At 67.5% G+C, this 55,956-nt stretch carries 52 protein-coding genes and 1 pseudogene (2 of these 53 running past the window's edge); 14 read left to right on the forward strand and 39 right to left on the reverse strand.

Going from position 1 to position 55,956, the window contains the following annotated elements:
* Positions 1–1,401, reverse strand: partial view of a transketolase-like TK C-terminal-containing protein gene (locus DWF00_RS05175; RefSeq protein WP_114831706.1) — the 5' portion only. Its footprint begins 993 nt before the window's first position; 1,401 of the gene's 2,394 nt are visible here — the first part of the coding sequence; its start codon is at positions 1,399–1,401; the stop codon falls past the left edge of the window.
* Positions 1,402–1,746: 345 nt separating this feature from the next.
* Between DWF00_RS05175 and DWF00_RS05180 the strand changes: the two genes are divergently transcribed.
* Positions 1,747–2,226: an Lrp/AsnC family transcriptional regulator gene (locus tag DWF00_RS05180; RefSeq protein WP_114831707.1), complete on the forward strand. Its 480-nt coding sequence runs from the start codon at positions 1,747–1,749 to the stop codon at positions 2,224–2,226.
* A 78-nt stretch (positions 2,227–2,304) separates the two neighbouring features.
* Here the strand turns inward: DWF00_RS05180 and DWF00_RS05185 are convergent, their stop codons facing one another.
* The 10 genes and pseudogenes from DWF00_RS05185 to DWF00_RS05230 all read right to left on the reverse strand — a co-directional run bounded on the left by DWF00_RS05185 (position 2,305) and on the right by DWF00_RS05230 (position 11,189).
* The gene (locus DWF00_RS05185) at positions 2,305–2,652 is read right to left on the reverse strand and encodes a hypothetical protein (protein WP_114831708.1); all 348 of its coding nucleotides are present in this window, start codon (positions 2,650–2,652) and stop codon (positions 2,305–2,307) included.
* Positions 2,653–2,662: 10 nt separating this feature from the next.
* Positions 2,663–4,246 carry a serine hydrolase gene (locus DWF00_RS05190; protein WP_181832829.1) on the reverse strand — a complete coding sequence of 528 codons (1,584 nt, stop codon included), beginning with the start codon at positions 4,244–4,246 and terminating at the stop codon, positions 2,663–2,665.
* A 200-nt stretch (positions 4,247–4,446) separates the two neighbouring features.
* The gene (locus DWF00_RS05195; RefSeq protein ID WP_114831710.1) at positions 4,447–5,214 is read right to left on the reverse strand and encodes an ABC transporter ATP-binding protein; all 768 of its coding nucleotides are present in this window, start codon (positions 5,212–5,214) and stop codon (positions 4,447–4,449) included.
* The gene (locus DWF00_RS05200) at positions 5,211–6,224 is read right to left on the reverse strand and encodes a FecCD family ABC transporter permease (protein WP_114831711.1); all 1,014 of its coding nucleotides are present in this window, start codon (positions 6,222–6,224) and stop codon (positions 5,211–5,213) included. The genes DWF00_RS05195 and DWF00_RS05200 overlap by 4 nt, the downstream gene beginning before the upstream one ends.
* 184 nt (positions 6,225–6,408) lie before the next feature.
* Positions 6,409–7,437: an iron ABC transporter substrate-binding protein gene (locus DWF00_RS05205; RefSeq protein WP_114831712.1), complete on the reverse strand. Its 1,029-nt coding sequence runs from the start codon at positions 7,435–7,437 to the stop codon at positions 6,409–6,411.
* 164 nt (positions 7,438–7,601) lie between these two features.
* Positions 7,602–8,060: pseudogene (gene tsaA / locus DWF00_RS05210) on the reverse strand (tRNA (N6-threonylcarbamoyladenosine(37)-N6)-methyltransferase TrmO); the annotation flags it as partial.
* Between the two features lie 11 nt (positions 8,061–8,071).
* Positions 8,072–8,848, reverse strand: a complete 777-nt coding sequence (locus DWF00_RS05215; RefSeq protein WP_114831713.1) for a molybdate ABC transporter substrate-binding protein — start codon at positions 8,846–8,848, stop codon at positions 8,072–8,074.
* 34 nt (positions 8,849–8,882) lie between these two features.
* Positions 8,883–9,761: an ABC transporter substrate-binding protein gene (locus tag DWF00_RS05220; protein WP_114831714.1), complete on the reverse strand. Its 879-nt coding sequence runs from the start codon at positions 9,759–9,761 to the stop codon at positions 8,883–8,885.
* 37 nt (positions 9,762–9,798) lie between these two features.
* The gene (locus DWF00_RS05225) at positions 9,799–10,521 is read right to left on the reverse strand and encodes an ABC transporter ATP-binding protein (RefSeq protein ID WP_114831715.1); all 723 of its coding nucleotides are present in this window, start codon (positions 10,519–10,521) and stop codon (positions 9,799–9,801) included.
* A gap of 5 nt (positions 10,522–10,526) precedes the next feature.
* Positions 10,527–11,189 (reverse strand): ABC transporter permease, encoded by a 663-nt coding sequence (locus tag DWF00_RS05230; protein ID WP_114831716.1) that lies wholly within the window; start codon positions 11,187–11,189, stop codon positions 10,527–10,529.
* Between the two features lie 138 nt (positions 11,190–11,327).
* Here DWF00_RS05230 and DWF00_RS05235 point away from each other — a divergent pair, with 138 nt between their 5' ends.
* Positions 11,328–12,218, forward strand: coding sequence for a helix-turn-helix transcriptional regulator (locus DWF00_RS05235; RefSeq protein ID WP_245973755.1), 891 nt, complete (start codon positions 11,328–11,330; stop codon positions 12,216–12,218).
* Between the two features lie 124 nt (positions 12,219–12,342).
* Here the strand turns inward: DWF00_RS05235 and DWF00_RS05240 are convergent, their stop codons facing one another.
* Both DWF00_RS05240 and DWF00_RS05245 read right to left on the reverse strand, forming a co-directional pair.
* Positions 12,343–13,164 carry a hypothetical protein gene (locus DWF00_RS05240; RefSeq protein WP_114831718.1) on the reverse strand — a complete coding sequence of 274 codons (822 nt, stop codon included), beginning with the start codon at positions 13,162–13,164 and terminating at the stop codon, positions 12,343–12,345.
* 6 nt (positions 13,165–13,170) lie between these two features.
* The gene (locus tag DWF00_RS05245) at positions 13,171–14,304 is read right to left on the reverse strand and encodes a DSD1 family PLP-dependent enzyme (protein WP_114831719.1); all 1,134 of its coding nucleotides are present in this window, start codon (positions 14,302–14,304) and stop codon (positions 13,171–13,173) included.
* A 135-nt stretch (positions 14,305–14,439) separates the two neighbouring features.
* Here DWF00_RS05245 and DWF00_RS05250 point away from each other — a divergent pair, with 135 nt between their 5' ends.
* Entirely contained in the window at positions 14,440–16,281 is a 1,842-nt protein-coding gene (locus DWF00_RS05250; RefSeq protein WP_114831720.1) for an ABC transporter ATP-binding protein, read from the forward strand.
* An 8-nt stretch (positions 16,282–16,289) separates the two neighbouring features.
* Here the strand turns inward: DWF00_RS05250 and DWF00_RS05255 are convergent, their stop codons facing one another.
* From DWF00_RS05255 to DWF00_RS05265, 3 genes are all read right to left on the reverse strand, one after another.
* Entirely contained in the window at positions 16,290–16,862 is a 573-nt protein-coding gene (locus tag DWF00_RS05255; RefSeq protein ID WP_181832830.1) for an invasion associated locus B family protein, read from the reverse strand.
* Positions 16,863–16,966: 104 nt separating this feature from the next.
* Positions 16,967–18,016, reverse strand: coding sequence for a GTPase ObgE (gene obgE, locus DWF00_RS05260; protein WP_114831722.1), 1,050 nt, complete (start codon positions 18,014–18,016; stop codon positions 16,967–16,969).
* A 217-nt stretch (positions 18,017–18,233) separates the two neighbouring features.
* Positions 18,234–19,100, reverse strand: a complete 867-nt coding sequence (locus tag DWF00_RS05265) for a LysR family transcriptional regulator (RefSeq protein WP_114831764.1) — start codon at positions 19,098–19,100, stop codon at positions 18,234–18,236.
* A 103-nt stretch (positions 19,101–19,203) separates the two neighbouring features.
* Here DWF00_RS05265 and DWF00_RS05270 point away from each other — a divergent pair, with 103 nt between their 5' ends.
* On the forward strand, positions 19,204–20,118 hold the full coding sequence (locus DWF00_RS05270; protein WP_114831723.1) for a DMT family transporter: 915 nt from the start codon (positions 19,204–19,206) through the stop codon (positions 20,116–20,118).
* A 15-nt stretch (positions 20,119–20,133) separates the two neighbouring features.
* Here DWF00_RS05270 and DWF00_RS05275 read toward each other — a convergent pair whose 3' ends face one another.
* From DWF00_RS05275 to DWF00_RS05295, 5 genes are all read right to left on the reverse strand, one after another.
* A complete protein-coding gene (locus DWF00_RS05275; protein ID WP_114831724.1) occupies positions 20,134–21,804 on the reverse strand; it encodes a DUF262 domain-containing protein in 1,671 nt (556 codons plus the stop codon).
* A gap of 124 nt (positions 21,805–21,928) precedes the next feature.
* Positions 21,929–22,372, reverse strand: a complete 444-nt coding sequence (locus tag DWF00_RS05280) for a dihydrofolate reductase family protein (protein ID WP_342769081.1) — start codon at positions 22,370–22,372, stop codon at positions 21,929–21,931.
* Positions 22,373–22,666: 294 nt separating this feature from the next.
* Complete coding sequence (locus tag DWF00_RS05285) at positions 22,667–25,888, reverse strand: efflux RND transporter permease subunit (RefSeq protein WP_181832831.1); 3,222 nt, start codon at positions 25,886–25,888, stop codon at positions 22,667–22,669.
* A gap of 11 nt (positions 25,889–25,899) precedes the next feature.
* Positions 25,900–27,087, reverse strand: a complete 1,188-nt coding sequence (locus DWF00_RS05290; protein WP_114831766.1) for an efflux RND transporter periplasmic adaptor subunit — start codon at positions 27,085–27,087, stop codon at positions 25,900–25,902.
* Positions 27,088–27,122: 35 nt separating this feature from the next.
* Positions 27,123–27,764 (reverse strand): TetR/AcrR family transcriptional regulator, encoded by a 642-nt coding sequence (locus tag DWF00_RS05295; RefSeq protein ID WP_245973756.1) that lies wholly within the window; start codon positions 27,762–27,764, stop codon positions 27,123–27,125.
* 266 nt (positions 27,765–28,030) lie between these two features.
* On the opposite strand from DWF00_RS05295, the gene DWF00_RS05300 reads away from it, so the two are divergent.
* Both DWF00_RS05300 and DWF00_RS05305 read left to right on the forward strand, forming a co-directional pair.
* Positions 28,031–28,834, forward strand: coding sequence for a glutamine amidotransferase (locus DWF00_RS05300; RefSeq protein WP_114831767.1), 804 nt, complete (start codon positions 28,031–28,033; stop codon positions 28,832–28,834).
* A complete protein-coding gene (locus tag DWF00_RS05305) occupies positions 28,831–30,075 on the forward strand; it encodes an NAD(P)/FAD-dependent oxidoreductase (RefSeq protein ID WP_181832832.1) in 1,245 nt (414 codons plus the stop codon). The genes DWF00_RS05300 and DWF00_RS05305 overlap by 4 nt, the downstream gene beginning before the upstream one ends.
* 180 nt (positions 30,076–30,255) lie before the next feature.
* On the opposite strand, the gene DWF00_RS05310 is transcribed toward DWF00_RS05305, so the two are convergent.
* The 7 genes from DWF00_RS05310 to DWF00_RS05340 form a co-directional block, all read right to left on the reverse strand.
* Positions 30,256–31,041: a succinate dehydrogenase iron-sulfur subunit gene (locus DWF00_RS05310; protein ID WP_114831727.1), complete on the reverse strand. Its 786-nt coding sequence runs from the start codon at positions 31,039–31,041 to the stop codon at positions 30,256–30,258.
* Positions 31,042–31,055: 14 nt separating this feature from the next.
* Positions 31,056–32,888: a succinate dehydrogenase flavoprotein subunit gene (sdhA, locus tag DWF00_RS05315; protein ID WP_114831728.1), complete on the reverse strand. Its 1,833-nt coding sequence runs from the start codon at positions 32,886–32,888 to the stop codon at positions 31,056–31,058.
* Positions 32,889–32,892: 4 nt separating this feature from the next.
* Complete coding sequence (gene sdhD, locus DWF00_RS05320) at positions 32,893–33,285, reverse strand: succinate dehydrogenase, hydrophobic membrane anchor protein (RefSeq protein ID WP_245973757.1); 393 nt, start codon at positions 33,283–33,285, stop codon at positions 32,893–32,895.
* 11 nt (positions 33,286–33,296) lie between these two features.
* A complete protein-coding gene (gene sdhC, locus DWF00_RS05325; protein ID WP_114831729.1) occupies positions 33,297–33,692 on the reverse strand; it encodes a succinate dehydrogenase, cytochrome b556 subunit in 396 nt (131 codons plus the stop codon).
* Positions 33,693–34,007: 315 nt separating this feature from the next.
* A complete protein-coding gene (locus DWF00_RS05330; protein ID WP_114831730.1) occupies positions 34,008–35,069 on the reverse strand; it encodes a MaoC family dehydratase in 1,062 nt (353 codons plus the stop codon).
* 315 nt (positions 35,070–35,384) lie between these two features.
* Positions 35,385–36,212: a phosphate/phosphite/phosphonate ABC transporter substrate-binding protein gene (locus DWF00_RS05335; RefSeq protein WP_147283799.1), complete on the reverse strand. Its 828-nt coding sequence runs from the start codon at positions 36,210–36,212 to the stop codon at positions 35,385–35,387.
* Positions 36,209–37,180 carry an ornithine cyclodeaminase family protein gene (locus DWF00_RS05340; RefSeq protein WP_114831769.1) on the reverse strand — a complete coding sequence of 324 codons (972 nt, stop codon included), beginning with the start codon at positions 37,178–37,180 and terminating at the stop codon, positions 36,209–36,211. Before DWF00_RS05340 ends, DWF00_RS05335 begins: the two co-directional genes overlap by 4 nt.
* 360 nt (positions 37,181–37,540) lie before the next feature.
* Here DWF00_RS05340 and DWF00_RS05345 point away from each other — a divergent pair, with 360 nt between their 5' ends.
* Entirely contained in the window at positions 37,541–38,878 is a 1,338-nt protein-coding gene (locus tag DWF00_RS05345; RefSeq protein WP_114831732.1) for a hypothetical protein, read from the forward strand.
* Positions 38,879–38,951: 73 nt separating this feature from the next.
* Here DWF00_RS05345 and DWF00_RS05350 read toward each other — a convergent pair whose 3' ends face one another.
* Positions 38,952–39,674: a fused DSP-PTPase phosphatase/NAD kinase-like protein gene (locus tag DWF00_RS05350; protein ID WP_425453054.1), complete on the reverse strand. Its 723-nt coding sequence runs from the start codon at positions 39,672–39,674 to the stop codon at positions 38,952–38,954.
* 173 nt (positions 39,675–39,847) lie between these two features.
* Between DWF00_RS05350 and ppa the strand changes: the two genes are divergently transcribed.
* A complete protein-coding gene (ppa, locus tag DWF00_RS05355) occupies positions 39,848–40,384 on the forward strand; it encodes an inorganic diphosphatase (RefSeq protein WP_114831733.1) in 537 nt (178 codons plus the stop codon).
* 159 nt (positions 40,385–40,543) lie between these two features.
* Here ppa and DWF00_RS05360 read toward each other — a convergent pair whose 3' ends face one another.
* Positions 40,544–41,419, reverse strand: coding sequence for an HpcH/HpaI aldolase/citrate lyase family protein (locus DWF00_RS05360; protein WP_114831734.1), 876 nt, complete (start codon positions 41,417–41,419; stop codon positions 40,544–40,546).
* Positions 41,420–41,522: 103 nt separating this feature from the next.
* Here DWF00_RS05360 and DWF00_RS30035 point away from each other — a divergent pair, with 103 nt between their 5' ends.
* Positions 41,523–43,238, forward strand: coding sequence for a serine/threonine dehydratase (locus DWF00_RS30035; protein WP_114831735.1), 1,716 nt, complete (start codon positions 41,523–41,525; stop codon positions 43,236–43,238).
* 207 nt (positions 43,239–43,445) lie between these two features.
* Here the strand turns inward: DWF00_RS30035 and DWF00_RS05370 are convergent, their stop codons facing one another.
* The 9 genes from DWF00_RS05370 to DWF00_RS29325 all read right to left on the reverse strand — a co-directional run bounded on the left by DWF00_RS05370 (position 43,446) and on the right by DWF00_RS29325 (position 50,515).
* Positions 43,446–44,402: an ABC transporter ATP-binding protein gene (locus DWF00_RS05370; protein ID WP_114831736.1), complete on the reverse strand. Its 957-nt coding sequence runs from the start codon at positions 44,400–44,402 to the stop codon at positions 43,446–43,448.
* Positions 44,399–45,034: an ABC transporter permease gene (locus tag DWF00_RS05375; protein ID WP_114831737.1), complete on the reverse strand. Its 636-nt coding sequence runs from the start codon at positions 45,032–45,034 to the stop codon at positions 44,399–44,401. Before DWF00_RS05375 ends, DWF00_RS05370 begins: the two co-directional genes overlap by 4 nt.
* Entirely contained in the window at positions 45,034–45,663 is a 630-nt protein-coding gene (locus tag DWF00_RS05380; RefSeq protein WP_114831738.1) for an ABC transporter permease, read from the reverse strand. The genes DWF00_RS05375 and DWF00_RS05380 overlap by 1 nt, the downstream gene beginning before the upstream one ends.
* On the reverse strand, positions 45,660–47,189 hold the full coding sequence (locus DWF00_RS05385) for an HAL/PAL/TAL family ammonia-lyase (protein WP_210207932.1): 1,530 nt from the start codon (positions 47,187–47,189) through the stop codon (positions 45,660–45,662). The genes DWF00_RS05380 and DWF00_RS05385 overlap by 4 nt, the downstream gene beginning before the upstream one ends.
* A 25-nt stretch (positions 47,190–47,214) precedes the next feature.
* Entirely contained in the window at positions 47,215–48,141 is a 927-nt protein-coding gene (locus tag DWF00_RS05390) for a glycine betaine ABC transporter substrate-binding protein (protein ID WP_114831740.1), read from the reverse strand.
* 133 nt (positions 48,142–48,274) lie between these two features.
* A complete protein-coding gene (locus tag DWF00_RS05395; protein WP_114831741.1) occupies positions 48,275–48,946 on the reverse strand; it encodes a DUF1684 domain-containing protein in 672 nt (223 codons plus the stop codon).
* A gap of 421 nt (positions 48,947–49,367) precedes the next feature.
* On the reverse strand, positions 49,368–49,901 hold the full coding sequence (hutX, locus tag DWF00_RS05400) for a heme utilization cystosolic carrier protein HutX (RefSeq protein WP_114831742.1): 534 nt from the start codon (positions 49,899–49,901) through the stop codon (positions 49,368–49,370).
* A 10-nt stretch (positions 49,902–49,911) separates the two neighbouring features.
* A complete protein-coding gene (gene hmuQ / locus DWF00_RS05405) occupies positions 49,912–50,259 on the reverse strand; it encodes a heme-degrading protein HmuQ (RefSeq protein ID WP_114831743.1) in 348 nt (115 codons plus the stop codon).
* Positions 50,260–50,344: 85 nt separating this feature from the next.
* Positions 50,345–50,515: a hypothetical protein gene (locus DWF00_RS29325; RefSeq protein WP_181832833.1), complete on the reverse strand. Its 171-nt coding sequence runs from the start codon at positions 50,513–50,515 to the stop codon at positions 50,345–50,347.
* Between the two features lie 84 nt (positions 50,516–50,599).
* On the opposite strand from DWF00_RS29325, the gene DWF00_RS05410 reads away from it, so the two are divergent.
* The 5 genes from DWF00_RS05410 to DWF00_RS05430 form a co-directional block, all read left to right on the forward strand.
* Positions 50,600–51,559, forward strand: a complete 960-nt coding sequence (locus tag DWF00_RS05410) for a heme/hemin ABC transporter substrate-binding protein (RefSeq protein ID WP_114831771.1) — start codon at positions 50,600–50,602, stop codon at positions 51,557–51,559.
* Positions 51,556–52,665 carry a FecCD family ABC transporter permease gene (locus DWF00_RS05415; RefSeq protein WP_245973758.1) on the forward strand — a complete coding sequence of 370 codons (1,110 nt, stop codon included), beginning with the start codon at positions 51,556–51,558 and terminating at the stop codon, positions 52,663–52,665. Before DWF00_RS05410 ends, DWF00_RS05415 begins: the two co-directional genes overlap by 4 nt.
* Positions 52,658–53,479 (forward strand): heme ABC transporter ATP-binding protein, encoded by an 822-nt coding sequence (locus tag DWF00_RS05420; protein WP_114831744.1) that lies wholly within the window; start codon positions 52,658–52,660, stop codon positions 53,477–53,479. The genes DWF00_RS05415 and DWF00_RS05420 overlap by 8 nt, the downstream gene beginning before the upstream one ends.
* Positions 53,480–53,770: 291 nt before the next feature.
* On the forward strand, positions 53,771–54,844 hold the full coding sequence (locus tag DWF00_RS05425; protein WP_114831745.1) for a tryptophan 2,3-dioxygenase family protein: 1,074 nt from the start codon (positions 53,771–53,773) through the stop codon (positions 54,842–54,844).
* Positions 54,844–55,956, forward strand: partial view of an aminotransferase class V-fold PLP-dependent enzyme gene (locus DWF00_RS05430; protein ID WP_114831746.1) — the 5' portion only. 72 nt of this gene lie beyond the right edge of the window; the window shows 1,113 of its 1,185 coding nt (coding positions 1–1,113); the start codon lies at positions 54,844–54,846; the stop codon falls past the right edge of the window. Before DWF00_RS05425 ends, DWF00_RS05430 begins: the two co-directional genes overlap by 1 nt.

Consider the following 55,956-nt stretch of genomic DNA (forward strand, 5'->3'; position numbering starts at 1 on the left):
GCGCTCGTCCTTGAAGGTATCGGCCATCGACGCCCGCGCGAACAGGCCGCGCCGGTTCACCCAGGGGCCGAGATTGGTCGAGACCGTGACGTCCGGCGCCGTCGTGACGATGCGGTCGGCCAGCGGGCCACCGAGCTTGGCGAGCTCGTCCAGCACCTTGCCGAAGCCCATCTGCGTCGACATCGTAGCCTGGATGCCGACCTCCAGCTTGGCCGGCACCGGCAGCGAGGGCGCCGAGAAGCGCCGCCGCCCCTTGGAGAAGAACGGCACCTTGCCGAGGAAGGCGCGGATATCGGCCTCGGGCAGCGACAGCCCCTCGAACAGGTCCCATTCATGGCCCGGGCGGATCGTGTTGGCCCGCTTGAAGCCTTCCATCTGCTCCTTGGTCATCAGCCCGGCATGGTTGTCCTTGTGCCCGGCCAGCGGCAGGCCGAAGCCCTTGACGGTATAGGCGAGGAAGCAAACGGGACGATCATGGTCGATCGATTCGAAGGCCTCCAGGATCGAGGGCAGGTCATGGCCGCCGAGGTTGCACATCAGCTTCGATAGCTCGGCATCGGAGCGCTTCTCGATCAGCCTGGTCACCGGGCCCTGGTCGCCGAGATCATCCATCAGCCGCTTGCGCCAAGCCGCGCCGCCCTGGAAGGTCAGCGCCGAATAGAGCTGGTTCGGGCAGGAATCGATCCAGGCCTTCAGGCGCTCGCCACCCTTCTCCTTGAAGGCGGCCTGCTGCAGCGAACCGTATTTCAGCGTCACGACGTCCCAGCCGAAATTGCGGAACATCTGCTCAAAGCGGTCGTAGAGCCCCTCGCGAATGACGGCATCGAGCGATTGGCGGTTATAGTCGATCACCCACCACGTATTGCGGACGCCGTGCTTCCAGCCCTCCATCAGGGCCTCGAAGATGTTGCCTTCGTCGAGCTCCGCGTCGCCGATCAGCGAGACCATGCGCCCGTCCGGCCGATCGCCGCCCCAGCCATGCGCCTTGACGTAGTCCTGGGTCAGCGAGGAGAACAGCGTCTGCGCCACGCCAAGGCCGACCGAGCCGGTGGAGAAATCGACGTCGTCGATGTCCTTGGTGCGCGAGGGATAGCTCTGCGCGCCCTTATAGCCGCGGAAATTCTCCAGCTTCTCGCGCGTCTGCAAGCCCATCAGGTAGTTGATGGCGTGGAAGATCGGCGAGGCATGCGGCTTCACCGCGACCCGGTCCTGCGGCTTCAGCGCCGCCATGTAGAGCGCCGTCATGATCGTCGCCAGCGAGGCGGACGAGGCCTGATGCCCGCCCACCTTCATGCCGTCGCCATTATCTCTGAGATGGTTGGCGTTGTGGATCGTCCACGACGCGAGCCAGAGGATCTTCTTCTCCAGCTCGGCGAGAACGGGCAGGCGGGGATCGGACATGGATTCGTTCACTCCAGGCGCAATGGCGTCCAGATGAAGCAAGGCCGGCGCGGGGAACCCCTCTCCTGTAAGGAGAGGGGCAGGGGTGAGGTGTCGGCCATTTGACGCTGAAGCCGTGAGCTGACCGCGGCTTTCGCTCAGCCTCACTGGTGTTCTGGCCGACACCTCACCCTGCCCTCTCCTTACAGGAGAGGGTTCCCCGCGCCCTTCCCTGGCAACTGGCTACCAAGTCAAGACGTCTCCCGCCATCATGCATGCTTCGCCCGGCAAAGGCAGCTAAAGATCAGCTCCCTGCCTTCCACTCTTGGCGATTCCCGCTAATCTTGCCGCCGAAAGCGAGAGAAGATGCCAGATTACAAACTCGACGACATCGACCGCCGCATCGTCCAGGCCCTCCAGGCCGATGGAAGGATGAGCAACCAGGACCTCGCCCAGAAGGTAGGGCTGTCGCCCTCGCCCTGCGCGCGGCGGGTGCGGTTGCTGGAGGAGGCGGGGATCATCGAAGGCTATGTCGCGCTGGTGAACCAGGACAAGCTCGGCCTGCCGGTCTCGGTCTTCGCCTCGATCAAGCTGGAGCGCCAGCGCGAGGAGGAGCTCGACCGCTTCGGCACCGCCGTCTCGCGCTGGCCGGAGGTGGCCGATTGCTACCTGATGACCGGCCCGCGCGACTACCTGCTGCGCATCATCGTCGCCGATCTCGCGGCCTATGAGCGCTTCCTCAAGGACAAGCTGACCCGGCTCGACAACATCGCCTCGATCGAGACCAGTTTTGCGCTGGGACAGGTGAAGCGCTCCTTCGCCGTGCCGGTGACGCTGGCGAAATGACGCCCTCTGCCCCCCATCGTCATGGTCGCCACAAGGGCGACCATGACGAGAGCGGCCGGTTTCAGATAACCCGATGGACTACCACCCGCGCTGGCGCTTGATCATGTCCTTCTGGGCTTCTTTCTGCTGCTTCCAGTAGCTCTTCTGGTCCTGACGCTGCATCTCGTAGAAATCGCGGACGCGCTCCTTGCGCGAGGTCGCGTTGCGGTAGTCGTTCCAGTCGTAATGGTCGTCATGGACGAAATCGTCCTCGCCGTCGTCGCGGAACAGGTCGCGCAGGATCGAGCGGGCCGGCTCGACCATGGCCGGCGCCTGAAGCATGGGCGCAGGCGAAGCCGCGGAGGCTGAGCCGCGGAACACGACCACGGCCGCAACGGCCAATGTCAGGACCAGGCTGAGCCGCATCACGCTGTGAAAGCTCGTCATCGGATCCTCCCTATGGCTCCTGGCGGGTGAAGAGATGCGGCAGTTCCGGGTTGATCCAGCGCAGCTGCGTGATCTTTCCCGCCATGTCGCGCTCGAAGCGCATCTGGACGAAGGGCGTGTCGCCGACGATGGCGACGATCGCCTCATAGCCGCCCGCCGGGATGAGCCTGGCCTGGAACAGGTTCGGATCGTCCTTGTTCGCTTCCAGCAACATGGTCAGGTCGGTTCGCTCGAGCTTAGCCTGAAGCTTGCCGTCGACCACCGAAACCACCGCGTCGCCGAGGACCGGCGAGGCATAGGTGCCGGTGAACGGGGCCGGATTGGCCGGCACCGGGCCGACGACGAAAGCCGCCTGCTCCAGCTTCTCCTGCTCGCGCTGCTTCTTCGACGAGGCCGCCGCCAGCGCGATGTTGTCGATCGCCGGATTGCCGAGCACGCGATCGTAGAACCAGAGCCCCAGCGCATCGGCGAGGCTGGGGCCGCCGATATTGGTCAGGATCACGATGCCGGTCTTGGCGTCCGGCAGGAAGCCGACATGGGCGCCGAAGCCGGAGGTGCCGCCATTGTGCCAGATCGCCCGGCCGCGCGGCGTCGCCATCGCGAGCCAGCCGACGGCGTAGCTCATCCGCTCGTTGATCGCGACGCGGGGGGTCCAGGTGACGTCGAGATTCTCCTCGGAGACGATGACCTTCTCACCGAACTGGCCACGCCCGAGCTGGAGCCGCAGCCATTTCGCCATGTCGGGGACGTTGGAGTTGAACGCGCCCGCCGGACCCAGCGCATAGGGGAAGGCGGCGTGGAACGGGATCGCGACCGGCTTGTCGTCGAGCCGGTGGCCCATGGCGTGGTTCGGCGCCTGCGCGATCGCCTCGGCCGTTGCGGTGGTGGAGGACATGCCGAGCGGGTCGAGCAGGGTCCGCTTGACTGAAGCGGCCCAGGACTCGGCGCCATTGACCTTGGCGACGATCTCGCCGCCGGCCAGATGCGGGATGTTGAGGTAGCGGAAATCCGAGCGGAAGATGCCGGTCTGCGGCGCCGCGCGCATCGAGCGGAACAGCGTCTCCTTGTCGAAGCCGAGGAAGGCCAGACCGTCATTGACATAGGGCGTCAGGCCGCTGCGCTGGGCGGCGATGTCGAGCACGCGGAAATCTCTGGAGACGAACGGGTCGGCGAGCTGGAACGCCGGCACGAAGTCGCTGACATGGTCGGTCCATTTCAGCTTGCCGGCATCGACTGCCTGGGCCAGCGTCGTCGCGAAGAAGGCCTTGGTCGTCGAGCCGATCTGGAAGATCGTGTCCGGCGTGACGGGATCGGGCTTGCCGGCCTCCTTGGCGCCAAAAGCCTTGCTGTAGATCAGCTTGTCGTCGAAGACGATGCCGATCGTGACGCCGGGAACCGACAGCGCGCTCATCCCGGCCGCGACCTGTTTCTCCAGATCGGGCAGCAGCGCCTCGATCGCGGCCTGCGTCGGCTGCTGCGCCATGACCGGCGCGGCCGCGAGCGAAGCGGCGAGGGCAAGTCCTCCGAAGCTGAACAACCGGCAGATGCGACGACCTGATGCGATGCCATCACCGCCTGCTGATACTTGCGACATCCGCATCACTCCAAGCTCGTGGCCATCGGCATCAGGATAGGTCTAGCGCTGCAAGCTTGCCCCAAAGTTATGGCGGTGGGAGATGCAGGCGCAAACGAAAGATTCCGCCCCAACGATCCTTGGTTGATCATTCCATAGCGAGATGACGGATTTTCATCGCCTCGATGGCTGGGATCGCCAGGCCGATCGCTCATACGGGCTCACGCACCCGGCAGGAACGCGACCCGCCCCTCGCCGTCCCTGATCGTCTCGATCCCGACGCCGTAAAGCTCTTCCAGCCGCTCCGGCACCAGCAGCTCCGTTGCCCTGCCCGCCGCCAGCACCCGCCCGTCGCGGATCATCAGAACGTGGTCGGCGTAGCGCAGCGCCTGGTTGGGGTCGTGCGTAGTGAAGAGCACGCCCAGCCCCTCGGCCGCGAGCCGCCTGATCTCGACCATGACCTTGCCCTGGTTGCCGAAATCGAGGCTCGCGGTCGGCTCGTCCAGGATGACGTAGCGCGGCTCCTGCGCCAGCGCCCGGGCGATCAGCACGAGCTGGCGCTCGCCGCCGGAGATCTGCGTGTAGGGCCGATCAGCCAGCTTCGCGACGCCGAGCCGCTCCAGCATCGCCATCGCGATCGCGCGGTCATGACCGGACGGCGCGGCGAAGACGCTGCCATGCGCGGTCCGGCCCATCAGCACGACCGTGAACACCGAGAAGGCGAAGGTGCCGGCATGGGCCTGCGGCACGTAGCCGAGCGCCCGCGCCCGCTCGGCGATGGACAGCCCGGCCAGCGGCCTGCCGTCGAGCGCGAGCACCCCGCCTTTTGGCGGCAGCAGGCCGAGCAGGGTTTTGAGCAAGGTCGTCTTACCGCTGCCATTCGGCCCGAGCAGGGCGAGCACCTCGCCAGGCTTGAGGTCGAGTTCGATCTCGCTGCCGATCTGGCGCTCGGGATAGCCGTAGGCGAGGCCGCCAGCGCTCAGGCTCACGACCAGCCCCCGCGCGCCGAGGCCAGCAGCCAGATGAAGAAGGGCGTGCCGATAACCGCCGTCAGGATGCCGAGCGGCGTCTCGACCGGGGCGGCGGTCCGCGCCAGCGTGTCGATGATCAGCAGGTAGCCGCCGCCGAGCACCGCCGCTGTCGGCACCAGCCGGCCGAAATCCGGCCCGACCAGGAAGCGCGCCAGATGCGGCACGACGAGCCCGACCCAACCGATGATCCCCGCCGCCGCGACGCTCGCCGCCGTCACCAGGGTCGCAGCCGCGACGATGGCGACGCGCAGCGGCCCGGTATTCAGGCCAAGCGCGCGCGCCTCCTCCTCCGGCAGCGACATCGCGTTCATGCGCCAGCGCAGCGCCACCAGCACCGCCGAGCCGAGCAGCACCGGCCCAAGCAGCGGCACGAGGTCGGGCTTGGCCGTGCCGGCGAGGCTGCCGAGCAGCCAGAAGGTCATGGCCGGCAGCTGGTTGTACGGGTCGGCCCAGTACTTCACGAGCCCGATCCCGGCTCCGAGCAGCGAGCCGACGACGACGCCGGTCAGCACCAGCACGAGCACCGGGTCGCCCCGGCGCAAGGTCGAGCCGATCGCATAGACAGCGCCAACCGCGACCAGCCCGCCGGCGAAGGCGGCGAACTGGATGCCGATGATGCCGAGCGAGAAATAGATGCCGATCACGGCTCCCAACGCCGCACCCGAGGAGGCGCCGAGGATATCGGGCGAAACCAGCGGGTTGCGGAACAGACCCTGGAAGGCGGTGCCTGCCACCGCGAGCGCCGCGCCGCAGAGCAGGGCCGCGATCACGCGCGGCCCGCGGATGTTCCAGATCACGGTCTCGACCTGCGGCGGCAGTCCCGATGGCTGCCCGCTCAACCCGGCCCAGAGCAGCCGCCCAAGCTCGGAAGGTCCGACCGGAAAGCGCCCGAACCCGAAGGCGAGCAGCACCGCGAGCGCCAGGAGGCCGAAGGCGATCAGGTTTCCGCGCAAGGGGGATGGCGGCATCGGCTTCAGGATCGAAACATATGGCGCAGAAACACGCCGTCATCCCGGACGCAGCGAAGCGGAGCTCCGGGATCCATCGTAAGGCTCCGCACTCTACGATTGATCCCGGGCCGACCTACGGTCGCCCAGGATGACGGCGGAGGGTACGGCGAGGGGAAGCTAGCAGTGAATGAAGGCATCTCCCTCAACCCCGCCCCGACAGGATGCGGTCGAGTTGGGCGTCGGTGGGTGTCACCTGGTAGAACAGCGTGTGGAACTCGCGCGCCAATGGCCGGATGTCTTCCGGGAACTGCTCGGGGTAAAGGATCTTCGCCAGCCACCACAGGCCGATCATGCGGTTGACCGAGGGGGGGAAATCGACCCAGCCGAAGGGCAGCTTCGGCGAGAGGTAGACGCGCCCGTCGCGCACGGCCCGAATCTCGACCCAGGCCGGATCGCTGCGCACGCTCTCGGCGAAGCTGAGGTCGATCGTGACGATCACGTCCGGATTCCAGGCGATCACCTGCTCCAGCGAGACATTGGCGAGCCCGCTGCCCGGCGTATCAGCGACATTGCGCGCGCCAAGGAAGGTGAGCGTCTCGACATTGATCGAGCCGCCCAGCCCCGTCTCCAGCCCGCGTGGCCCGCGTGCATAATAGACGGAGGGGCGCTGCTCGGCGGGTATCTTCGCGATCCGCTGCACGATCGTCGTCATCGTGGTCTCGCACCAGCGGGCCAGCGTCTCCGCCCGCTCGCTGCGGCCGATGAGCTGGCCGAGGATGCGGTAGCTCGCTGGAATCTGGTCGAAGCGCCCGTCGAGCAGGGCATAGGGAATGCCGGTCTGCTCCTGCACGCGCGCGGCGAGATCGACATAGGTCTTTCCGGTCGAGCCGGCATCGACGATCAGGTCGGGCTTCAGGCTGAGCACCGCCTCGAGATTGGCGCTGTTGCCGCGCCCGGTGATGCGGCCGACCTCCGGCTTGTCGCCGACACCAGGCAGCAGGAACGGCAGCTCGTCCGGCCGGTTGGCGCGCGGCCAGCCGAGCAGCAGGTCCGGCGCCAGCGTGTAGAGGATGATCGCCGCCGGCGGCCCGGCGGGAAAGACGCGCTCGACCCTGGCGGGAATGACGACCTCGCGCCCGGCGCCATCGCGCACCGTCGCGGCCCGCGCGATGCGCGGCATGGCGATGGATGCGATACCGGCCAGAACCGAGCGGCGTGAAACGGCGTTCATGCCATTCTCCCGATATGTTCAGCGCGCGCTTCCCCTCCCCCTTGTGGGGAGGGGAGAGGGGTGGGGGGCGTTCCGCCTGGTGAGCGATCACCCGGTCGTTCGCCCCCCATCCCCATGCCCTTCCCCGCAAGGGGGAAGGGAGGAGCTTCGGTGACTACGGTCTCTGCTTTAGGCGAATGCGGGCAGCGGTTCGGCTTGATGTCGACCAGCGGCGTGCCGTCGAGGCAGTCGAGCCCGCGCACGACCAGCGCGCCAGGCTCTACGCTGAGGAGCCGCACCCGCGACACGGCGATGGGATTGGGCCGCGCCGGCGAGCGCAAGGCGAAGGTGCCGAAGGTTTGCGCGCCAGATTTCGGGTTCTGGGTCAGGAGGTCGCGCCGCGCCTGATGCATCCAGTAGAGCAGGTCGAGATGCGCGAAGGCCTCGATCCCGGCCAGAGCCGGCCAGAAGGGCTCATCGAGCTCGACGCGGCAGGGCGGGCCGTTCTCGGCGTCGCCTTGCTTCGGGCATTGGTCGCGCGAGGCGAAGGGCGTGCGCAACCGGCCGATGAAGACGAGATGCGCGTCCTGCCGCCCGGGCAGTGGTGAGGCGGTTTCGCCCGGTCGCGTCGCCTGCCAGTCCATTGCCCGCCTCGTCAGTTCGCTCCCTCGCGCGGCAGCAGCGGCGCGGCGAAGCCGTGCTTCGCCAGGATCTCCTGCCCGGTGCGCGAGAGGATGAACATGGCGAAACGGCAGGCGTTTGGCGAGGCCTCGTTCAGCACGGTCAGCCCGTATTCGGCACCGACCGCCAGCGCCGGCGAGAGCCGAACCATGCTCACGCCCGGCTGCTCCTTGGCCAAAGCTATCGCGTTGGTGCGATAGGTCAGGAAAATATCGGCCTGTCCGCTCGCCAGAATGTGACCATAGAGATTGCAGCCCTCCGGGCCGCGCTGCGAGTTCGGACCGCCGGTGAGTTGGAGAGCCTTCGCTTCGAGCACAGCCCTCGCGCCGGGCTTCACGGCCTCGGCTCGCCGGAAGACCGCGAAAGCATAGTCGCCGGAGGGATCCGCCTTCGGCGTCGAGGTGCCGAGCTTGATCTCCCCGTCGAGCATGCGCGCCAGCAAGCTCTCCGCCGTGGCCAACAGCCCGGGCCGCAGGAAGGCGCAGAGTTCGTTGCGGGCGAAGAGCACGACCGGCCCGGAGCGCCCGGCGCGGGCCAGCGCATCCGGATTGCCGAAATCGGCCGAGGCAAAGACCTCTGCCGCCTCGCCGGCCTCGATTCGCCCGCGCAGCAAGCCGGACGCGCCAAAGACAGGGGTCACCACGACGCCGGTCGCGGCCTCGAAAGCCTGCGCCACGTCGCTCAGCCCCGCACGCAGGCTGCCGGCAGCATGGAGCAGAACCGGCGCCCGCTCTGGATCGGCTCCCGCCATCAGGCCGACTCGGCCGGCATAGCGCCTACCGCCGTCACGCCCCCGCCTGTTGCGCGTTCGGGAAGAAGAGCTGCTGCCCGTCGATCTTGTAGTCGGCGATCGCCTTCTGGCCCTCCGGGCTCGTCAGCCAGTCGACGAAGAGCTTGCCGTCGTCGAACTTCACATGCGGGTGCTTGGCCGGGTTCACCGACATCACGCCGTACTGATTGAACAGGCGCTTGTCGCCCTCCACCGAGATGACGAGATCGCCGCGGTTCTTGAAGGAGAGCCAGGTTCCGCGATCGGAGAGCACGTAGGCGCCCATCGCGTTGGCGCTGTTCAGCGCCGCCCCCATGCCCTGGCCGATCTCGCGGTACCACGGCCCCTTCTTGGCCTCGATATCGACGCCCGCGACCTTCCAGAGCGCCAGCTCGGCGATATGCGTGCCGGACTTGTCGCCGCGCGAGACGAAGGGCGCAGCCCTCTCCTGGACCTTGACCAGAGCCGCCGCGATGTCCTTGGTGCCGGCGATGCCGGCCGGATCGCCCTTCGGGCCAATCAGCACGAAATCGTTGTACATCACCGGCTTGCGCTCGAGCGAGAAGCCCTCCTCGACGAATTTCAGCTCCTGCGCCCGCGCATGCACGAAGACGACGTCGGCATCGCCGCGCCGGCCGGTGTCGAGCGCCTGGCCGGTGCCCTGCGAGATGACCCGGACCTCGATGCCGGTCTTGGCCTTGAACAGCGGCAGGATATGGCCGAACAGGCCGGAATCCTGCGTCGAGGTCGTCGAGGACACCGTGATGAAGCGGGTCTCGCCCGGCGCGGCCGTGGTGGCTGGCGGAGCTGCAGCCGGAGCCTGCGCCAGCGCGAGGCCGGCGAGCCCGGCATAGAACCCGGCGGCAAGCAGAAGGCGGCGATCGATTGCGGTCATGGACATCTCCCCAGTTGGTTCTTGGTTGGAACGGTGGTCACCAGATCAGCTCGCCCGCGAGGAAGGCCCGCGCCTCGGGCGCGAGCGGCCCGGCGAAGAAATCGGCGGCCGGACGGTCCTCGACCAGCCGGCCGCGATGCAGGAAGAGCACGCGGTTGGCGAGGCGCTTGGCCTGACCGAGATCATGGGTCGACATCATCACGGTGATGCCTTCCGCGACGAGGCCGGAGAGCAGCTCCTCGATCTGCCGCGTCGCCGCCGGGTCGAGCTGCGAGGTCGGCTCGTCCAGGAAGAGCAGTTCGGGCCTGAGCGCCCAGGCGCGTGCGATCGCGAGCCGCTGCTGCTCGCCGCCCGAAAGCAGACGCGCCGGCTGCGCGGCGCGCTCGCCCAGGCCGAAGCGGTCAAGCGCCGCGCCGCAGCGCTGCCGGCGCTCGATGCCCGAGATGCCGGCCGCCGCCAGCGCATGCGCGATGTTGGCCTCGACCGAACGGCGCAGCATGATCGGCTTTTGGAAGACCATGGCATGGCGCTTCACCCGCCCGGCCGCGCCATTGGCCCAGGCGATCTCGCCCGCGCTCGGCTTCAGCAAACCATGGCAGAGCCTCAGCGTCAGCGATTTCCCGGCGCCGTTGGGCCCGAGCAGCACGGTCAGGCCGCCGGCCGGCACGGCGAAGCTCACCACATCGACGAGCTTGCGGCCCTCGCCGGTGAAGCTGACGCGGTCGACGCTGAGCGGCAGGATCGAGGCGATGTCACGCATGGCGCTCACCCCGCATAGCGCGCGCCGATGCGGCTCGCGCCGAAGGCGATGGCATTGATCGCCAGCGTCAGCGCGATCAGGACGAGGCCGAGCCCCAGCGCCAGCGGCAGGTCGCCCTTCGAGGTCTCCAGCGTGATCGCCGTCGTCATCGTGCGGGTGTAGCCCGCGATGTTGCCGCCGACGATCAGCACCGCCCCGACCTCGGCGCTCGCCCGGCCGAAGCCGGCGAGCAGCGCGGTCGCGAGCGCGAAGCGCCCGTCCCAGAGCAAGGTCGGGATCGCGCGCAGTCCCTCCAGCCCGACCGAGCGCAGATGGTCGCGGTATTCGGCCCAGAGGTCCTCGACGATCTGCCGGGTCAGCGCGATCACGATCGGCACGACCAGGATGACCTGCGCCACGATCATCGCGGTCGGCGTGAACAGCAGCCCGAGCGGCCCGAGCGGGCCGGAGCGCGACAGCAGCAGGAAGACGACGAGCCCGGCCACGACCGGAGGCAGCCCCATCAGCGCGTTCAGGCAAACGATCACCACGGCCCGTCCCGGAAAGCGCGCCAGCGCCAGCGCCGCGCCCAGCGGCAGGCCGATCAGCGCGGCGATGAGGACAGCGGTCAGCGTCACCCGCAGCGACAGGCCGACGATCGCCAGGAAGGCCGGGTCCAGCCCCACCATCAGCGCGAAGGCTGCCTGAAAAATTGCTCCGAAGTCCACGCGCGCGTCCCTGCCCAGGACATTGCAAACACTTGTGATTTCTAGAATTCAATGCGACAAAAAGCTAATTTTGGACTGGAAGCAGGAATTCGCAGGTCTGTGCAGGAGCACGTTTACCTCACCACCGAGGAAGCGACCGCCTATCTCCGGCTCAAGGAGCGCAAGCTTTATGAGTTGGTCGCGCATGGCGCTGTGCCCTGCACCAAGGTGAGCGGCAAGTGGCTCTTCCCGCGTGCGGCGCTCGACCGCTGGCTCGAGGCGGGCCTGGCTCACCCAGAGGGCCTGCAATCGGCCAGCCCCCCACCCATCGTCGGCGGCAGCCAGGATTCGCTCCTGGAAATCGCGGTACGCGAATCCGGCTGCGGCCATGCCTTGCTGGCCGAGGGTTCCCAGGCTGGGCTCGACCGGCTGCTGCGCAACGAGGTCGCGATCGCGGCAATCCATCTTCACGCCACACCCGATGACGATGCCGCCAATGTCGTGGCGATCCGTGCCTCGGTCGCGCTCCACGATGCCGTGGTGATCGCCTTCGCCCGGCGCGAGCAGGGCCTGCTGGTCCAAGCCGGCAACCCGCTCGGCTTGGAGGGCATCGCCTCGGCCATCGCGAAGCGCGCCCGCTTCGCCCGCCGCCAGCAGGGCGCCGGGGCCCAATTGCTTCTGACCAGCCTAATCGCGCGGGCGGAGATTCCCCTCAGCGCGATGGTCGCCGCCGACAGCGTCTCCGCCACCGGCCAGGATCTGGCGCTCGCGATCCGCACCGGCCGCGCCGATTGCGGCATCGCCTCGCGCGCCATCGCCACCGCCTTCGGCCTCGATTTCCTGCCACTGGTCTGGGAGCATGTCGACCTGGTGATGCGTCGACGGACCTATTTCGAGCCCGGCCCGCAAAAGCTGCTCGCCTGGATGCGCGGCGAGGCGATGGTGACGCGAGCGCGCGAGCTGAGCGGCTATGATCTGGCCGCCAGCGGAGCCGTGCGCCTGAATCGCTAGCTGTCTTCCTTCTCTCCCTGCGGGAGAAGGTGGCTCGGCGAAGCCGAGACGGATGAGGGGTCGCGCCGCCCCCTCAATTCTACCGTTTCATGAGCAGCAAGTGCTTAAAGCGTCGCGCGCCCCCTCATCCGACCGCTGCGCGGCCACCTTCTCCCGCAAGGGGAGAAGGGAAGACGTTTCGCCACGCGCAGACGCGGTGAACATAGTCCCGGTCCCTGGCCGCCTCGCCGAACGGCGCGACGACCCAGTCCCAGCTTTCGTCCGGGGCCGGCAACGCCTCGCCGCGCGTCAGGTCGAGCCGGTCGGTGATCGCCCCGGACCGGTCTCGCTCGATCATCTCGACATCGCTGAGCAGGCAGACGCGGCCCTTGAAGCGCCTGAGATCCTCCAGATGCCAGGCGACGCAGCGCCGCGGCAGGTCGGCAGGAAAGCGCGGCGCGCGCGCCGCTTCCTTCTCCAGCCAATCCTCGACCGGCCAGGCAAGCTGCGACAGCAGGTTGGCCGAGATCACCAGGTCGATCGCCTCGTCGGCGACGAAATCGGCGACCGGATCGCTCCGTCCCTCAACCTTGCCCGCGAGCCAGGGCATGATGCCGGTGAGGTCGCGCGTGACCAGCCTGACCTTGGGCCGCCGCACCATGCGCAGCCGCACCAGCGGCAGGTGCACGGCATCGACGAGAACGACCTCCTCGAAGGCCTCGCAGAGCCGGTCAAGCGGCACGTCGCGCACCAGCCCGGAGCCGAGCACCAGCACCTTTCGGCGCTGCTTGAGCCCAGCCATGGCCCCGGTCACGACCGCCTGGCAGTTGGCATGATGTTCGGCCCAGAGCCGGCGGTGGCGCACGCCGCGCGACCAGAGCGTGATGCTCTCCCAGAGCAGGCCGAGGCTGCGCGTCGTCCGGTCGACCGGGGTCGTCAGGTAGAGCGCGAGCTCGGCGAAGATCATGCCCGCTCAGGTCAGGGCGCCGCGGCCCGCCACCGGCCAGAGCGTCTCGACATGCGCGTCCGGGCTGTTGAGGCCGCGCACGCAGACATACCAGTCGTGCAGGTTCACGGTCGGATCGCAATGGCCGGGAACGAGCAGCACCTTGTCGCCGCGATGCGGCAGCGCGATCGGATCGCCCGTCAGCACGCCATGCTCGTCGGAGGGCTTGGTGTAGACCACACCGTCGCGCTGCCACGGCGTCGGGAGCCCTGAGTCGATCGCCGCCGCCTTGTGGCCGGCATCGACCACGGCGCGGTCCGGCACCGGCTTGCTCATCACGCTGGTCAGGACGAACAGCGAGTGCTCGAAGGTGCGGAACGGCGTGCCGTCGGCCTGGCGGTTGCGGGCATAGTCGGCGTCCATGAAGATGTAGGAGCCGGCCTGGATCTCGTTCCAGATGCCGGATTGGCTCTCCAGCTCATGCGTGCCGGTGCCGGCGCCGCTGATGATCTCGCAGCCGAGCCCGGCATGCGCCAGCTTATCCGCGGCGGTGCGCGCGAGCAGCCCGGCGCGCTCGACCGCCTCGCGCCGCTCGTCGATCGAGCGCATGTGCTGGGCCGAGCCGTGATAGGCCTGCAGGCCGGAGAAGCGCAGCGTGTTGCTGCGCGCCACCATCTCGGCGATCCGCACCGCCTCGCCCGGCGCGACGCCGCAGCGCCGCCCGCCGACATCGAGCTCGACCAGGATGTCGAGGATCACGTCATGGCGCGCCGCAGCCTCGGCCGCCTCGCGCACGCCCTCGGGATGGTCGACGCAGAGGCCGATCCGGGCGTTGCGCGCCAGCTTCGCCAGCCGGTCGAGTTTGCCCGGGCCGACGATCTCGTTGGTCACCAGCACGTCGCCGACGCCGCCATTGACCAGGACTTCCGCCTCCGAAACCTTCTGGCAGCATTGCCCGACCGCGCCATGGGCGATCTGCAGCAGCGCGATCTGCGGGCTCTTATGCGTCTTGGCATGGGGCCGCAGCCTGACGCCATGAGCCTGGGTGAAGGCCGCCATCGCGACGAGGTTCCGCTCGAAGGCGTCGAGATCGAGGATCAGGGCGGGGGTGTCGATCTCGGCGAAGCTTTGGCCGGGCTGCGCCGGCGGCGATAATGACATGGGCTCTCGATAGTTTGGTGAATCAGATGCGGCCATGGGACGTCAGGTTCGTGTCGCGAGCAAGACCGGATCGAGCGGAACGGCACGCGCCTATCCTTATGGCGTCTCTCCGTCCGTCATGGTAGGTCGCGCCCCATGAAGCTCGGCCGCGTCACCGACGATACCCTCGCGCTCTTCGCCCGCGTCTGGCGCGAGCGCATCAGCTCCTACCTCCCGCAAATGGCGATGATCCTCGGGCTCGTCATCGTCATTGCGGCGACGACGAGCTTCTACCCGATCCTGATCAAGGCGGCCTTCGACGCCTTCGCCGACCCGCTGACGGCCGAGTCGACCGGCTTCGTCCGCCGCGCCGAGCGGCTGGTCTCGAAATCGATCGGCATCGAGATCGGCGTTGTCAACGCGGTCGCCATCGTCGTGGTCATCGTCACCGCGATCAAGGGCTTCTCCCTCTTGTCTCAAACGGTGATGACCAACAGCGTCGTCAGCCGCATCGAGGCCGACATGCAGAGCGCGCTCTACGCGCACCTGATCGATGCCGATCTCGCCCAGCTCCAGCGCGAGAACCCGGCCTCCCTCACCCAGCGCTTCACCACCGACTTCACCTTCGTCAAGGAGGCGCTGACCCGGATCATCAACATCGCCGTGCGCGATGTGGTGACGGCGATGGCGCTGGTCGGCGCCATGCTCTGGATCGACTGGCAGATGACGCTGGTCGTGCTGCTGATCGCGCCGGTCGTCGCCCGGCCGATCGGCAGCATCGGTAAGAAGCTGCGCCGCATGGCGTTGTCGCAGCAGGAGCAGACCGGCCTGATGGCCGGGCTCGTCACCGAGAGCCTGCAGGGCGCGCGCGTCGCCAAGACCGACTCGCTCGAGCCCTATCTCAAGGCTCGCGCTGCCGCTGCCTTCGAGACCATCCGCGCCCTCAAGATGAAGGCCGCCAACGCCCGCGGCCGACTCGACCCGCTGCTCGAGGTCGCCGGCGGCATTGCCGTTGCCGGCGTGCTCGCAGCGATCGGCGTGCGCATCACCTCCGGCAGCTCGACGGTCGGCGATTTCACCGGCTACGTCTCGGCCCTGCTGCTGGCAGCGCAGCCGATGCGCTCGCTCGGCAACCTCAACGCCATCGTCCAGGAGGCCGGGGCCTCGCTGAAACGCTACTACGCGCTGGTCGACGAAAAGCCGCTGATCACCCAGCGCCCCGACGCCAAGCCGCTCGAGGTCGGCCCGGGCGAGGTCGCCTTCCGCCACCTGCGCTTCCGCTACCGCGACGAGGCCCGCGCGCTGGAGGGCATCGACCTCGTCGCGCAGGGCGGCAAGATGACCGCGCTGGTCGGCCGTTCCGGCTCCGGCAAGTCGACCCTGCTCGCGCTGGTGCCGCGCCTCTACGATCCGACCGACGGCCGCATCGAGATCGACGGCCAGGACCTGCGCGACGTCACCCTGACCAGCCTGCGCAGCCAGATCGGCGTGGTCAGCCAGGACGTCGTGCTCTTCGACGATACCGTGCGCGCCAACATCGCCTTCGGCCGGCCGGGCGCGAGCGAGGACGAGATCGTCGCCGCCGCCAAGGGCGCCGCCGCGCACGACTTCATCATGGCCATGCCGGAAGGCTACGCCTCGCAGGTCGGCGAGCGCGGCTCCAGGCTCTCCGGCGGCGAGCGCCAGCGCATCGCCATCGCCCGCGCCATCCTGAAGGACGCGCCGATCCTGCTGCTCGACGAGGCGACGAGCGCGCTCGACACCGAATCCGAGCGCCTGGTGCAGCAGGCCCTGGCCGAGCTGATGAAGAACCGCACCACGCTGGTGATCGCCCACCGCCTCTCGACCGTGCGCGAGGCCGATCTCATCGTCGTGCTCGAAGAAGGCAAGATCGTCGAGACCGGCAGCCATGACGCGCTGCTCGCGCATGACGGCACCTATGCCCGGCTGCACCGGCTGCAATTCGCCGAAGGGCCGTCCTATTCGGACGGCCTCTGATCCTTGGATCAGGGCTCGCGCGAGAGCGCTTCCGCCGCAGCCGCGAAGCCGCGGAACGAGAAGGGCAGCGCCACCGGGCGGCCGGCGCCGTCGAGATAGCGCAGCTGGCCGGCCTCGCTATAAGCGCGCCAGCGCTTCAGCAGGTCCTCGGTCAGGTTGACCTCGCCGAAGCAGCCGCCGGGCAGGCAGCGCTGGAACACCGCGAGCGTGCCCTCGTCCTTCTCGCCGAGCGCGGCGCGCACGCCGGCATTCGGGCCGAGCGCGACGTTCGGCGCCACCTGGACCACCAGCTTGTAGGGCTCGTTGCGGGTCGGCCGGCCGATCGCGATCAGCGCGACCGGGGTGCGCTGCTGCTGGTTGGTGACCAGCGTCTGCACCATCTCGCAAACCCGCGTGCCGACGCCCTGCTGGCAGCGATAGGTCCAGTCGCCATAGCTCGCCGTGGTGTTGTCCGGCTGCGAGACGCTGCCGGGAGCGGGCTGGGCCTGGGCATTCGTCGCCGGGCGCTGCGCCTGCGCGAAGGCCGGAGCGCTGAGCGCGAGACCGAGAAGGACTGCAAGTGAGGTAAGCTTCGAATCCACGAGTGTATCCACCCCTTTGACTGCGCGCGATCTTAAGAGCGCTTCGTGAAATACGGCACAAACGATTCATACATGACAAGGAACGGCTGTTCACACCCTTCGAATCAAGGGCGCCAGCCGGTCTCCAGCACCGGCGCATTCTCCTGCGCCTCCTCCACCCGCGCCTCCTCGACGACGGCGAAGAGCGCGCGCAAGGCGGCCTCGACGCCCTCGCCCGAGGCCGAGGACAGCACGATCGGCGTCTTCTTGGCCGCCCGCTTCAGCCGTGCCACCTGCTCCTTGAGCAGCTCGGGGCTGAGCGCGTCGACCTTCGACAGCGCCACGATCTCGGGTTTCTCGTCGAGCCCCTCGCCATAGGCGGCGAGTTCCTGGCGCACGGTCTTGTAGGCCTTGCCGGCATGCTCGCTGGTGCCCTCGACCAGGTGCAGCAGCACGCGGCAGCGCTCGACATGGCCGAGGAAGCGGTCGCCGAGACCATGGCCCTCATGCGCGCCCTCGATCAGGCCGGGAATGTCGGCGAGCACCATCTCGCGCGCGTCGACCCGGACCACGCCGAGGCCGGGATGCAGCGTCGTGAACGGATAATCGGCGATCTTGGGCTTCGCCGCGGTCACGGTGGCCAGGAAGGTCGACTTGCCGGCATTGGGCAGGCCGACGAGCCCGGCATCGGCGATCAGCTTCAGGCGCAACCAGACCCAGCGCTCCTCGCCGAGCAGGCCGGGATTGGCATGGCGCGGCGCCTGGTTGGTCGCGGTCTTGAAATAGGCGTTGCCGAAGCCGCCATTGCCGCCCTTGCACAGCACGAAGCGCTGGCCCGGCTCGGTCAGGTCGGCGATCAGGGTCTCGCCCTCGTCGTCGGCGTCGAGGATCTGCGTGCCCGGCGGCACCCTCAGCACCATGGCCTGGCCATTGGCGCCGTGCCGGTCCTTGCCCATGCCGTGCTCGCCGATCTTGGCCTTGAAATGCTGCTGGAAGCGGAAGTCGATCAGCGTGTTAAGGCCCTGGACGCATTCGACCACGACGTCGCCGCCGCGCCCGCCATCGCCGCCATTGGGCCCGCCGAACTCGATGAACTTCTCACGGCGGAACGAGACGCAGCCGGCGCCGCCGTCTCCCGCCTTCACATAGATCTTGGCCTGGTCGAGGAATTTCATGCTGTCTCAGTAGTCGCAGGTAAGCGGCAGGGCAATGTGGCACGCGTCCCTTCTCCCCCTGCGGGAGAAGGTGGATCGGCGAAGCCGAGACGGATGAGGGGTCGCGCGACGACTGCAATACCGCAGTTGGGCGTCCCACGACAGCGGAAAGGGCAGTGCGACCCCTCATCCGGCGCTACGCGCCACCTTCTCCCGCAAGAGGGAGAAGGAAGGAAACTCACGCCGCCAGCCTCGGCGCCGCCATTTCCTCGCGCAGGGCCTGGGCGAAGCGCAGCGCGGCTGCGCTCGGCTGCGGCCCGATGATCAGCCCGACCGACATCTCGAACAGTGGCGGCAGGTCTTCCGCCGCCCCCAGCCGGCGCAGGCCGGGCGGGATCGCGCTCTCGGTGATCGCCGTGACGCAGAACCCCGCCTCGACGGCCGAGAGCACGCCTGACGTATGCGAGGAGGAGAACACCAGCCGGTGCGCCTTCCCGGCCGCATCGAGCGCGGCGAGAATGCGCGGGCGGGCCCGGCAGCCGTCGGAGAACAGCGCCAGCGGCAGCGCCTCCTGCAATTCCGGCCGGTGGCCGCGCGCCGCGACCCAGATCAGCGGCTCGCGCCTGAGCACCTCGCCCCTCGGCCGCTGCGGATCCTGCGTCACCACCGCAAGGTCGAACTCGCCGGCGGCGAGCAACGGCTCGATGTTCTTCGAGAGGTCGCAGCGCAGCTCCAGCTCGACGCGCGGATGCTCGGCCGCGAAGCGCGCGATCAGCGGCCTGAGATAGGCGTCGACGTAATCGTCGGGGATGCCGATGCGCAGCCGCCCGGCGGTCGCCTCGCCGCCAAGCTCGGCCAGCGCCTCGCGCTCGACAGCGAGCAGCCGCCGGGCATGACCGATCAGCCTCTCGCCGGCGTCGGTCGGCGTCACGCCGCGGCGCGAGCGCTCCAGCAGCTTCTGGCCGAGCTGGCTTTCCAAGTCCTGGATGCGCACCGAAATCGCCGATTGCGTGCGGCCGAGCCTTGCGCTCGCGGCGGTGAAGCCGCCGGTCTCCGCGACCGCCACCAGCATGTCCAAAGCCGCCAGGTCGAAATGCGCAGCCATCGCCACCTCCATCGGATTTTCGAATGGTGAGATGAGAATAATCCGTTTTTCCGATTGATGGAAGCGCACTATATCGGGGACGACTCAAGTTCGGATCGAACCGATGACCACGCCAGATCTCGCCCTGACCCGCCCCGCCGGCCCCAGCCTTGCGATCTTCCTCGCGCTGATGACGGGCGCGACCTGCATCGGCTTTTCCGGCGTGTTCGTGCGCTTCGCCGATATCGGCCCGGCCGCGGCCGGGTTCTGGCGCATGATCTTCGCGCTGCCGGTGCTGGCCGCCTGGATGGCGCTGGAGCGGCGCAACCCGACTGACGGCACGGTGCGCTCGGGCGCCTGGGGACCGATCGCGCTCGCCGGCCTCGCCTTTGCGGTCGACGTCATCCTCTACAACGCCTCGCTCGGCTTCACGACCATCGCCAACGCCTCGCTGCTCGGCAACCTCTCCCCGGTCGTCGTCGTGCTCGGCGGCTGGCTCTTGCTCGGCGAGAAGCCGACGCGGCGCATCCTCGGCGCGCTGATGCTGGCGCTCGGCGGCGCCATGCTGCTGGTATTGCCAAAGTTCGTCGCAGCCTCGGGTGCGCCGGCCTCGGCCGCCGGGACCTTCGGCGATACGCTGGCGATCGGCGCAGCCATCGCCTATGCCGGCTACATCCTCGCCATCCGCCGCGCCCGCGACCTCGCCGATGCCGGCCGCATCGGCCTGATCTCCAGCGTGCTCTGCGCCATCTTCTGCCTCGCCACCGCGCTGATCCTCGACGAGACGATCATCCCGCAGAGCCTGCAGGGCTGGCTCGCGGTGATCGCACTCGGCCTCGTCTCGCACGCGCTCGGCCAGGGCCTGATCACCCTCTCGCTCGGCCATTACGGCGCCAGCGCCGCCTCGCTGGTGATGGTCTACCCGGCGCTGGTCAGCGTCCTCGCCGCCTGGGCGATCTTCGCGGAGCAGCCCTCGCCTGCGCAGGCCTTTGGCGGGGTGGCGATTTTGGCGGCCGTGCTGTTGGTGCGGAAGGGGTGAGCCCCTTCCCGCCGCTTAGCTTAGAGACCATACAGTCAAAGCGATATTGGCGAGCTCGGTTTGACGAACATCTATCTCGTTTCGCCGCCATTCGGTATTACTGCTGACAGTCTTATTTATCTTGAGCGACGACGCCGCAATAATTGGCCTCTTCACCGCCCAAGCTTTATTTCCGATCTTAGCGTTCTCAGTTTTACGAAGAAGAGTCATATTTCCAATTCTGTGAGCAAACACGTTTACTTCTTCTGGCGAGAATAGAGGCCAGTCAATTACCTTTGCATTCTTAGGCAGTATGTGCTCCAGATTTACGCTATCGTAGTCTTCGTTCGGAACGAGTTCCGGCTCAGCGTCACCTTGCATGTGCCGCTCGACCGCAAGCAGCATGTACCGAGCAAGTTTTCCGCTAGCTGTACCAAAACGGCCAAATGCTTCTCGGAATGCGGTATCTGATGGAACTAGCGGAGTGAGTTTTGCGAGCAAAGCCGGAGTGTCTTTAATCTTTCCTTCTCGGATATCGACCGCCGCCTCACAATAATAACGCTCGGCCTGCCCGCCGCCCAGAACACCTGCCACGATACCCCGTACTGACCAAGAGACGAGTGAGCTTATGCACTTGGCGGTCTCATCTTTCGAGAAGTATGCAAAAACAGCCAAAAGCAGTGGTCGATTTTGTTCTAAATCGAGACTTTGTAGTTGCTCGACCGAACGCATTGCCTCGCTTAAGAAATCTTTCCAAAACTCGTTGTCTGTGGTTAAGATCGCTCCATATAACTTCGCGCCGTCCGCAATTTCCTTTGAAAATTCGACTGCATCTTGTTTGGTACGTACCCTATCTTTGATTCTGCGATAGAGGTCACGCTCTCGGGTGGCTCCGCTTTTAGAGCTCCACAAGTGACGCATGAAATTAACAAATTCACGATTGGGCTGGTAAAGTCCAAGAATAGATATAGATTCAATCCATCGTTCTTGCACAAAATCAATTTCCGATCCAGAAGAGCTAAATAAATAGTTCTTCAAAAGATCCGCAATGGTCAAGTCCGCGCCACGATCGTTAAGTGTTTCAAATATCGTGAAGGCATCAGCATCGGTTGGAGCACGGACTGCGACAACCCGCGCCTTATCTGTCAAGAAAGCCACGATATCTGCGAGTTTTTTCTTCCAATGAGATGGATTCACTTCGACGATATATTTAATCTCAGTGTCAAATCGAACCTTTGCGGCCAAAATTAATTTGTGGGAATCAAGCGTCGGCGGGGGATGATCACCTTTTACAATCAGATTTTCATAGAAATTATTATCACTCGTATTCAATCGAATGCGAGGCTTAGGAGCGAATTCGTTTACATCGTAAGGAGCAATGAACTGATTCTGTAGACCGTTAGCGGCATCATCCACACCTCCTGCCTTAAATTGATCTCGAATTGAAGCAAGGAGGATTGTCGTAGTCGAAACACGCTGTTGACCGTCAATAATCGACTGCGACACCCCTCCCTCTTCTGAAGAGAGCACAATCGTGCCCATGAAATAGTCTCGCCCTTCCGCTATGGCTTTGTTTATATCGGACCAATAATCGGTAATCTCTTCATCAGTCCATGAATACGACCGCTGATAACGAGGCACCGCAAGGTAGCGATCTTTTAAGATATTCAGCAATGTAGTTGGTTGAAAATCAAACTGAGCAGCCACCCGGTTCCCCTAAAGCTTGTGCCCTTACCCAATAACACGGCTAGGGCGTTCTACCAGCCCCAACGTTGCCATATGGCCAGAAGGCGACGATAGCCGCCTCCTATGTCAAAGCCTAATTCAAACCTCAAACCCCATACCGCAAAATCATCGTCCCATTCTTCAACGCCCTATTCTCCAGCAACTCCATCTTCCGCCGCTCACCGCCTTCCTTGAAGAACGGCGTGCCCGCCCCGAGCCGCGCCGGCACAACGCCCAAAATCATCTCGTCGATCTGGTTCGCCTTCAGCAGCGAATCGACCAGCTCGGCGCTGCCGAAGATGAAGACGTCCTTGCCCGGCGCCGCCCGTAGCTTCACGATCTCGCCGACGATGTCGGCCGTCACCCGCATGCTGTTCCAGTCCGAGCACGTGATCGTGCGCGAGGCGACGAGCTTGGGCAGGGCGTTCATGAAGCGCGTGATCTCGCCGTCGGCGGCGGTCATCCAGTGCGCCTTCATGCCGTCATGGGTGACGCGGCCGAAGACCAGGCACTGGGCGCGCAGGCCGAAATCGTGGCTCACCGCCTCCATCTCCTCGCCCCGGCCATACTCGTGCAGCGAGAGCTCCCACTTTTCCGTGCCCTCAGAATAGCCGTCCAGGCCAATGATGTTTCAGACGATCACCTTGGCCATGTCACCCTCCCGTGCCGGCGGCCTCCGCCGTCATTCCCGGACGCCGCGCAGGGGCGAGCCGGGACTCAGAACCTCTGAACGTACCTGACGAAACGGTGTTCTTGGCAGCGCCGATGAAGGAGCCCGGAGGTTCAGGTTCCGGGTATAGGCCTGCGGCCTGTCCCGGAATGGCGCCTCGTGGCGCCGCTCGCCTCACTCCGCCGCCAATCTCGGCGGCGGCAGCCGCGTCATCGCCTTCGCGCTCGCCTCGCCGGGCGTCTCCTCGCCATGGATCGGCTCCCATGCCGACTCGTCCTCGGCCTTCGAGAAGAAGCGGCCGAAGAGCCAGCCGGTGGCGCGGGAGAGGTCGTCCATCACCGTGTAGAAGGACGGCACGAAGACCAGCGACAGTACGGTCGAGACGATCAGGCCGCCGATCACCGCGATCGCCATCGGCGCGCGGAACTCGCCGCCGTCGCCGACGCCATAGGCCGAGGGCAGCATGCCCGCCGCCATGGCGATGGTGGTCATCACGATCGGCCGCGCGCGCTTGCGCCCGGCCTCGATCAGCGCCGTCTGGCGGTCCTTGCCGCGCGCCACCTCCTCGACCGCGAAGTCGACCAGCATGATCGCGTTCTTGGTGACGATGCCCATCAGCATGAGCAGGCCGATATAGACCGGCATCGAGACCGGGTTTCCGGTCGCGAGCAGCGCGATCACCACGCCGCCGAACGACAGCGGCAGCGAAAGCAGGATCGTGATCGGCTGGAAGACCGAGCCGAACAGCAGGATCAGCACGGCCAGCACCAGCATCAGGCCGGTCGCCATCGCGGTGATGAAGCCCTGCACGACCTCGCCCTGGATCTCGGCATCGCCGGTCGCGGCGATCCAGACGCCGTTGGGCAGGCCAACCTCCTTGACGATCTCGTGGAAGCGGTCCTGCGCCGTGCCGAGCTCGAAGCCGCGCTTGAGGTCGGCGCCGATCGTCGCCCGGCGGACGCGGTCATAGCGGTCGATCGAGCTCGGCCCCTCGCCGAAGCCGATATCGGCGACGGCGGTGAGCGGGATCGAGACGCCGTTGGTGTTGGTGACGCGCAGGGCCGAGATGTTGCGGATGTCGGCGCGGGCGGCCTCGTCGAGCTGGACGCGGATCGGCACCAGCCGGTCGCCGGCGTTGAACTTGGCGAGGTTGGCGCCGATGTCGCCGATCGTGGCGACGCGCACCGCCGTCGAGATCGCCTCCGGCGTGACGCCGAGGCTGGCGGCCTGCTCGGGCCTGGGCGTGACGCGCAGCTCCGGCCGGCTCAGCGAGCCGGAGGCGGCGACGTTGATGTAGCCGTCGACCTTGCGCATCTTCGCCTCGATGCGCGCCACGGCCTCGTCGAGCGCGTCGCCGTCGCGCGACAGGATCGAGAAGGCCATCTCGCGCTCGCCGCGCTCGTTGACGTACCAGGCGCGGACGTCGGGCACGCTCGCGAGCTTCTCGGCGATGACGACCTTGAGGTCCTTCTGCCGCTCGGCGCGCTGGTTCTTCGGCAGGAGCTTGATCGTCACGGCGGCGCGGCGCACCTCGAGCTGGCCGGTCGGCGAGGAGCCGCCGAGCACGAAGACCTGCGTGACCTGCGGGATCGTGCGCAGCGCGTCGACGATCTTGTCGGTGGTGACGCGGGTGTCGTCGAGCGTCGAGCCCGGCGGCAGCTCGACGGCGGCGACGACGCGGGCGGTGTCCTCGTCCGGGATGAAGCCGGTCGGCAGCAGCTGCGTCGCCTGGATCGAGCCGTAGAGGAAGCAGAAGCCGACGGCGAGCGTCAGATAGGCCGTGTTGAACGGCAGCTTGCGCCAGCCGCCGGTACCGTCGAAGCGCGGCAGCACGGGAATCCGCCGCTTTGCCAGGGTTCCGTGCAGGAACCCGGCATAAGCGCGCATGATGAAGCCGTCCGAGCCGTCATGGTGCTTCACCGGCCGCATCAGGTAGGCCGCCATCATCGGCGTGATCAGACGCGCCACCAGCAGCGAGAACAGCACGGCAACCGCGACGGTCAGGCCGAATTGGCGGAAATACTGCCCGGCGACGCCGCCCATGAACGACACGGGCGCGAAGATCGCGACGATGGTCAGCGTGATCGCGATGACCGCGAGGCCGATCTCGTCGGCCGCCTCCATCGCGGCGCGATAGGGCGATTTGCCCATCTTCATGTGGCGGACGATGTTCTCGATCTCGACGATGGCGTCGTCGACCAGGATGCCGGTGACCAGCGTGATGCCGAGCAGGCTGACCAGGTTGAGCGAGAAGCCCATCAGCTCCATCGCCCAGAAGGTCGGGATCGCCGAGAGCGGCAGGGCGATCGCAGTGATCAGCGTCGCCCGCCAGTTGCGCAGGAACAGGAAGACGACGAGCACGGCGAGCGCCGCGCCTTCGATCAGCGTCTCCATCGCCGCCACGTAGTTGCCATGCGTGTAGGCGACGGCATCGTCGATCGGCGCGAGCTTGATGTCGGGATAGCGCTTGTTGAGCTCGCCGATCTTGGCGGCGACGACGTCCTTGACCGACAGCTCGCTCGAGCCCTTCGAGCGGAAGACCGCGAAACTCACCACCGGCCGCTTGTCGAGCCGGCCGAAGGAGCGCGGCTCGGAATTGGAATCCTCGACGCGGCCGAGCTCCTTCAGCCTGACCTCGCGGCCACCGGCGAGCGAGATCTTGGTCTCGGCGAGTTCCGCGACGGTGCGGGCGCCGGCGAGCGTGCGGATCGCCTGCTCCTGGCCGCCGACCTCGCCACGTCCGCCGGCCAGGTCGACATTGGTCGCCAGGATCTGGCGGTTGACCTCGCCGGCGGTGGTGCCGAGCGCCAGCAGCCGGTCGGGGTCGAGCGAGATCCTGATCTCGCGGTCGACGCCGCCGAAGCGGTCGACGCGGCCGACGCCCTTCAGCCCCTGCAATTCGCGCCGGACGACATCGTCGACATGCCAGGAGATCTGCTCCAGCGTCATGCCGGGCGAGGAGGCGCCATAGGTCAGGATCGACTGGCCTTCGACGTCGATGCGCTGGATGATCGGCTCGTCGATGGTGCGCGGCAGATCGGCCCGGATCTTGGCGATGGCGTCCTTGACGTCGTTGACGGCGCGGTCGGTGTTCACCTCGAGCCGGAATTCGATGATGGTCTGCGACAGGCCGTCGGTCAGCGTCGACATCACGTGCTTGACGCCGGCGATGTTGGCGACCGAATCCTCGACGCGCTTGCTGACCTGGCTTTCCAGTTCGGCCGGCGCGGCGCCGGACTGCGTCACCGTGATCGAGACCAGCGGCACGTCGATGTTGGGAAAGCGCGTCACCGGCAGCTTCGAGAACGAGAGCAGCCCGAGCACGCAGAGCACGACGAAGAGCAGGATCGCGGGGACCGGCTTTCGGATCGACCAGGCTGAGAAATTGATGTCCACAGGCTGCCCCGTCAGTTCGTCGCGATCGGCGTGATCACGTCGCCGTCGCGCACGAAGGTGCCGGCCCGCGCCACCACGCTCTCGCCGTCGGCGATGCCGGAGACGATCTCGGCGCGGCCGTCGCCCATCAGGCCGAGCTCGACCTTCCTGGTCGTGACCTTGCCCTCCCTGACGCTCTGCACCGTCGCGCCGCCGCGCGAATAGGTGACGGCGGAAAGCGGCAGGGTGATGCTGGTCTTGCGCCCGGTCTCGATCACGCCGCGCGCGAAGGAGCCGATCGCCACGGGCGGATTGCCCTTAAGCGCGATGCGCACGCGCCCGAGCCGCGAGGCCTTGTCGACCTCGGGCGCGATCAGCCTGATCTCGCCTTCGAGCGGCTTGTCGCTGCCGGCCGGCGTCACCGCGACCTTCTGGCCGAGCTTGAGGCCGGCGAGCTCGACCTCGGCGACATCGGCCTGCAGCTCGATCGCGCCATCGGCGATGATGCGGAAGAGCGGGTCGCTCGTCGCCATCACCACCATGGCGCCGAGCCTGGCGCTGCGCCGGCTGATCGTGCCGGCAGCGGGCGCCTTGATCTCGGTGCGGGCGAGCCTGACGTCGATGTCGCGCCCCTGCGCCTTGGCGAGCGCAAGGTCGGCCGTGGTGATCGCCAGCGCCTGCTTGGACGAGTTGACCCGCGCCCTCGCCGAGCGGGCGGCGGCGTCGCGCTGGTCGAAAGTCTCCAGGCTGGCATTGCCGTTGTCGCGCAGCACCTTGGTGCGGTCGAAGGCGTTGTTGGCCTGGACGACATTGGCCTCGGCCTCGACGATCTGCGCGTTGGCCTGGGCGATGGCCGCCTCGGCGCGAGCGATCTGAGCGTCGTTTTGCGCCTTCTGCACGTCGAGCGTGGTGCGAGAGAGTCTGGCCAGCACCTGACCGGCGGCGACGCGGTCGCCCTCCTCGGCCAGGATCTCGGTGATCGCGAGCCCGTCGATCTCGGGCGAGACCAGGACTTCGTCGCGCGCGATCATCGAACCGGAGACGACGACGCTCTGCACGATCTCCGTGACCTTCGCATTGGTGACGGTGACCGAGGGGCCGGCGGCGGGCTCGGATTTCGCCGGGGTGTTCGCCTGCGCTTGCGCCTGAGCGGCTTGCGGCAGCGCGCCGGCGAAAGCCAGCAGCGACAGCGTCGCCAGGAGTTGGAACGAACGGGACATGGGCACCGCTTTCGGGATCATGGCTTTCAGGGCGATCATGGCTGCGGCCTCTCGGGCGAAGGCAGCACGAGCACTTGCGAGAGCACTCGCATGGTCGCAAACAAGGTGTCGGCGGCCGAGGCCGCATCGAAGTTGAGGTCTGCGGCGCGGCCGCAGAAGAACCCGTCGGCCATCATGAAGATGGCTTGCAGGAAGCGCGCATCGTCGAGATTGGCCGGCAACTCGCCGCTCGCCTTGGCGGCGGCCACCGCGGCGCTCATGCCCTGCGCGACCGTGCCGTCGATGCTGGCGCACATGCTGGCCATGGCTGGATTGCGCGAGGATTCGGCCCAGATCAGCAGGGCGATGACCGCCTTCTCGCGCGGGGCGTCGACCAGATGGCGCCGGCCGAGCGCCTCGAGCTGGTCGAGCAGCCCGCCCTTGGCCGGATCGAGCGCTGCGAAATCCTCCGCGATCATCATCCGGTCGCGCTCGGCCATGCCGGCGATGATAGCGTCCTTCGACGAGAAGTAGCGGTAGAGGTTGCCTGGGCTCATGCCGGCTTCGACCGCGACGTCCTGCATGGTCGCGACATGGAAGCCGCTGCGCGCGAAGACGCGCTCGGCCGCATCGAGAATGCGGATATGGCGCTCCGACAGGCCGCGGCCAGCGTCGAAGGCGAGGGAATGCGGCGGCAACATTGGCGTCCAAGAATGAGAATGAATGTTCATTCTCATGCCGGAGCTTCACGAGCATGTCAAGGAGCAGGATAAATTCTCTCCTTCAATGCAAATTGAGAGGTAAATATTCTACGCCTGTCTTGCGCCGCTTGCGAATTCGCCATGCGGCGCTGGCGCATAAATTGCTTGCTCCGGCCCCAATGGAACCGCATTGTCAGGGGAATGGTATGGCCTTGCGCTCATCACTGGCTGATACGCGCACGGAGTTGCTGCTGAAGCCTGCGATGAACGACCAATTCTTCCGCTTCCCCACCGCCCGCAAGACCCGCTCGCCGGCCTCCCTCCGGAAGTCTGGACCCGCGCCCAAGCCGGTGCTGATCGTCCTGCACCAGGAACACTCGACGCCGGGCCGCATCGGCCGGCTGCTCCAGGCGCGCGGTCACCAGCTCGACATCCGCAAGCCGCGTTACGGCGACCCGCTGCCTGAGACCATGCGCGGCCATGCCGGCGCGGTAATCTTCGGCGGCCCGATGAGCGCCAACGATCCGGACGACTTCGTCAAGGCCGAGATCGACTGGATCGGCACCTGCCTGAAGGAGGAGGCGCCCTTTCTCGGCATCTGCCTGGGCGCCCAGATGCTGGCGCGCCATCTCGGCGCACGGGTCTACACCCATCCCGAGGGCCGGGCCGAGGTCGGCTACTACCCGCTGACGCTGACCGAGGCCGGACACACCGATTCCGCCACCACCGGCGCCATTTGGCCGGGCACCGTCTATCAATGGCACCGCGAGGGCTTCGACTGCGCGCCCGGCGCCGAATGCCTCGCCACCGGCGGCGATTTCCCGATCCAGGCGATCCGCTCGGGCCCCAAGGCGTATGGCATCCAGTTCCACCCGGAAGTGACGCCGATGATGATGTGCCGCTGGTCGGTGCGCGGCCATGAGCGCACGCTGATGCCCGGCGCGCAGCTGCGCCATATGCACATTGACGGCTGGTACCAGTACGATCCCGCGATCCGGTCCTGGCTTGACGGCTTCCTTGACCACTGGCTGAAGCAGCCCACCGATAGTGCGGCCTTGCCGGCGTGAGCCGAACTGCCCTCGTCCTCGGCGCCGGCATGGTCGGCGTCTCCTGCGCGCTCGCCCTGCAGAAGCGCGGCTTCACCGTGACGCTGATCGACCGGCGCGAACCGGGCAGCGAGACCTCCTATGGCAATGCCGGGGTGATCAGCCGCTCCTCGATCGTCCCGCTCAACAATCCCTCGCTCTGGCAAAGCCTGCCGGCCTATTTGCGCAACGACCATGCCGCGATCCGCTATCGGCTCGGCCATCTCCTGCGCAATCCCGGCTGGATCCTGCGCTTCCTGGCCGAAGCACGGCCGTCGCGGCTCGCGCCGCGCATCGCCGCGCTCGACAGCCTGACCTCGCATGCCCTGCCCATGCACAAGCAATGGATGGCGGAGGCCGGCGTCTCGCAGCGCCTGCGCGAGACCGGCTGGCTCAAGCTCTGGCGCAGCGAGGCAGGTCCCGAGAAAGCCAAGGCCGAGCAGCTTTGGTTCGAGGATCACAGCGTGCGCAGCGAGCCGCTCGACCGGCAGGCGCTCTCAGGCCTCGAGCCCGACCTCAATCCGATCTTCACGGCCGGGCTCTGGCACAAGGACAGCGCCTCGGTCGACTGGCCGCAGGCCGTGGTCGCCGCCTATGCGGCGATGTTCGCGGCGCGGGGCGGGCGGATCGTGCAGGCCGTCGTCGCCGGGCTGAGCGCGACCCCGTCCGGCTGGAAAGCAGACACCGAGGCCGGCCCGTTCAACGCCGCCATCGCCGTCATTGCTTTCGGACCCTGGAGCGCCGATTTCCTGAAGCCGCTCGGCCTCGACGTCCCGCTCAATGTCGAGCGCGGCTATCACCGGCATTACCGCGCCGAGGACGGCCGCAAGCTCGGCCGGCCGCTTCACGATGTCGAGGCGTCTTACATGCTGGCGCCGATGGAGCGGGGCTATCGCCTGACCAGCGGCGTCGAGCTCGCCCATCGCGACGCGCCCTCGAACCACGCCCAGATCGACCAGGTGCTGCCGAGTGCCCGCGAGGCCTTCGCGCTCGGCGAGCAGGTCGAGACCACGACATGGCGCGGCGCGCGGCCAACCTTGCCGGACTCACTGCCGATGATCGGCGAGGCGCCGCGGAAGCCCGGCCTCTGGCTCGCCTTCGGCAACCAGCATATCGGCTTCTCGACGGGGCCGGTGACGGGAGAGATCCTGGCCGCGTTGGTGACCGGGGAAACGCCGCCCGCCGACCCAGCGCCGTTCTCGCCGCGGCGGTATCTCAAGTAGCGCGTGACGTAGAGTGTCATCCCGCACGCGCTGCGGCACGAAGTGCTGCTGCGCAGATGCGGGACCGTCCTCAGAAAAGGACTCCCCGCCGCCCTTCGAGAAAGAGGCGCCTTCTCGTCATGCGGTCCCGTGTCTGCGCAGCAGCACTTCGCGCCGCAGCGCGCACGGGATGACGCGCACTCAAACTTGCCGCGTCACCATCATCTTCTTGACCTCGGCAATCGCCTTGGCCGGGTTCAGCCCCTTCGGGCAGGCATTGGCGCAGTTCATGATGGTGTGGCAGCGATACAGGCGAAACGGGTCTTCCAGGTCGTCGAGCCGCTCGCCGGTCGCCTCGTCACGGCTGTCGATCAGCCAGCGATAGGCCTGCAGCAGCGCGGCCGGGCCGAGATAGCGGTCGCCGTTCCACCAGTAGCTCGGGCACGAGGTCGAGCAGCAGGCGCAGAGGATGCACTCGTAGAGCCCGTCGAGCTTCTCGCGGTCGTCCTTGGCCTGGGCCCATTCCTTCTCGGGCGCCGGCGTCGTCGTCTTGAGCCAGGGCTCGATCGAGGCGTGCTGGGCGTAGAAGCGGGTGAGGTCGGGGACGAGGTCCTTGATCACCGGCATGTGCGGCAGCGGGTAGATCGCGACCTTGCCCTTGGCCCCGCACTCGTCGATGCCGGTGGTGCAGGCGAGCCCGTTCTTGCCGTCCATGTTCATGGCGCAGGAGCCGCAGATGCCCTCGCGGCAGGAGCGCCGGAAGGTCAGCGTCGGGTCGACCTTGTTCTTGATCCAGATCAGCGCATCGAGAACCATCGGCCCGCAATCGTCGCGGTCGACATAATAGGTGTCGGTGCGCGGATTCGCCCCGGTATCCGGATCCCAGCGATAGACCTTGAACTCGGTGAGCTTGTGCGAGCCGGCCGGCTTCGGCCAGGCCTTGCCCTCGGTCAGGCGGGAGTTCTGAGGAAGATTGAATTCAGCCATCAGTCAGATCGTCCTCAGTACACCCGGGCCTTAGGCTTGATGTATTCGATGTCGTTCGACATCGTGTAGGTATGCACCGGCCGGTCGTCGAGCGTGACGGTGCGCTTGCCGTCGTCGATCCAGGACAGGGTGTGCTTCATCCAGTCCTTGTCGTCGCGGTCCGGATAATCCTCGCGAGCGTGCGCCCCGCGGCTTTCCGGCCGGTTCAGCGCCGAATCCATCGTCACGACGGCCTGGGTGATCAGGTTGTCGAATTCCAGCGTCTCGACCAGGTCCGAGTTCCAGATCAGCGAGCGGTCGGTGGTCGCGATGTCCTCGATGCCGCCCCAGACCTGGTGGATCAGCTTGTGGCCCTCTTCCAGAGTCTCGCCGGTGCGGTAGACGGCGCAGTTATCCTGCATCGTCTTCTGCATCTGGTTGCGCAGCTCGGCGGTCGGCGTGCCGCCCTTGGCGTTGCGGTACTTGTCGAGCCGGGTCAGCGCGAGGTCGGCCGAGTTCGACGGCAGCTCAGCCTGCTTTTCGCCCGCCGTGACGATCTCGGCGCAGCGCAGGCCGGCGGCGCGGCCGAACACCACGAGATCGATCAGCGAGTTCGAGCCGAGCCGGTTGGCGCCGTGCACGGAGACGCAGGCGGCTTCGCCGATCGCCATCAGGCCGGGCACCACGGTGTCGGGATTGCCGTCGACCTTGGTCAGCACCTCGCCGTGGAAGTTCGTCGGGATGCCGCCCATGTTGTAATGCACCGTCGGCAGCACCGGGATCGGCTCGCGCGTCACGTCGACGCCAGCGAAGATCTTGGCGCTCTCCGAGATGCCCGGCAGGCGCTCGTGCAGGATCTTCGGGTCGAGATGGTCGAGATGCAGGTAGATGTGGTCCTTGTTCTTGCCGACGCCGCGGCCGCCGCGGATCTCCATCGTCATCGAGCGCGAGACGACGTCGCGCGAGGCGAGGTCCTTGGCCGAGGGGGCATAGCGCTCCATGAAGCGCTCGCCCTCGGAATTGGTCAGGTAGCCGCCCTCGCCGCGCGCGCCCTCGGTGATCAGGCAGCCGGCGCCGTAGATCCCGGTCGGGTGGAACTGCACGAACTCCATGTCCTGGAGCGGCAAGCCGGCGCGCAGCACCATGCCGCCGCCGTCGCCGGTGCAGGTATGGGCCGAGGTCGCCGAGAAATAGGCGCGGCCGTAGCCGCCGGTCGCCAGGATGGTCATTTGCGAACGGAAGCGGTGCAGCGTGCCGTCATCGAGCTTGAGCGCGATCACGCCGCGGCACTTGCCATCCTCGTCCATGATCAGGTCGATGGCGAAATACTCGATGAAGAACTCGGTGTTGTAGCGTAGCGCCTGGCCGTAGAGCGTGTGCAGCATGGCGTGGCCGGTGCGGTCGGCCGCCGCGCAGGTGCGCTGCGCCGCCGGGCCGTTGCCGAACTCGGTGGTCATGCCGCCGAACGGGCGCTGGTAGATCTTGCCGTCCTCGGTGCGCGAGAACGGCACGCCCCAATGCTCGAGCTCGTAGACGGCGGCGGGCGCGTTGCGCACGAGATACTCGATCGCGTCCTGGTCACCGAGCCAGTCCGACCCCTTGACGGTGTCGTACATGTGCCACTGCCAAGTGTCCTTGCCCATGTTGCCGAGCGAGGCGGCAACGCCGCCCTGCGCCGCAACCGTGTGCGAGCGCGTCGGGAACACCTTTGAGATGCAGGCCGTCTTCAGCCCGGCCTGCGAGCAGCCGACCGTGGCGCGCAAGCCCGCGCCGCCGGCGCCGACGACGACGACGTCGAACGTATGGTCGGTGATCTCATAGGCCTGGCCGGTATAGGCCGGGACCGGGTGGGAACGGGTGATCGCCATCGGATCAGCCTCCGAACGAGAGTTTCAGCAACGCGAAGGCGCAGGCGGCGCCGATCGCGATCGCGAAGAACGTGTTGCCGATCACGGCGGCGATCTTGAGGCCCTCGCCATGGACGTAGTCCTCGATGATGACCTGCATGCCGAGTCGCATGTGAATGGCGCCCGAGAGCACGAAGAGCAGCATCAGGATCGCGACCAGCGGATTGCCGAGCGTCGCGACCGCAGCCGGATAGGGCTTGCCGATCAGCGAGATCACCAGGCCGAGGAAGACCAGGGTCAGGACGACGTTGGCGACGGCGGTGACGCGCTGCAGCCAGAAATGGCCGGTGCCGGATTTGGCGGAGCCCAGGCCGCGGACGCGGCCGAGCGGGGTGCGCATGGAGGAGTTGGACAGCATGGTTTAGCTCCTCAGCCGACCGCCAGAACGATGATCCAGAGCAGGATCGTCAGCCCGCCGGAGACGACGACGCTGTACTTCGCCATGTTCATGCGCGTCTGCGGCTCATAGCCCTTGCCGGTGTCCCAGACGAAATGGCGCAGGCCGCCGACCATGTGGTGCAACAACACGAAGGAATAGCCGAACAGCACGAGGCGGCCGAGGATCGAACCGGCGACGGCCTGCGCCGTCTCATAGGCTGCCGGGCCGGATGCGGCGGCGATCAGCCAGGCGGCGATCAGCACGGTGCCCAAATAGAGCCCGGTGCCGGTGACGCGATGGGCGATCGACATCGCCATCGTCCAGGACCAGCGGTAGATCTGCAGATGCGGCGAAAGCGGCCGCGCCGCCGGTTTGACCTCGGCCAAGTTGAACTCCCGGTCTGCTGACCCCGCGCAAGGGCCTTGTCCATTTGGGACGGTTCTAGAGTGATTGGCTGTCTAGCGAAACTGGCCTCGTGCTGCAACGCGACATGCTCCAGGCGCAGTTACAGAACACAAAAATTGTAACTTGTAACGCAGGGTCACGTCTTCTGCAGCATGACATCGGCCCAAAACCGGTTCCCACTTTTGGGCGTCATGCTAGAGTATCGGGCCGAAAAGTGGAATCCGGTTTTCGGAAAAATCCGATGCAACAACAAAGGTCTAGATCGCCACTTTGCGTCCGGTAGGACGCACGGCGATCTAGCGCGGCAACAGCGCCCAATAATCGAAGTCGAGGATGACGCCATCGGCATAACCGTCGCCGAGCCTGAGGGGATATTCGCCGCAGGGCCGGTTCTTGGTCGCGACCAGCCGCAGGCGCAGCGCGCCGACATCCTGCCGGCCCGGAAGCTCCGCAACCTCCAGCACCTCGCTCCAGGCATAGACCGTATCGCCCGCAAAGAGCGGCGCGACATGCCGCCCGCCATTGATCGCGGCGATGTGGAAGGCGTTGCCGAGCCCGTTGAACGAGAGCGCCCGCGCCAGGCTGATGACGTGGCCGCCATAGATCAGGCGCTTGCCGAAGCGCGTCTCGCGCGCCGCATAGGCATCGAAATGCACCCGCGCCGTGTTCTGGTAGAGCCGCGTCGCCAGTTGGTGCTCTGCCTCCTCGACCGTGATGCCGTCGACATGGTCGATCCTCTCACCGACGACATAATCGCCCCAGCGAAAGGTCGAGCCGGACAGGCCATCGTCATAGGCGGTGAGCTCGAGCGCCGGGCAGCCCTGTCCGAGCTGCTCCGGCGTCACCGCCTTGGGCAGTTCCGGCACCTGCTCGGCATGGGCGGGCGTGCCGGGATGGCGCTTGCGCACCAGCACCCAGCGCGCATAGCTCAGGACGATCTCGCCATCCTGGTTGCGGCCGATCGAGCGGACATAGACGATGCCGGCATCGCCGGCCGAGGTCTGCTTCAGCCCGATGACCTCGGACGTGGTCGACAGCGTGTCGCCGGCATAGACCGGCCTGAGGAAGCGGCCGTCGGCATAGCCGAGATTGGCGACGGCATTCAGCGAGATGTCCGGCACGGTCTTGCCGAAGACGATGTGGAAGACCAGCAGGTCGTCGACCGGCGCGGCGGGATAGCCGATCGCCTGGGCGAAGGCGTCGGAGGACTGCACGGCGAAGCGGGTGCCGTAGAGCGCCGTGTAGAGCGGCCCGTCGCCGGCCCGGACGGTGCGCGGCGTCGCGTGCACGATCGTCTCGCCGAGCCTGAAATCCTCGAAGAACCGGCCGGTATTGGTCTTGGAGACGATCTCGGACATGGGGACGCTCACCTAGGCCTGTCGGAGCGCGATAGTGCGTCGCCGAAGCATGGGGCGTCCAGTGGCGTCGGGATGCAACGATGGGCGGTGGGGCATTTGGGCAAGACGGCATGACCGGACGAACCGCAATCTTCCCTTCTCCCGTGTGGGAGAAGGTGCCGCGGCAGCGGCGGATGAGGGCCGGACAACAAACGAAAAAGCTCCGTCACCTCACGTTTTGCAACGGCTTTCGCTCGCGTCTTTAATGCACCGTCCGGCCCTCCCCCAACCCTCTCCCACACGGGAGAGGGCTCCCGCGCCTCATTCTGAGATTGCTCAGCCCGGCATGACGTAGCCGGCAGCCTCCGCCTCACGCGCATCGTCCAACAAGACGCCATAAGCCTCCCGCTCGACTGCCGCGAAGCCGCTCAGACGCAACCTCGCGAGCAAGGGCGCCGTAACGGCATCTCCGGACGCGGCCAGCAACGCACCACGAAGCTTCCCGACAATGGCAGGCTGCACGCCCTCCGACGCCACCAGAAGCGGTATCGGCCTTGGCGCAGTCGTCTCAACGATGCGCAGCCTCGCCGCCGTCTCCGGCTCATGCGCCAGCAGCAGGTCGTGGAAATAGGAATCGAGCGGGCCGATATCGATCTCGCCGGCGAGCAGAGCCTCGATCACGCGGCGCGGCGTCACCAGCGGGCCGACGCTCCCCGCATAAAGGCTGGCGCCGGCGCGCCGATACGGCAGCAAATGGCTGCGCAGGGCGTTGAAGCCGGATTGCGAATGCTCGACCGTCCAGCCAAGTCGCCCACCGAAGCTTTCTGCCAGCGTCGCGAGCCCGCTCTCCGCCCGCACCACGAGATGCGAGGCATAGAGCGGCCTGCCGGCACCCAGCGCGGAAGCGGGCACCGGCGCGACGACGGGCTGGACCGGAAAGCCGCCGCTCGCGAACGGGTAGCCGCAGATGAAGGCGAGCCCGAGATCGCCACGCCGCCACAGCTCGTCGAGCGGTGCCGGCGCGGCATGATCGATCACCTCCAGCGCCAAGCCTGATGCCGCCGAGACCCAGCCGAACAGCTCCGTCCAGGCGGCGCGCACGGCCGGGTTGACCGCATACATCCGCGCATTGGCGACGAGCGCCGGCTCTGCGGATCTGCTCACGCGTAGCGCAGCCGCTGACCGAGTCCGAGCCGCTGGGCCTTCTCCAGCATGAAATGACCGAGCGCGATGTCCGACAACGAGAGCCCGCGGTGCCAGAACAGGATGGTCTCGTCCTCGCGCTCGCGGCCCGGCTTCAGCCCGGCGACGATCTCGCCCATCTCGGCATGGAGCGTCTGCTCCGAGAGCTTGCCGGCCTCGACATGGGCGCGCAGCGAGCCGAACTGCCCCGTCTTGCACTGGCCCCAGTCGTCGACGACGAGCTTGCTCATGATGTCGGTCAGCGAGAGTTCGACCGCGCTCATCGTGCCATAGGGCACGACGAAGGCGCCGGGCTTGATCCACTCCGTCCTGAGCATCGGCTCCGGCTGGTTCAGCCGCGAGGCCTCGACGACGATGTCGGCGCCCTCGACGCAGGAGCGCCAGTCCTCGGTGACGATGACCCGCTTGCCGAGATCGGCCGAAAGCCTCGCGCCGAAGGCGTCGCGGCTCTCCTTGCGCCGCGAATGCACCCGGATCTCGTCGAAGTCGAACAGCGAATCGAGCAGGCGGACGTTCCAGTAGGCCGTGCCGCGCGCGCCGATATGGCCCAGCACCTTCGAGCCTTTGCGCGCCAGATACTTTGCGCCGATCGCAGTGACCGCGCCGGTGCGCATGTCAGTGAGGTGGCTGCCGTCGATGATGGCCTTGGGTACGCCGTTGCCGGGGTCCATCAGCAGCAGCAGGCCGAGTTCGGACGGCAGGCCCTCCTTGTAGTTGTCGACGAAGTCGCCGATCACCTTGACCCCGGCGAGGTTGATCGGCGCGCGGAAGGCGCCGCGCAGCACGTTGAAATGGCCGTTTGCCACGCCGGGCTGCAAATGCATGCGCGGCTCGATCACCGTCTCCTTGCGGCCCTGCGCCGCAAGCCCGGCTTCGACCGCGCCGATGATTTCGTGATCGGTCAGGGCGAGCGCCTCGACGTCGAGCATGTTGAGGAAGTCGATATGAATCGGAGCGTGCGGCACGGGAGCTGTCTCTGGCAGGGGCGATACCGGACATTGGACGCCCCGCAGAGGCGAAGCAACATCATGAGATTCACGCTGCCGCGTTGGCCGGCAAAGGCCTCTTTTCGGCCACATGTCCGGATGATCAGGGAACCTTACGAAGAGTGACCGGACGGGATATGCCGCGCATTAACCAATGGTTAACCATGACGGCACAGTCTGCCAGCTGCGAAGCCGCAAGCCGTGGTCTTGAAGACTGATCCGGAACCGGCGTCGCCGAGCCGTCGCGACGACCGGGAGTTCAGCGACGCAAGCTTGTCCGACCTCCCGCCGGGCGATGTGGACATGGCGGCGCAACTCACGTTGGACGGCACCGCGTTCCGGCCGCGTCTGGCCTCCGCCCTGGCCGAGCCGTCCCAGCGGCTCGCGGCGGCCGGGAAGACCGGCTTCGGCGCCGGCCTGATGCTGGGCCTGCGCTTCCTGCAGGCGCGCTTCCTCTCGGTCTGGGGCCTTCTGCTCGCAGCCGCCCTGTGCCCCGCTCAGGTCTTCGCCGATTTCGCGATCTTCTCGACGCTGGCCAATTTCGTCGCGATCGCCGCGCTGCTCCGCTTCGAGGCCGTGTTCTTCCAGAGCAATGACCGGCGGCGCCTCGGCCAGGCCTTCCGGCTCGCGCTGGCGACCGGCGCCGTCTTCCTGTGCGGCATGACGCTCGCCGTGCTGTTCGCCGCGGCGGAGGGCTGGGTCCTGCGCGGCTTCGGCGCGCTCTTCATGATCTCGCTGGCGAGCCGGGCGGTGATCCGCCTGCTCGTGGCGGAGGCCACCGCCGAGGGCGATTTCGCCACGGTCGGCAACATCAACATCGTCCAGGCGCTGGTGCAGCCGGGCATGATGATCCTGCTGATCTGGCCGCTCGGCGCGACCTCGCTCGCGCTCTTCGCCGCCGACGCCTTCGGCCATGCCGTCTCGGCCTGCTACCTGATCTGGCGGCGGCGCCATGCGCTGATCCGGCTGGTGAACCCGCCGTACTGGTCCAGGCGCGAGCTGCGCGCCTCGGCTGCGCGCTGGCGCACCGCGCCGCGCATCCTGCTGCCCTCGGCGCTCCTGTCGTTCGGCTTCATGGCGGCGCCGCTCCTCGCCCTGCCGCTCGCCGGCGATCCGATCCTGGCCGCCCATGTCGCGCTGGCGATGCGCCTGCTGGAAATGCCGACGCAGATGTTCGCCACCGTCTCGGTCCCGCTCGTCATGAACACGCTGCGCGGGCAGGCCGGCCCCGATCGGCAGCAGGCCACGCGCATCATCACGCTCCGGCTGATCGTGGTCGCCGCCGCGCTCTTCGCCGGGATCGGGCTCTTCGCGGTCGCCGCCGATGCCGTGCTCGACGGCACGCAATGGCAGGGCATCGGCCCTGTCGTCGCCGCACTGGCGCTGTTCTATGGCGGCAGCGCCCTGGTGATGCCGCTGCACGAGGTCGCCACGCTCTCGCGCTATCCGCATCTGCAACTGGTCGCCAACGCCGTCGCCCTGCTTGCGGCGGGCGTGGTGATACTGTGGTTCGGCAAGCTCTCGATCGTCCTGCTCCTGGCCATCGGCATCATTTCGGTGGCGCGGATGGCCGCCCATGTCCAGTTCGCCTGGACAGGTCTCGGCGACGAGCCCTTCGCCGCGCCAGCCCCGACGCGCTGAAGCGTCGGACCGAAAAATGGAATCCGGTTTTCGGACGACATCATGCTCTAACTCTTGATCAGAGCAGGCCGCGCTATTCGCGCCGGATCAGCCGGTCGGCGACCAGCGAGGACAGGAAGCCGGTCTTGAACGTCCGCTCCAGCGTGGCGGGGTCGTAGTGGTGCTCGACCCAGTCGAGGAAGCCGATCCCCTTCGCCGCGCCCTCGTCGCGATAGGCCTCGAAGAACGCGTCGAGGATGCCGGTCTTGGCGAAGCGGAAATGGCCGTAGCGCAGCGAGAGCTGGCGCATCGCCTCGTCCAGCGGGCGCTTCTCATGGATCAGCAGGTAGAGCGCCGAGAAGAAGCCGGCGCGGTCGGCGCCCGACTTGCAGTGCACCAGCGCCGGCTCCCGCATGCTGTCGAAGAAGCTTTTGGCGGCGAGGATGGTCTCGCGCTCCGGCGCGCCGCGCGAGCGCAGCACGAACTCGACCAGCGCGATGCCATGGCGCTCGCAGGCCTCGCGCTGCAGGGGCCAGGCGCCATGCTCGCGCCCGCCGCGCAGGTTGACGATGGTCTTCACCCCCTGGCGCGCGAACCAGGCGATGTCGGTCGGCGCCGGCTGCGCCGCACGCCAGAGCCGCGGCGTGACGCGATGGGCGTTGAGATAGGCGAGCCGGAAGATGCCGTGATCGGCCAGCAGCATGTTGGTCCAAGCCCTGACGCGGTCGAGCCGGCCGGTCAGCGGCCGGTCCCAGCGCGCGATGCGGGCCATGCGGCGCTGGTAGCGCTCCGCATCGGGGCGCAGCCGGTTCAGCACGGGATGGTCTCTTCGAGCGTCATGCCGATGCCGATACCAGCGCTGGCGGTGCCGCGCAAATCCGGCACGGGCCCACGGCGCCCATGAGAGGGTTCGGCAGAAGGACGGGCTTGGCCTTTTGCTCGCCAACGCGCATAAGGCGCGCCAGCTAATCGCACCAACAGGGATCATCCATGCGTCTGGACGCCATTTCCATCGGCAAGAACCCGCCCGACGAGGTCAACGTGGTCATCGAGGTGGCCATTGGCGGCGAACCGATCAAATACGAGATGGACAAGGACGCCGGCACGCTCTTCGTCGACCGCTTCCTTTATACGCCGATGCGCTATCCCGGGAATTACGGCTTCATCCCGCACACGCTCTCGGAAGACGGCGACCCCTGCGACGTGCTCGTCGCCAACACCCGCCCGCTGATCCCCGGCTCCTATATCGCCGTCAGGCCGATCGGCGTCGTGATGATGCGGGACGAGGGCGGCGGCGACGAGAAGATCATCGCCGTGCCCGTGCCGAAGCTGACCAAGCGCTACGAGAACGTCCACAACTACACCGACCTGCCGCAGATCACCCTCGACCAGATCCAGCACTTCTTCGAGCACTACAAGGATCTCGAGCCCGGCAAGTGGGTCAAGCTCACCGGCTGGGGCGACGCCGCCAAGGCCAGGGAGCTCATCGTCGAGGCGATGGAGCGGGCCAAGAAGGCGAAGGGCTGAGGCTGGTTCGCCAGCCCCTGAGACTGTTCGAGACGTCGCTGGCGTGAGTCGGCTGACGTGGCTGTCGAGAACCGGAGCGGAGCGGACTTTATGTCCGTGAGCACCGGAAGCGCAGAGAGCCGCGTCAGACGGCCGCGCCAGTAGACGTATCGAGCAGTCTCACGCGGCGATCGCATCCGCCAGCGCTACCACCCGCTTCGCCATCTCGGCATGGAGCCGCTCGACCATGCGGCCGTCGAGCTGGATCGCGCCCTTGTCGGCGTTCTCCGGCTGCTGGAAGGCGGCGATGATCGCCTTGGCCCGCGTCAGCTCGCTCTCGTCGGGCGCGAAGATCGCGTTGGCCGGCGCGACCTGCGCCGGATGGATCAGCGTCTTGCCGTCGAAGCCGAGGTCGCGGCCCTGCTCGCATTCGGCGATGAAGCCGGCCTCGTCCTTCAGGTCGTTATAGACGCCGTCGACGACGTCGATGCCGTGGGCGCGGGCGGCCAGGATCGCCGTGGTCAGCCAGGGCAGCATCGGCGCCCGGCCCGGCACGAAGCGGGCGCGAGTCTCCTTGGCGAGATCGTTGGTTCCGAGCACGAAGCAGGCGAGCCGCGTCGCCGGCACATGCGCGGCGCGCGCGATCCGCTCGGCGTCGAGGATGGCAAGCGGCGTCTCGATCATCGCCCAGACCTTGATCGCAGGATCGGCCCAGAGCCCGGTCAACTGGTTGCCGATGCGCTGGAGGGTTTCCGGCGAGGACACCTTCGGAATCAGGATCGCATCGGGCTTGGCCTCGCTGGCAGCGGCCAGATCGGCCTCGAACCAGGGCGTATCGGTGCCGTTGACGCGGATCACCAGCTCGCGCCGGCCATAGCCGCCGGCCTTGATGGCGGCGCAGACCTGGTCGCGCGCCATGGCCTTGGCGTCGGGGGCGACGGCGTCCTCGAGGTCGAGGATCAGCGCGTCGGCCGCGATCTCGCGCGCCTTTTCCAGCGCGCGGGCATTCGAACCGGGCATATAGAGGACGCTGCGGCGCGGGCGGATCTCGGTCATGCGATCACTCCTGATAGGATCGTGCGGCCCATTCTGGTGCAATGCACACCAGACGCGACCGCAATGCAACATCGACGCGCCAAAAGCGATGGAGGAATGACGAATGGCCTGGATCGCCGGTGTCGATGGCTGCAAGGCGGGCTGGATCGCGGCACTGATCGACGACGAGCAAAAGGCCGGGCATGCCAGCCTGCGCGTGGTCCCGCGCCTCGCCGATCTGCTGGCCGGCCCCGACGCGCCCGTGCTGATCGCCGTCGACATCCCGATCGGGCTGCCCGACCGCACCATCGGCTCGGGCCGCGGCCCGGAGCAGGCGGTGCGCTCCCTGCTCGGCGCCAGGCAATCCTCGGTCTTCGCGATCCCCTCGCGCGCCGCCGTCCACGCCGACGACTACTGGGAGGCCTGCCGTCTGGCGCTGGAGAGCTCCGAGCCGCCACGAAAAGTCTCGAAGCAGGGCTTCTTCTTGTTCCCAAAGATCCGCGAGATCGACGCCATGCTGCGCGCCGAGCCGGATTTGCGCGAGCGCATCTACGAAGTCCATCCCGAGCTCGCCTTCCGCACCATGCGCGGCGCGCCGCTCCTCCACCCCAAGAAGATCAAGGGCGCGATCAACCCCGCCGGCATGGCAGAGCGCCAGGCGCTCCTGATCGCGGCCGGGCTATCGCAGGAGAGCGTCACGGCCCGTCCGCCGCGCGGCGCGGCCGCCGATGATGCGCTTGACGCATTCGCCGCCCTGATCGTCGCCAGACACATCCGGGCCGGACGCGAAAAGCCCTTCCCCGATCCGCCTGGACGCGATAGCCACGGGCTCCCCATCGCGATCTGGACCTTCGAGCCGGATCGGCCAGCCGCCCAGGAACACGCCATGACCGACCGTCCCGTGACCCGCCCGATGATCGAGGAAGCCGCCAGGCGCATCGCCGGCCATGCCCGCGTGACGCCGGTGATGCGGCTCGGCCAGGGCGCGCTCGGTTCGGTTGCCGACCTCTCGCTCAAGCTCGAATGCGTGCAGCATGCCGGCTCGTTCAAGACGCGCGGCGCCTTCAACAACCTGCTCTCGCTCCAGGTGCCGGCCTCTGGCGTCGCCGCCGCTTCTGGCGGCAATCACGGTGCGGCCGTCGCCTTCGCGGCTCGCGAGCGCGGCGTCAAGGCGACGATCTTCGTCCCCGAAATCTCGCCCGCCGCCAAGATCGAGGCGATCAAGCGCTTCGGCGCCGAGGTCGTGGTCGGCGGCGCGCAATATGACGACGCCCAGGCCGCTTGCGACCGCTTCGTCGCGGAGACCGGCGCGCTTAAGATCCACCCCTTCGCCGCCGCGGAGACGATCAGCGGCCAGGGCACGCTCGGCTATGAATGGGACCTGCAGGAGCCCGATCTCGACACCGTCCTCGTCGCGGTCGGCGGCGGCGGCCTGATCTCGGGCATCGCCGCCTGGTTCGCCGGCAGCAAGGTCAAGGTCGTCGGCGTCGAGCCGGAGGGCTCGCGCGCGCTGCAGGCGGCACTTGAGACCAAGGGGCCGGTTGAGGTGAAGGTCGCCTCGCTCGCGGCGGATTCGCTCGGCGCCCGCAATGTCGGCCAGCTCGTCTACGACGTCTGCAAGGACACGGTCGACCATGTCGCGCTGGTCGCGGATTCAGCGATCACCGCGGCGCAGGTCCAGCTCTGGCGCGATTTCCGGCTGGCGGTCGAGCCCGGCGGCGCAGCGGCTTTTGGGGCACTGATCTCCGGCGCCTACAAGCCGAAGCAGGGCGAGCGGCTGGGCGTACTGGTCTGCGGCGCGAACGTTGATTTGACCAAGCTGGCGGCTTTGGGGGCGTAACGCTTCGGCTGGACGAGCCGCTCACTTCCCTTCTCCCCCTGCGGGAGATGGTGCCGCGGCAGCGGCGGATGAGGGGTCGCGCTGTCCTCTATCGTTGAGCTTGGCTGAAGCGTTGCGCAGGCAATCGTCGCGCGACCCCTCATCCGTCTCGGCTTCGCCGAGCCACCTTCCCCCGCAAGGGGGGAAGGAAAGGCGCGCCTCTCCGTCTTAGGTAGGCGCAGTCCCCGCACTCCGCGCCCGGATAGCCGCGAGCGTGATCTGCCCGAGCGGCTGGCCATCGCCATCGACGATCACCGCCACATCCTGCCCCTTCGCCAGCAAAGCCGAGAGCACCCCGCGCAGGTTCGTCGCCGCCGGCAGTTCCAAGCCGCCAACCACCGCACCAAGCGGCTCCAACGCCTCCGCCGCGCCCACCAGCGACAACCGCCGCAGCGCCGCATCGGCCCCGACGAAATCGGCGACGAACGCGTTCACCGGCGCCGCCAGCAGCCGATCCGGCGTATCGTATTGCACCAGCTTGCCGTCCTGCATGATCGCGACAACGTCGCCCATGCGGATGGCCTCGTCGATGTCGTGGGTGACGAAGATCACCGTCTTGCCGAGGCGCCGCAGGATCGCGACAAACTCATCTTGCAGATGCCCGCGCACGACGGGATCGACCGCGCCGAACGGCTCGTCCATCAGCATCACCGGCGGATCGGCCGCCAGCGCACGCGCCACGCCGACGCGCTGGCGCTGGCCGCCCGACAGGTGTCGCGGAAAACGCGCCAGGAACTGCGCCGGCTCCAGCCCGACCAGCGCCAGCATCTCCTCGACGCGCGCCTTGACCTTCGCCGCCGGCCAGCCGAGCAGCTTCGGCACGGTCGCGACGTTCTCGGCGATGGTCATGTGCGGGAACAGGCCGATCTGCTGGATGACGTAGCCGATATGCCGGCGCAGTTCGACAGGATTGCCCTTGGTGACGTCGGTATCGCCGACGATGATCCGCCCGGATGTCGGCTCGATCAGCCGGTTGATCATCCGCATCGTCGTGGTCTTGCCACAACCGGAGGGGCCGATCAGCACGCAGGTCCGGCCCTTCTCGATGGTGAGGTCGAGATGGTCGACCGAGGGGCGCGGCGCCCCCGGAAAAGTCTTGCTGACGCCTTCGAGGCGGATCGTCATGAAGCCCCCATCCGGGCCGAGCTGGTCATCAGCCGCTCCATGCCCGCAAAGATGATCTCGACCAGCAGCGCCAGCAGTGCGACCGCGACGGCCCCGGCGATGAGCTGCGGGAAGTTGAAATTGGCCATGCCGGCGGTGATCAATTCGCCGAGCCCGCCGCCGCCGATGAAGGCGGCCAGCGTCGCCGCCGAGACGATCTGCACCGCCGCCGTGCGGATGCCGGCGAAGATCACCGGCAGCGCCAGCGGGATCTCGATCCGCGTCATCACCTGCGCGTCCGAGAAGCCCTGGCCACGCGCCGCCTCGACGATGTCGCGGTCGACCTCGGTCAGGCCAGTATAGGTGTTGAGCAGCAAAGCCGGCAGGCCGTAGAGCACCAAGGCCACCGCCGAGGGCAGGAAGCCGGTGCCAAGCAGCGGCAGCATGATCACCAGCAGCGCCAGGCTCGGGATGGTGCGCAGGATGTTGACGAGGCCGATCGCCAGATTGGCCATGCCGCGATGGCGCGTCAGCAGGAGTCCGAGCGGCAGCGCGATCAGCATGACCACCGCAAGCGCCACCGCGGAGAGCCAGAGATGGTTCTGCACCGCGACCCAGAAGATTTTCGGGTTGGCGTTGATCCAGGTCAGCATCAGCCGCCCTCCGCCTGGACGCTGCGCATATGAAGCTCCAGCCGGCGCAAGAGCTCGTCACAGACGATGGCGAGCAGCGAGGTGACGACCGCGCCGACCACGACCTTTTCGCCAAAGTCCTGGGTGATGCCCTGGAAGATGATGTCGCCGAGCCCGCCCGCGTTGATGAAGGCTGCGACGGTCGCGACCGAGACCATGGTCACCACGGTAATGCGGATGCCGGCAATGATCACCGGCAACGCCAGAGGCAATTCGATGGCGAAGAGCCGGCGCGCGCGGCCATAGCCCATGCCGTCGGCGGCATCGAGGATATCGGGCGAGACCTCGCGCAGGCCGGTCGCGGTGTTCCGGATGATGATCAGCAGCGCATACATCACCAGCGCGACGATGGCCGGGCCGAAGCCGAGGCCGAGCCAGGGGATCAGCAGTGCGAACACCGCCAGCGCCGGCACGGTATAGAGCGCTCCGGAAACCAGCAGCACGACGAGGTAGAATGTCGGCCGCCGCGCCGAGAGGATGCCGAGCGGCAGCCCGATGACGAGTGAGATCGCCAGCCCGATGCCGACGAGCTGGATATGCTCCCAGAGCGCGATGAGGACCCGGTCATAGTTTTCAATGAGCCAGGTCATGCCGGCAGCTCTTCAAGCGCCGTGGCAAGCTCCCCGGCCGCCAGCCGCTCGGCCAGCGCCTCGTATTCCCGCCCCATCGGGCGGTCATCGTCGAGCGGCGCGACATGGCGGCGGATGAAGGCATGGGCGAGACCGGTGCCCGCGCCGAGCCTGATGCCCTCGCGCAGGTCGACTGCCTCCGCCGCGACCACAAGCTCGATCGCAGCGAGTCTGAGCAAGCGCCGGGCGATCTCGGTGGTCTTTTCGACCACGCGCGGCGTCATCGGCGCGTAGTCCTCGACACCATCGGCGACCGGCATGGTCATCGGCCCGAGCGGCAAAGCGAGGTGGCGGATCTCGGCCTCCAGCACTGAGGCCGTCTTCTGCGTCGTGGCGAAGCCGGCATGCGAGCCGCCATGGCGGGTCAGGAAGCGCGGCAGGTCGCTGGAGGCAGGCGACATCAGCTTCACGACCCGGAAGGCCGAGATCGCCGCGGCATGCGCCGCCGCCAGACCCAAGCCCTCGAAGGCAAGCGCCAGCGCGGTCGTGTCGAAATTCACCGTCGAGCGCAGCGTGTCGTCGCCAGCGAGCACGGCTGGACTGTCGCCCGCGCCATTCAGCTCGATCTCGACCAGCTCCCGCGCCAGCTCGAACGCCGCCAGCGCCGCGCCATTCACCGGCGCGAGGCACCGGAACGAGAGCGGGTCCTGCACCCGCCGTGCCGCCCCCGCCTCGAAAAGGTCGCTGCCGGCGAGGAGCGCGCGCAGCTTCACACTGCCCGCAACCTGGCTCGGCACCGGCCTGAGCGCGACGAGATCGGCCGCGATCGGCGAGAGATTGGCGCGATAGGCTTCAAGCGAGAGTGCGCCGGCAACCGTCAGCGCCCCCAGCGCCAGCTTGACCTCATGCAGCGCCAGCGCCGCGAGCCCGACGCTCTCGGCATTGGCGTTGAGCAGCGCGAGCCCGTCCTTCGGGCCGAATTCCGGCATCGCAATGCCAGCCGCCCGCATCGCGTCGGCACCCGGCAAAACTCGACCGCCGAACTCGGCCTCACCCTCGCCGACCAGCGGCAGAAAAACCTGCGCCAGCGGGCTGAGATCGGCCTCGCCGAGCGAGCCGATCCGGCGCACGACCGGGTGCAGCCTGGCATTGAGCATGGCCGCAATCGTCTCTGCGAAGACGGGCGAGATGCCAGACGCACCCTGTGCCAGCCCGGCAAGCCGCACCAGCAGCATGGCGCGCACCTCGGCCTGCGTCAGGCATGGCCCGACGCCAACCGCCCGCGCCCGCACCGCCCGTTGCTGGAACGCGGCGATCTGGTCCGCCGCCAGCCTTGTATCGACGGCAGCGCCGAGCCCGGTGGTCAGGCCGTAGATCGCATCGCCGCGTTCGAGGCTGCGCTCCACCACGCCGCGCGCTACGCGCAACCGCTCGCCAACCTCCAGCGCAAGCGCCACCCCCGCCTCGCCATGCGCGACGGCGTGGACCTGCTCCAGCGAGAGCGGCCCGTCTCCAATCGTCACCACGAGCGGCGCTGAATCCTGCATCCGCTCCATTAGCAAGGCAGAGGTCTCAGCGGACAAGGCCCTTGGCTTTCAGGAAGGCGGCCGCAACGACGCGCGGCTCCTTCTTGTCGACTTCGACCTGCCGGTTCAGCTCCTGCATGGTCGGGTTGTCGAGGACAGCGCCGACCTTCTCGATCGCCTCGACGATCTTGGCGTTGGCCGCGATCTCGGGCCGGACCACCGGCGCCAGGAAATAGGGCGGGAACAGGCCCTTGTCGTCGTCGAGCGCGACGAATTTTTCGGCTGCGATCTGCCAGTCGGTCGAGAAGCCGTTGGCGACGTCGACCTGCTTCTGCGACAGCGCCTCGTAGCGCAGGCGCAGCGCCGCGAACTGCTTGAACTCGCCGAACTCGGCGCCGTAGACCTCCTTGAGGCCGGCAATGCCGTCGCGGCGGTCGACGAACTCGGTGCCGGCGCCGAGGCTGAGCTTCTTGGCGACCTTGCCGAGATCGCTCAGCGTCTTGAGGTTCAGCTCCTTGGCCGTCTCGGGCCGGACCACGATGGCGTAGCCGTTATTGATGTTCGACGGCTTCAGCCAGGTCAGGTTGAACTCCTTCTCGTAGAAGGCCTTGACCAGCTGGCGCACCTTCTCCGGGTCGGTCTCGGTCGTCGTCGCCTTCATCACCGCGTTGAAGCCGGTGCCGGTATATTCCGGGTAGAGGTCGATCGCGCCGCTCTTCAGCGCCTCATGCGCCACCAGCGTGCCGCCGAGGTTGATCTTGCGCTCGACCTTGAAGCCGGCATTCTCCAGCGCCGCCGCGTAGAGCTCGGCGACGATGAACTGCTCGGTGAAGTTCTTGGAGCCGATCTTGATCGTCTGGGCATAGGCGCCGGAGACGCCGGCGATGAGCACCGCGGCAACGGCAAACACGGTTCTGGCGAAACGTGTCTTGGCGCGAGGTAACTTGGCGCGAAGTAACTTGGCGAAGGTCATGGTCGCCTCCTTTTCGATGGCGTGGTGATGGCAGCTAACGAGGCTTCGGCAACGGACGCAAGCCGAGGGCGAAATGGAGGTCGTTCGTCTACGCAAGGCAGACGCCGGAGAATGGCCGCCTCATATGGGCCGGTCAGGTGGAAGGATTGCGCTCGCCGCCACGGATGGCGCCCGGCAGGCGATTCTCCGGCGGCGAGAGCGGGCAGACCCAGGCCTCCGAATAGGCGCAGGACGGGTAGTAGGCGAAGTTGAAGTCGAGGATCGTCCGGCCCGCCGGGGTCACGCCGAGATCGGCGCTCTTGATCGTATCGAGCAGGTAGCGCCCGCCCGGAAAGGTCTCCTCGCGATTGCTGGCATCGCCGAAGGGCAGGAAGGTGCCGCCGCCATAGCCTTCGATCCAGTAGAGCGTCAGCTCCTTGCCGAGCGGGGCCTGCAATCCGTCGGTCAATGCATAGGGCCGCAGCACCATGGCGCCGTCCTTGCCGGCCTCGACGGAGATCGTCTCGCGGTCGGTGGCGGGCTTGAGCCCGACCTCGAAGCGCAGCGTGGGGTCGTACGAGAAGTAGTTGATGCCGCCGAACCCGGCCTTTCGCGTCGCCGCCAGCGGCGATTGGGCGTGCTCGCGGAAGAGCCGGTCGCGCACGCCGCGCCAATGCTGCCAGCCGGCCTGCGGCGGCATCGCCCTGACCGCGGCATAAAGATCGGCCACCTGCCGGCGCCAGTCCTGCAACGAGGCGGTGGTCTCGAATACCGCCCGGGCCGAGGTCTTGGCCCGGCCGGCCGCGATCGTGCTGTGGTTGGTCATGGAACGCAGCCTTCGGTTCGATGCGGCGGGAGCGTCTCGGCTAGGCATGGGATCGCCCCAATGCCGCAACGCGCCTGATGCGTCCGCGTTCCCGCGTCGCGCATTGTGCCGGTCGTACTGTCAGGTTGAGTCAGCGGTGCGCCCGACGCAGGCAAGTTCGCGGCGGAGGGGTCGGAGGTTACGCCCGCATGTCATCCCGTGCGCGCCGCGGCGCGCAGTGCCGCTGCGCAGACACGGGACCGTCCTCAGAAAGTGGCGCCCCTTCTGAACGGTCCCGGAAAGGGCGCTTTATTCTGAGGACGGTCCCGCATCTGCGCAGCAGCATTGCATGCTGCGGCGCGTGCGGGATGACACGCGGGGCAGGCCAAACAAAAAGGCCGGCCCGCAAGGGGCCGGCCTCGGCATCACATGGATGAGGTGCTCAGCCGAACGTCGTCTTCAACGCCTCGAAGCGCGCGACCTGATCAACCAGCAACTCGCGCTGCGCGTCGCGCTTGACGAAGACCTTGAACATCGCCTCGCCGGCGCCGTTGAAGAACTGCACCGAGCAGGAGCGGCGGCCATGGAACTTGCGGTCGACCAGATAGATCGCCTTGCAGTTCTCGGCCTTGATGTGCCCGCCGATCGGGCTGTCGCCATGGATGTTGTAGTAGCCATGGCCGAACGAACCCACCGGCAGCGTGCCGTCGACCTCGAGCACCACGTCGACGGTGTGGACCAGGAACAAGATGATCCCCCAGGTCGACATCTCCTGCCACAGCGCCTCGAAGCGCTCGGCCGGGATGAAATGGCGCTCATCGGCCGGGATCTGCTCCAGCACCGTGAGGGTCGGCACGCCGACCTCCCGCGCTACAGCCTCGATCACGCCATCGGGCTTGGCAGCCAGCGCCTGCCTGACGCGTTCGATCGGATCGACCACTGGGACGGCGGCAACACTCGCCTGAGAACTCGACATGCCCGCCCCCTTACTCGGCCGCCTGGCGGGGCTGGTGCGGATTGCTCTCGCTCAGCACCGTCTCAAAACCCTCGAACTCGGGATGGCCGAGGAAGATCGGCGTCGGGCGCGGCTGGCCGGCGCTGCGATGCGAGTCGCGGAACTGCTCAGACTTGGTCCAGGCGGTGAAATCATCCTTCGAGGCCCAGGTCGTGTGCGAGGAGTAGAGGGTGTGATCCTCCTTCTCCGGCCCCTTGAGCAGATGGAAGGCAATGAAGCCGTTCATCTCGTCGAGACGGGTCTTGCGGGTCGCCCAGATAGTCTCGAAGGCGGCCTCCTCTCCCTTGACGACCTTGAAGCGGTTCATGGCGATGAACATTGGCGGCTTTCCTCAAATTGCGATTGCGCCCGGCGCCCATTGCCCGATCCGCGCGAGCGCGTTCCAAAGGCAGGGATGCAAGCTGTCAGCCCTGGGCACGTCCGAAATGGCGGCCGGCTGGCATGCGCAGGCGGCGACGTGCCGCTCTTGACCCCTTGTAGTAAAGCTGAATATCAACGTCAACAACGCTGGCTTTCTTCTTTAGTTTTGAAAAATTCAAAACTGGAGAATACTTTTGCTTGACTACAAAACGCACCAGGCTCCGCTATTCCGCTGGGACCGGCGCGGTTCAACCGTTTGGCTTGTCTGGCGCGCGCGCCGGCAGGAAGAGGTGACGATCATGCCGAGCCTTCGGACCCGTTTCGCGAGCCTGCGCTCGCGCCCGCAGCACCGCGAGCTCGGCGCCGCCATCGGCCTGACGCTGCTGGCCGCGACCGGGCTGATCGCGCCCGCGACCATCGGCGGCGCGCTGGCCCAGACGCCGGAGCGCATCGTCGTCGCCGGCGGCGTCATCACCGAAGTGCTCTATGCGCTCGGCCTGGAGGGCAAGATCGTCGGCGTCGACACCACCAGCCAGTTCCCGGCGGAGGCGCTGCGCGACAAGCCGAGCATCGGCTATGTCCGGGCGCTCTCGGCCGAGGGCGTGCTCTCGCTCAAGCCCTCGCTCGTCATCGCCGTCGAAGGCGCCGGCCCGCCCGACGCCGTCTCGCTGCTGAACGAAGCGGGGCTGAAGCTCGCCCGCATCTCCGAGGACAACTCGCCCGAAGGCGTCGTCACCAAGATCGAGGCGATCGGCGCGGTCGCCGGCGCCGCTGAGCCGGCAAAGCGCCTGGCGCAGCAGACCAAGGCCCGCTTCGACGAGCTGGCGACGCTGCGCACGGCCTTGCCGGCGAAAAAGAAGGTGCTCTTCGTGCTCTCGCTGCAGAACGGCCGCGTGCTGGTCGGCGGCCGCAACAGCTCGGCCGATTCGATCATCGCCATGGCCGGCGGCGTCAACGTCGCCGCTGCCGTCGAGGGCTACAAGCCGATGACCGACGAGGCGATCCTGGCGGCCGCGCCCGACGTGGTCCTGATGATGCGCAATAGCGGCGGCCACAACGCCACGCCGGAAGAGCTCTTCGCCATGCCGGCCTTCGCCCAGACCCCGGCGGCCGCAGGCAAGTCGCTGGTGCGGATGGATGCGCTCTACCTCCTCGGCTTCGGCCCGCGCACCCCGGCCGCCGCGCGCGACCTGATGGCCGAGCTTTACCCGGACGCGAAGATCCCGCCGCTCAAGACCGCCGCAGCCACCGCCCAATGACCCTCGCCGCCCGCCCGGCCGGCGCGATGACCGCGACCGCGCTCGCAAGCTTCGCCGCCAGCCGGCGCCGGCAGGCTGTGATCGCCGTCGCCGGCCTGACCTTGCTTTGCCTGCTGCTGACCATCGTCGCGATCGGCCAGGGCGCCTTCGCCATCGCGCCCGGCCGCGTCGCCGAGATCCTCGGCACCCGCCTGTTCGGCGATGCAGCCGAGCTTCAGGGCCGCGACGCGCTCGTCGTGCTCAACATCCGCCTGCCGCGCGTGCTGCTCGGCCTGCTCGTCGGCGCAGCGCTCGCCGTCTCCGGCGCGCTGATGCAGGGGCTCTTTCGCAACCCGCTCGCCGACCCCGGCCTCGTCGGCGTCTCCGCCGGCGCCGGCCTCGCCGCCGCCGCGACCATCGTGCTCGGCGACCGCCTCCTCGCCGGCATGGCGATGAAGCTGCCTTTCGCCGCCCTGCCTTTCGGCGCTTTCTGCGGTGGCCTGATCTCGACGCTGACGCTCTATTTGATCGCGACCCGGCAGGGCCGCACCTCGGTCGCGACCATGCTGCTCGCCGGCGTCGCGCTCGGCGCGCTCGCGGGCGCGCTGACTGGGCTGCTCGCCTTCCTCTCCGACGACCGCCAGCTCCGCGACCTGACCTTCTGGTCGATGGGCAGCCTCGGCGGCGCCAGCTGGACCAAGCTCTTCGTCATCGCGCCGATCGTGCTGCCGCTGCTGCTGGCCGTGCCGCTGCTGGCGCGCGGGTTGAACGGGCTGATGCTGGGCGAAGCCGAGGCCTACCATCTCGGCATCCCCGTCCAGCGCATCAAGGCGCTGGCGATCGTGCTCGTCGCGATCTCGGTCGGCGCCAGCGTCGCGGCGGCGGGCGTCATCGGCTTCGTCGGCATCGTCGTGCCGCACCTGATCCGGCTCGCCATCGGCCCGGACCACCGCCTGCTGCTGCCGCTTTCGGCTCTCGGCGGCGCGACCTTGCTGGTAGCAGCCGACATCGTCGCGCGCATGATCGTCGCCCCGGCCGAATTGCCGATCGGCATCGTCACCGCCGCCCTCGGCGCGCCCTTCTTCCTCTGGCTGCTGTTGCGGCGCGCGAGCACGCTCGATGGCTGATCTCACCCCCATCGCCACCGGCCGCAACCTGCGCTTCCTCGCCGGCGGTCGCGCCCTCGTCGCCGATGCCTCGCTCGACCTGCTGCCGGGCACGACCACGATCCTGATCGGCCCCAACGGCGCGGGAAAATCGACCCTGCTCAAGCTGATGACCGGGGAGTTGAAGCCGGCCGGCGGCGAGGTCCTGCTCGACGGCGCGTCCCTGCACGCGATCCCGGCCTGGCGGCTCGCCTGCCAGCGTGCCGTGATGGCGCAGCATGCCCGGCTCGCCTTCCCCTTCACCGTCTACGAGGTGGCCCGGCTCGGGGTCGACGGCGTCGGCCGTGCGCTGCCGCGCCAGCGCCGCGAGGCCGTGGTCGGCGAATGCCTGGCGGCGGCCGGCGTCATCGAGCTCGCCAGCCGCAACTACCAGACGCTCTCGGGCGGCGAGCAGCAGCGCGTGCAGTTCGCCCGCGTGCTCTGCCAGCTCGAAGCCGGCCAGAGCGTCTCGGCCCGGCAGGCGCTCTTCCTGGACGAGCCGATCGCCAGCCTCGACCTCTGCCACCAGCTCGCCTTGCTCGACATGGCCCGCACTATTGCCGCGCGCGGCGTCGCCGTGCTGGTCGTGCTGCACGACATCAACCTCGCCCTCACCTATGCCGACAAGCTCGTGGTGATGGATCGCGGCCAGATCGTCGCCCAGGGCGAACCCTCGGCGACGCTCGACGACGCGCTGTTGCAGAACGTCTTCAAGGTCGATCTCAGCCTGAGCCGCGCGCCGGCCGCCGGCCTGCCCTTCCTCCTGCCGCAGCAGCATCGACCCTCCGCCGCTTGATTCCCCTGGCGATATAGCCCTCCCCCTGCTTGCGGTGGGGAGGGTTGGGTGGGGGGCAGTACGACCTGGTGCAACATAGGGCGACGATGCGCTCCGGCTTTTCGGCCCCCCATCCCGGCCTTCCCCGCCGCAAGCGGGGGGAAGGGGAAGAACGGCCGCTTGATCGCCTCGCGGCATCATTTTAAGCTTGAAACAATCGGGCTAGAGGTCCGTCAGGAACCTCAGCCCTCATCCTGAGGAGCGCGAAGCGCGTCTCGAAGGATGAGGGCTTGCCTTGGAGGGGATGCGCGCATGGCCGAGCCGAGCCGGCTCTCTTACGGCAGATATCTCAAGGTCGACGCGCTGCTCGCCTGCCAGGAACCGGAGAGCGCCAGGGCCGGTGCTCCCGCCCATGACGAGATGCTCTTCATCATCGTCCACCAAGCCTATGAGCTCTGGTTCAAGCAGATCCTGCACGAGCTCGACCGCATCCAGTCCGATTTCGCGGCGAGCCCGGTCGCGGACGAGCATCTCGGCCGCATCGTCGCCGGTCTCTCACGCATCCACGAGATCCTGAAGCTGCTCGTCGTCCAGCTCGACGTGCTGGAGACGATGACGCCGGCCGGCTTCCTCGAGTTCCGCGACCTGCTGACCCCGGCCTCCGGTTTCCAGTCGGTGCAGTTCCGGCTGATCGAGACGCGGCTCGGCCTGAGCGATCCCCGGCGCATCAGGATCGACGACCAGAGCATGCGCGAGCGGCTGGCGCCGGAGGATCGCGAAAAACTCGATGCCGACAACAAGCCCTCGCTCCTCGGCCAGCTCGACGCCTGGCTGGCCCGGACACCCTTCGTCGCGCTCGGCGACTATAACTTTCGCGAAAGCTACCGCGCCGCCGTGATCGCGGCCCTGAAGCGCGATGCCACCAGCGTCGGCTCCGACCCATCGCTGCCGGAAACCCAGCGCCAGGCCGACGCGGCCGCGATCGAGAAGGCGCTCGCCCAATTCCAGGCGCTGTTCGAGCCGGACGCAGCCAATTCGCCCTGGCGCATGACGGCGCCGGCCATCGAGGCCGCGCTGTTCATCGCGCTCTACCGCGACATGCCGGTGCTGCAGCTGCCCTTCCGCCTGCTCCAGAGCCTGATGGACATCGACGAGACCCTGACGCTCTGGCGTTTGCGCCACGCATTGATGGTCGAGCGCATGATCGGCGTCAGGCCCGGCACCGGCGGTTCCTCCGGCTCCGGCTACTTGCGCGCCACGGCCGAGCGGCACCGCATCTTCTTCGACCTCTTCCAGCTCTCGACTTATCTGCTCGCCGCCCGCGACCTGCCGCCTCTGCCGGAGAATGTCCGCAGGCGCATGGGCTTCAGCTATGGAGAGGCCTGATGGCCGAGGCAGGCGACTGGACCGAACACTTCGCCCGCTTCCGCAGCGCCGCGCCGGAGCGCGTCAACCTCGCCGCCCATAGCCATCACGACTGGCCGGATGTCAGCCTCGCCGCGCAGGAGGCGGCCTGGACCGATGCCGCGCGGCTGGCGGGCGACAAATGGGACATCGTCTTCGGCGAGATCATCCCGGCCGTGCAGGCCGGAATCGCCCGACATCTCAACCTGCCCGATCCGTCCACCATCGCCTTCGCGCCGAACACCCACGAATTCCTGCGCCGCCTGCTCTCCTGCCTGCCGACCAGCCGCCCGCCGCGAGTCCTGACCACCTCTGCCGAATTCCACACCGCGCGACGCCAGCTCGCCCGCCTCGCCGAGGAGGGCCTGATCCAACTCGAAGAGGTCGCGGCCGAGCCGTTCGCGACCTTGCCGGAGCGCCTGCACGCCGCCATCGCCACCGGCGGGCACGACCTGATCTATCTCAGCCAGGTCCTGTTCAACTCGGGCGCGGCGCTCGCCGACCTCGCCGCCCTGGCTAAGGCAGTCCCCTCGCCCGAGACCCTGCTCGCGATCGATGGCTATCACGGCTATCTCGCGCTGCCGACCGACCTTTCCGCCATCGCGGACCGCGCCTTCTACATTGCCGGCGGCTACAAATACGCCATGGCCGGCGAAGGAAGCTGCTTCATGCATTGCCCGCCCGGCTATGGCCCGCGCCCGCGCGACACCGGCTGGTTCGCCGCCTTCGGCGCGCTGACCGCCCCGCCCGGCAGCAGCGTCGGCTATTCCGGCGATGGTGGCCGCTTCCTCGGCGCCACCTTCGATCCGACCGGGCTCTACCGCATGCGCGCCGTGCTTTATTGGCTCGCCAAGCACCGGCTCGACGCAACGATCATCCACGGCCACGCCATCGCGCTGATGCGGCAGTTCCTGAGCGGCCTCGACGGGCTCGACCTCGCCGATCTCGGCCGCGCCAACATCATCACCCCGCTTGACGATGCCGCCGCGCACGGCAATTTCCTCGCCTTCCGCACGCCCCAGGCCGGCGCGCTCGAAGCGGCGCTGGCGAAGCTGAACATCGCCACCGACCACCGCGGCGACGTGCTGCGCTTC

Source organism: Allobosea caraganae, assembly GCF_003351345.1.
In the GTDB taxonomy this organism is placed as follows: Bacteria; Pseudomonadota; Alphaproteobacteria; order Rhizobiales; family Beijerinckiaceae; genus Allobosea; species Allobosea caraganae.

What these genes read in the sequence shown, in the direction of transcription:
- DWF00_RS30035 (WP_114831735.1), top strand. Translation starts at nt 41,523, where the DNA reads ATGGCCTGGATCGCCGGTGTCGATGGCTGCAAGGCGGGCTGGATCGCG.
- hutX (WP_114831742.1), bottom strand. Translation starts at nt 49,901, where the DNA reads ATGTCGAGTTCTCAGGCGAGTGTTGCCGCCGTCCCAGTGGTCGATCCG.
- DWF00_RS05310 (WP_114831727.1), bottom strand. Translation starts at nt 31,041, where the DNA reads ATGGCTGAATTCAATCTTCCTCAGAACTCCCGCCTGACCGAGGGCAAG.
- DWF00_RS05205 (WP_114831712.1), bottom strand. Translation starts at nt 7,437, where the DNA reads ATGAACGCCGTTTCACGCCGCTCGGTTCTGGCCGGTATCGCATCCATC.
- DWF00_RS05220 (WP_114831714.1), bottom strand. Translation starts at nt 9,761, where the DNA reads ATGACCGCAATCGATCGCCGCCTTCTGCTTGCCGCCGGGTTCTATGCC.
- DWF00_RS05375 (WP_114831737.1), bottom strand. Translation starts at nt 45,034, where the DNA reads ATGCTGACCTGGATCAACGCCAACCCGAAAATCTTCTGGGTCGCGGTG.
- ppa (WP_114831733.1), top strand. Translation starts at nt 39,848, where the DNA reads ATGCGTCTGGACGCCATTTCCATCGGCAAGAACCCGCCCGACGAGGTC.
- DWF00_RS05330 (WP_114831730.1), bottom strand. Translation starts at nt 35,069, where the DNA reads ATGTCCGAGATCGTCTCCAAGACCAATACCGGCCGGTTCTTCGAGGAT.
- DWF00_RS05380 (WP_114831738.1), bottom strand. Translation starts at nt 45,663, where the DNA reads ATGACCTGGCTCATTGAAAACTATGACCGGGTCCTCATCGCGCTCTGG.
- DWF00_RS05245 (WP_114831719.1), bottom strand. Translation starts at nt 14,304, where the DNA reads ATGTCATTATCGCCGCCGGCGCAGCCCGGCCAAAGCTTCGCCGAGATC.
- DWF00_RS05300 (WP_114831767.1), top strand. Translation starts at nt 28,031, where the DNA reads ATGAACGACCAATTCTTCCGCTTCCCCACCGCCCGCAAGACCCGCTCG.
- DWF00_RS05385 (WP_210207932.1), bottom strand. Translation starts at nt 47,189, where the DNA reads ATGCAGGATTCAGCGCCGCTCGTGGTGACGATTGGAGACGGGCCGCTC.
- DWF00_RS05225 (WP_114831715.1), bottom strand. Translation starts at nt 10,521, where the DNA reads ATGCGTGACATCGCCTCGATCCTGCCGCTCAGCGTCGACCGCGTCAGC.
- DWF00_RS05290 (WP_114831766.1), bottom strand. Translation starts at nt 27,087, where the DNA reads ATGTCCCGTTCGTTCCAACTCCTGGCGACGCTGTCGCTGCTGGCTTTC.
- DWF00_RS05200 (WP_114831711.1), bottom strand. Translation starts at nt 6,224, where the DNA reads ATGCCGCCATCCCCCTTGCGCGGAAACCTGATCGCCTTCGGCCTCCTG.
- DWF00_RS05250 (WP_114831720.1), top strand. Translation starts at nt 14,440, where the DNA reads ATGAAGCTCGGCCGCGTCACCGACGATACCCTCGCGCTCTTCGCCCGC.
- DWF00_RS05370 (WP_114831736.1), bottom strand. Translation starts at nt 44,402, where the DNA reads ATGACGATCCGCCTCGAAGGCGTCAGCAAGACTTTTCCGGGGGCGCCG.
- sdhA (WP_114831728.1), bottom strand. Translation starts at nt 32,888, where the DNA reads ATGGCGATCACCCGTTCCCACCCGGTCCCGGCCTATACCGGCCAGGCC.
- DWF00_RS05265 (WP_114831764.1), bottom strand. Translation starts at nt 19,100, where the DNA reads ATGGCTGCGCATTTCGACCTGGCGGCTTTGGACATGCTGGTGGCGGTC.
- DWF00_RS05190 (WP_181832829.1), bottom strand. Translation starts at nt 4,246, where the DNA reads ATGTCGCAAGTATCAGCAGGCGGTGATGGCATCGCATCAGGTCGTCGC.
- DWF00_RS05390 (WP_114831740.1), bottom strand. Translation starts at nt 48,141, where the DNA reads ATGACCTTCGCCAAGTTACTTCGCGCCAAGTTACCTCGCGCCAAGACA.
- DWF00_RS05395 (WP_114831741.1), bottom strand. Translation starts at nt 48,946, where the DNA reads ATGACCAACCACAGCACGATCGCGGCCGGCCGGGCCAAGACCTCGGCC.
- DWF00_RS05230 (WP_114831716.1), bottom strand. Translation starts at nt 11,189, where the DNA reads ATGGTGGGGCTGGACCCGGCCTTCCTGGCGATCGTCGGCCTGTCGCTG.
- DWF00_RS05425 (WP_114831745.1), top strand. Translation starts at nt 53,771, where the DNA reads ATGGCCGAGCCGAGCCGGCTCTCTTACGGCAGATATCTCAAGGTCGAC.
- DWF00_RS05410 (WP_114831771.1), top strand. Translation starts at nt 50,600, where the DNA reads ATGCCGAGCCTTCGGACCCGTTTCGCGAGCCTGCGCTCGCGCCCGCAG.
- DWF00_RS05240 (WP_114831718.1), bottom strand. Translation starts at nt 13,164, where the DNA reads ATGATCTTCGCCGAGCTCGCGCTCTACCTGACGACCCCGGTCGACCGG.
- DWF00_RS05420 (WP_114831744.1), top strand. Translation starts at nt 52,658, where the DNA reads ATGGCTGATCTCACCCCCATCGCCACCGGCCGCAACCTGCGCTTCCTC.
- DWF00_RS05340 (WP_114831769.1), bottom strand. Translation starts at nt 37,180, where the DNA reads ATGCTCGACGTCGAGGCGCTCGCCCTGACCGATCACGAAATCATCGGC.
- DWF00_RS05360 (WP_114831734.1), bottom strand. Translation starts at nt 41,419, where the DNA reads ATGACCGAGATCCGCCCGCGCCGCAGCGTCCTCTATATGCCCGGTTCG.
- hmuQ (WP_114831743.1), bottom strand. Translation starts at nt 50,259, where the DNA reads ATGTTCATCGCCATGAACCGCTTCAAGGTCGTCAAGGGAGAGGAGGCC.
- DWF00_RS05345 (WP_114831732.1), top strand. Translation starts at nt 37,541, where the DNA reads ATGGCGGCGCAACTCACGTTGGACGGCACCGCGTTCCGGCCGCGTCTG.
- DWF00_RS05180 (WP_114831707.1), top strand. Translation starts at nt 1,747, where the DNA reads ATGCCAGATTACAAACTCGACGACATCGACCGCCGCATCGTCCAGGCC.
- DWF00_RS05185 (WP_114831708.1), bottom strand. Translation starts at nt 2,652, where the DNA reads ATGACGAGCTTTCACAGCGTGATGCGGCTCAGCCTGGTCCTGACATTG.
- obgE (WP_114831722.1), bottom strand. Translation starts at nt 18,016, where the DNA reads ATGAAATTCCTCGACCAGGCCAAGATCTATGTGAAGGCGGGAGACGGC.
- DWF00_RS05270 (WP_114831723.1), top strand. Translation starts at nt 19,204, where the DNA reads ATGACCACGCCAGATCTCGCCCTGACCCGCCCCGCCGGCCCCAGCCTT.
- sdhD (WP_245973757.1), bottom strand. Translation starts at nt 33,285, where the DNA reads ATGCTGTCCAACTCCTCCATGCGCACCCCGCTCGGCCGCGTCCGCGGC.
- DWF00_RS05215 (WP_114831713.1), bottom strand. Translation starts at nt 8,848, where the DNA reads ATGGCGGGAGCCGATCCAGAGCGGGCGCCGGTTCTGCTCCATGCTGCC.
- DWF00_RS05415 (WP_245973758.1), top strand. Translation starts at nt 51,556, where the DNA reads ATGACCCTCGCCGCCCGCCCGGCCGGCGCGATGACCGCGACCGCGCTC.
- DWF00_RS05280 (WP_342769081.1), bottom strand. Translation starts at nt 22,372, where the DNA reads ATGGAGGCGGTGAGCCACGATTTCGGCCTGCGCGCCCAGTGCCTGGTC.